At 66.9% G+C, this 56,391-nt stretch carries 53 protein-coding genes and 1 tRNA gene (1 of these 54 only partly in view); 42 read left to right on the plus strand and 12 right to left on the minus strand.

Going from position 1 to position 56,391, the window contains the following annotated elements; all coding sequences use genetic code 11:
• The first annotated feature begins 153 nt into the window (after positions 1 to 153).
• The 6 genes from ACILR9_RS27865 (at position 154) to ACILR9_RS27890 (ending at position 4,189) form a co-directional block, all read left to right on the plus strand.
• On the plus strand, positions 154 to 363 hold the full coding sequence (locus tag ACILR9_RS27865) for a twin transmembrane helix small protein (protein ID WP_395713241.1): 210 nt from the start codon (positions 154 to 156) through the stop codon (positions 361 to 363).
• Between the two features lie 4 nt (positions 364 to 367).
• The gene (locus ACILR9_RS27870) at positions 368 to 961 is read left to right on the plus strand and encodes a cob(I)yrinic acid a,c-diamide adenosyltransferase (protein ID WP_395713242.1); all 594 of its coding nucleotides are present in this window, start codon (positions 368 to 370) and stop codon (positions 959 to 961) included.
• A gap of 11 nt (positions 962 to 972) precedes the next feature.
• The gene (locus tag ACILR9_RS27875; RefSeq protein WP_395713243.1) at positions 973 to 1,419 is read left to right on the plus strand and encodes a GNAT family N-acetyltransferase; all 447 of its coding nucleotides are present in this window, start codon (positions 973 to 975) and stop codon (positions 1,417 to 1,419) included.
• A 194-nt stretch (positions 1,420 to 1,613) separates the two neighbouring features.
• On the plus strand, positions 1,614 to 2,363 hold the full coding sequence (locus tag ACILR9_RS27880; RefSeq protein WP_395713244.1) for an electron transfer flavoprotein subunit beta/FixA family protein: 750 nt from the start codon (positions 1,614 to 1,616) through the stop codon (positions 2,361 to 2,363).
• Position 2,364: 1 nt separating this feature from the next.
• Positions 2,365 to 3,300, plus strand: a complete 936-nt coding sequence (locus tag ACILR9_RS27885; RefSeq protein WP_395713245.1) for an electron transfer flavoprotein subunit alpha/FixB family protein — start codon at positions 2,365 to 2,367, stop codon at positions 3,298 to 3,300.
• A 16-nt stretch (positions 3,301 to 3,316) separates the two neighbouring features.
• Positions 3,317 to 4,189, plus strand: coding sequence for a 3-hydroxybutyryl-CoA dehydrogenase (locus tag ACILR9_RS27890; protein ID WP_395713246.1), 873 nt, complete (start codon positions 3,317 to 3,319; stop codon positions 4,187 to 4,189).
• A gap of 357 nt (positions 4,190 to 4,546) precedes the next feature.
• Here the strand turns inward: ACILR9_RS27890 and ACILR9_RS27895 are convergent, their stop codons facing one another.
• Entirely contained in the window at positions 4,547 to 4,888 is a 342-nt protein-coding gene (locus tag ACILR9_RS27895; protein ID WP_395713247.1) for a hypothetical protein, read from the minus strand.
• Between the two features lie 131 nt (positions 4,889 to 5,019).
• Between ACILR9_RS27895 and ACILR9_RS27900 the strand changes: the two genes are divergently transcribed.
• Both ACILR9_RS27900 and ACILR9_RS27905 read left to right on the plus strand, forming a co-directional pair.
• Complete coding sequence (locus tag ACILR9_RS27900; RefSeq protein WP_395713248.1) at positions 5,020 to 5,496, plus strand: hypothetical protein; 477 nt, start codon at positions 5,020 to 5,022, stop codon at positions 5,494 to 5,496.
• Between the two features lie 9 nt (positions 5,497 to 5,505).
• Positions 5,506 to 6,378, plus strand: a complete 873-nt coding sequence (locus tag ACILR9_RS27905; RefSeq protein WP_395713249.1) for a DUF817 domain-containing protein — start codon at positions 5,506 to 5,508, stop codon at positions 6,376 to 6,378.
• Positions 6,379 to 6,682: 304 nt separating this feature from the next.
• On the opposite strand, the gene ACILR9_RS27910 is transcribed toward ACILR9_RS27905, so the two are convergent.
• Positions 6,683 to 7,789: an amidohydrolase family protein gene (locus ACILR9_RS27910; protein ID WP_395713250.1), complete on the minus strand. Its 1,107-nt coding sequence runs from the start codon at positions 7,787 to 7,789 to the stop codon at positions 6,683 to 6,685.
• Between the two features lie 64 nt (positions 7,790 to 7,853).
• Between ACILR9_RS27910 and ACILR9_RS27915 the strand changes: the two genes are divergently transcribed.
• Positions 7,854 to 9,338: a M81 family metallopeptidase gene (locus ACILR9_RS27915; RefSeq protein ID WP_395713251.1), complete on the plus strand. Its 1,485-nt coding sequence runs from the start codon at positions 7,854 to 7,856 to the stop codon at positions 9,336 to 9,338.
• A 634-nt stretch (positions 9,339 to 9,972) separates the two neighbouring features.
• On the opposite strand, the gene ACILR9_RS27920 is transcribed toward ACILR9_RS27915, so the two are convergent.
• Positions 9,973 to 10,569: a TlpA family protein disulfide reductase gene (locus ACILR9_RS27920; protein ID WP_395713252.1), complete on the minus strand. Its 597-nt coding sequence runs from the start codon at positions 10,567 to 10,569 to the stop codon at positions 9,973 to 9,975.
• A gap of 140 nt (positions 10,570 to 10,709) precedes the next feature.
• Between ACILR9_RS27920 and argH the strand changes: the two genes are divergently transcribed.
• The 3 genes from argH to ACILR9_RS27935 are packed head-to-tail and all read left to right on the plus strand — an operon-like array spanning position 10,710 to position 16,000.
• On the plus strand, positions 10,710 to 12,110 hold the full coding sequence (gene argH, locus ACILR9_RS27925) for an argininosuccinate lyase (RefSeq protein WP_395713306.1): 1,401 nt from the start codon (positions 10,710 to 10,712) through the stop codon (positions 12,108 to 12,110).
• A complete protein-coding gene (gene lysA / locus ACILR9_RS27930; protein WP_395713253.1) occupies positions 12,107 to 13,378 on the plus strand; it encodes a diaminopimelate decarboxylase in 1,272 nt (423 codons plus the stop codon). Before argH ends, lysA begins: the two co-directional genes overlap by 4 nt.
• A 45-nt stretch (positions 13,379 to 13,423) precedes the next feature.
• Positions 13,424 to 16,000 (plus strand): TIGR02302 family protein, encoded by a 2,577-nt coding sequence (locus tag ACILR9_RS27935; protein ID WP_395713254.1) that lies wholly within the window; start codon positions 13,424 to 13,426, stop codon positions 15,998 to 16,000.
• A gap of 154 nt (positions 16,001 to 16,154) precedes the next feature.
• Here ACILR9_RS27935 and hpt read toward each other — a convergent pair whose 3' ends face one another.
• Both hpt and ACILR9_RS27945 read right to left on the minus strand, forming a co-directional pair.
• The gene (gene hpt, locus ACILR9_RS27940; protein ID WP_395713307.1) at positions 16,155 to 16,703 is read right to left on the minus strand and encodes a hypoxanthine phosphoribosyltransferase; all 549 of its coding nucleotides are present in this window, start codon (positions 16,701 to 16,703) and stop codon (positions 16,155 to 16,157) included.
• Positions 16,704 to 16,719: 16 nt separating this feature from the next.
• Positions 16,720 to 17,250, minus strand: coding sequence for an MJ0042-type zinc finger domain-containing protein (locus ACILR9_RS27945; RefSeq protein WP_395713255.1), 531 nt, complete (start codon positions 17,248 to 17,250; stop codon positions 16,720 to 16,722).
• A gap of 71 nt (positions 17,251 to 17,321) precedes the next feature.
• On the opposite strand from ACILR9_RS27945, the gene ACILR9_RS27950 reads away from it, so the two are divergent.
• Positions 17,322 to 18,098 carry a lysophospholipid acyltransferase family protein gene (locus ACILR9_RS27950; protein ID WP_395713256.1) on the plus strand — a complete coding sequence of 259 codons (777 nt, stop codon included), beginning with the start codon at positions 17,322 to 17,324 and terminating at the stop codon, positions 18,096 to 18,098.
• Positions 18,099 to 18,106: 8 nt separating this feature from the next.
• Complete coding sequence (locus ACILR9_RS27955) at positions 18,107 to 20,416, plus strand: adenosylcobalamin-dependent ribonucleoside-diphosphate reductase (protein ID WP_395713257.1); 2,310 nt, start codon at positions 18,107 to 18,109, stop codon at positions 20,414 to 20,416.
• Between the two features lie 56 nt (positions 20,417 to 20,472).
• Here ACILR9_RS27955 and ACILR9_RS27960 read toward each other — a convergent pair whose 3' ends face one another.
• Positions 20,473 to 21,474 (minus strand): Bug family tripartite tricarboxylate transporter substrate binding protein, encoded by a 1,002-nt coding sequence (locus tag ACILR9_RS27960; RefSeq protein ID WP_395713258.1) that lies wholly within the window; start codon positions 21,472 to 21,474, stop codon positions 20,473 to 20,475.
• A gap of 150 nt (positions 21,475 to 21,624) precedes the next feature.
• Here ACILR9_RS27960 and ACILR9_RS27965 point away from each other — a divergent pair, with 150 nt between their 5' ends.
• From ACILR9_RS27965 to ACILR9_RS27980, 4 genes are all read left to right on the plus strand, one after another.
• Complete coding sequence (locus ACILR9_RS27965) at positions 21,625 to 22,998, plus strand: Do family serine endopeptidase (protein ID WP_395713259.1); 1,374 nt, start codon at positions 21,625 to 21,627, stop codon at positions 22,996 to 22,998.
• Positions 22,999 to 23,017: 19 nt separating this feature from the next.
• Positions 23,018 to 24,307: a replication-associated recombination protein A gene (locus ACILR9_RS27970; protein WP_395713260.1), complete on the plus strand. Its 1,290-nt coding sequence runs from the start codon at positions 23,018 to 23,020 to the stop codon at positions 24,305 to 24,307.
• Between the two features lie 241 nt (positions 24,308 to 24,548).
• Entirely contained in the window at positions 24,549 to 24,746 is a 198-nt protein-coding gene (locus ACILR9_RS27975; RefSeq protein WP_395713261.1) for a hypothetical protein, read from the plus strand.
• A 55-nt stretch (positions 24,747 to 24,801) separates the two neighbouring features.
• Positions 24,802 to 25,239, plus strand: coding sequence for a hypothetical protein (locus ACILR9_RS27980; RefSeq protein WP_395713262.1), 438 nt, complete (start codon positions 24,802 to 24,804; stop codon positions 25,237 to 25,239).
• 14 nt (positions 25,240 to 25,253) lie between these two features.
• Here the strand turns inward: ACILR9_RS27980 and ACILR9_RS27985 are convergent, their stop codons facing one another.
• From ACILR9_RS27985 to ACILR9_RS27995, 3 genes are read right to left on the minus strand one after another with little or no spacing between them, the layout of a single operon-like run.
• The gene (locus tag ACILR9_RS27985) at positions 25,254 to 25,670 is read right to left on the minus strand and encodes a RidA family protein (RefSeq protein ID WP_395713263.1); all 417 of its coding nucleotides are present in this window, start codon (positions 25,668 to 25,670) and stop codon (positions 25,254 to 25,256) included.
• Positions 25,671 to 25,686: 16 nt separating this feature from the next.
• Positions 25,687 to 27,180 (minus strand): murein L,D-transpeptidase, encoded by a 1,494-nt coding sequence (locus ACILR9_RS27990; RefSeq protein WP_395713264.1) that lies wholly within the window; start codon positions 27,178 to 27,180, stop codon positions 25,687 to 25,689.
• Complete coding sequence (locus ACILR9_RS27995) at positions 27,177 to 28,112, minus strand: dienelactone hydrolase family protein (RefSeq protein WP_395713265.1); 936 nt, start codon at positions 28,110 to 28,112, stop codon at positions 27,177 to 27,179. The genes ACILR9_RS27990 and ACILR9_RS27995 overlap by 4 nt, the downstream gene beginning before the upstream one ends.
• Before the next feature lie 466 nt (positions 28,113 to 28,578).
• Between ACILR9_RS27995 and ACILR9_RS28000 the strand changes: the two genes are divergently transcribed.
• From ACILR9_RS28000 to ACILR9_RS28040, 9 genes are all read left to right on the plus strand, one after another.
• Positions 28,579 to 29,589, plus strand: coding sequence for an RluA family pseudouridine synthase (locus ACILR9_RS28000; RefSeq protein ID WP_395713266.1), 1,011 nt, complete (start codon positions 28,579 to 28,581; stop codon positions 29,587 to 29,589).
• A 37-nt stretch (positions 29,590 to 29,626) separates the two neighbouring features.
• Positions 29,627 to 31,627: an AsmA family protein gene (locus ACILR9_RS28005; RefSeq protein ID WP_395713267.1), complete on the plus strand. Its 2,001-nt coding sequence runs from the start codon at positions 29,627 to 29,629 to the stop codon at positions 31,625 to 31,627.
• Between the two features lie 197 nt (positions 31,628 to 31,824).
• Positions 31,825 to 32,895 carry a hypothetical protein gene (locus tag ACILR9_RS28010; RefSeq protein WP_395713268.1) on the plus strand — a complete coding sequence of 357 codons (1,071 nt, stop codon included), beginning with the start codon at positions 31,825 to 31,827 and terminating at the stop codon, positions 32,893 to 32,895.
• Positions 32,896 to 32,917: 22 nt separating this feature from the next.
• Positions 32,918 to 33,439, plus strand: coding sequence for a UGSC family (seleno)protein (locus ACILR9_RS28015; protein WP_395713269.1), 522 nt, complete (start codon positions 32,918 to 32,920; stop codon positions 33,437 to 33,439).
• A gap of 75 nt (positions 33,440 to 33,514) precedes the next feature.
• Positions 33,515 to 34,321 (plus strand): IclR family transcriptional regulator, encoded by an 807-nt coding sequence (locus ACILR9_RS28020; protein WP_395713270.1) that lies wholly within the window; start codon positions 33,515 to 33,517, stop codon positions 34,319 to 34,321.
• A gap of 146 nt (positions 34,322 to 34,467) precedes the next feature.
• Positions 34,468 to 35,439, plus strand: coding sequence for an ABC transporter substrate-binding protein (locus ACILR9_RS28025; protein ID WP_395713271.1), 972 nt, complete (start codon positions 34,468 to 34,470; stop codon positions 35,437 to 35,439).
• 2 nt (positions 35,440 to 35,441) lie between these two features.
• Positions 35,442 to 35,951 (plus strand): TRAP transporter small permease, encoded by a 510-nt coding sequence (locus tag ACILR9_RS28030; RefSeq protein WP_395713272.1) that lies wholly within the window; start codon positions 35,442 to 35,444, stop codon positions 35,949 to 35,951.
• Positions 35,951 to 37,282 carry a TRAP transporter large permease subunit gene (locus tag ACILR9_RS28035; protein ID WP_395713273.1) on the plus strand — a complete coding sequence of 444 codons (1,332 nt, stop codon included), beginning with the start codon at positions 35,951 to 35,953 and terminating at the stop codon, positions 37,280 to 37,282. The genes ACILR9_RS28030 and ACILR9_RS28035 overlap by 1 nt, the downstream gene beginning before the upstream one ends.
• Positions 37,279 to 38,058, plus strand: a complete 780-nt coding sequence (locus ACILR9_RS28040) for a 2-keto-4-pentenoate hydratase (RefSeq protein WP_395713274.1) — start codon at positions 37,279 to 37,281, stop codon at positions 38,056 to 38,058. The genes ACILR9_RS28035 and ACILR9_RS28040 overlap by 4 nt, the downstream gene beginning before the upstream one ends.
• Here the strand turns inward: ACILR9_RS28040 and ACILR9_RS28045 are convergent.
• Positions 38,055 to 38,702 (minus strand): 2OG-Fe(II) oxygenase family protein, encoded by a 648-nt coding sequence (locus tag ACILR9_RS28045; protein WP_395713275.1) that lies wholly within the window; start codon positions 38,700 to 38,702, stop codon positions 38,055 to 38,057. The genes ACILR9_RS28040 and ACILR9_RS28045 overlap by 4 nt on opposite strands.
• 227 nt (positions 38,703 to 38,929) lie before the next feature.
• Between ACILR9_RS28045 and ACILR9_RS28050 the strand changes: the two genes are divergently transcribed.
• From ACILR9_RS28050 to ACILR9_RS28075, 6 genes are all read left to right on the plus strand, one after another.
• Positions 38,930 to 39,673, plus strand: a complete 744-nt coding sequence (locus ACILR9_RS28050; protein WP_395713276.1) for a glutathione S-transferase family protein — start codon at positions 38,930 to 38,932, stop codon at positions 39,671 to 39,673.
• A complete protein-coding gene (locus tag ACILR9_RS28055) occupies positions 39,670 to 40,386 on the plus strand; it encodes an ATP12 family chaperone protein (protein ID WP_395713277.1) in 717 nt (238 codons plus the stop codon). Before ACILR9_RS28050 ends, ACILR9_RS28055 begins: the two co-directional genes overlap by 4 nt.
• Before the next feature lie 2 nt (positions 40,387 to 40,388).
• Positions 40,389 to 41,261 carry a phosphonopyruvate hydrolase gene (locus tag ACILR9_RS28060; protein ID WP_395713278.1) on the plus strand — a complete coding sequence of 291 codons (873 nt, stop codon included), beginning with the start codon at positions 40,389 to 40,391 and terminating at the stop codon, positions 41,259 to 41,261.
• A 153-nt stretch (positions 41,262 to 41,414) separates the two neighbouring features.
• On the plus strand, positions 41,415 to 42,947 hold the full coding sequence (locus ACILR9_RS28065) for an acyl-CoA carboxylase subunit beta (protein ID WP_395713279.1): 1,533 nt from the start codon (positions 41,415 to 41,417) through the stop codon (positions 42,945 to 42,947).
• 169 nt (positions 42,948 to 43,116) lie between these two features.
• Complete coding sequence (locus tag ACILR9_RS28070) at positions 43,117 to 43,335, plus strand: hypothetical protein (RefSeq protein ID WP_395713280.1); 219 nt, start codon at positions 43,117 to 43,119, stop codon at positions 43,333 to 43,335.
• A 2-nt stretch (positions 43,336 to 43,337) separates the two neighbouring features.
• Complete coding sequence (locus ACILR9_RS28075) at positions 43,338 to 45,308, plus strand: acetyl-CoA carboxylase biotin carboxylase subunit (protein ID WP_395713281.1); 1,971 nt, start codon at positions 43,338 to 43,340, stop codon at positions 45,306 to 45,308.
• A 222-nt stretch (positions 45,309 to 45,530) separates the two neighbouring features.
• Here the strand turns inward: ACILR9_RS28075 and ACILR9_RS28080 are convergent, their stop codons facing one another.
• Complete coding sequence (locus ACILR9_RS28080; RefSeq protein ID WP_395713282.1) at positions 45,531 to 48,434, minus strand: DUF4114 domain-containing protein; 2,904 nt, start codon at positions 48,432 to 48,434, stop codon at positions 45,531 to 45,533.
• A gap of 113 nt (positions 48,435 to 48,547) precedes the next feature.
• Here ACILR9_RS28080 and ACILR9_RS28085 point away from each other — a divergent pair, with 113 nt between their 5' ends.
• Complete coding sequence (locus ACILR9_RS28085) at positions 48,548 to 48,826, plus strand: acylphosphatase (protein WP_395713283.1); 279 nt, start codon at positions 48,548 to 48,550, stop codon at positions 48,824 to 48,826.
• Here ACILR9_RS28085 and lipB read toward each other — a convergent pair.
• The gene (gene lipB, locus ACILR9_RS28090; RefSeq protein WP_395713284.1) at positions 48,804 to 49,493 is read right to left on the minus strand and encodes a lipoyl(octanoyl) transferase LipB; all 690 of its coding nucleotides are present in this window, start codon (positions 49,491 to 49,493) and stop codon (positions 48,804 to 48,806) included. The genes ACILR9_RS28085 and lipB overlap by 23 nt on opposite strands.
• A 113-nt stretch (positions 49,494 to 49,606) precedes the next feature.
• Here lipB and ACILR9_RS28095 point away from each other — a divergent pair.
• The 8 genes from ACILR9_RS28095 to ACILR9_RS28130 form a co-directional block, all read left to right on the plus strand.
• Positions 49,607 to 49,691: transfer RNA gene (locus tag ACILR9_RS28095), tRNA-Leu, on the plus strand.
• Between the two features lie 107 nt (positions 49,692 to 49,798).
• Entirely contained in the window at positions 49,799 to 52,081 is a 2,283-nt protein-coding gene (locus ACILR9_RS28100) for an NADP-dependent malic enzyme (protein ID WP_395713285.1), read from the plus strand.
• On the plus strand, positions 52,078 to 53,439 hold the full coding sequence (gene mgtE, locus ACILR9_RS28105) for a magnesium transporter (protein ID WP_395713286.1): 1,362 nt from the start codon (positions 52,078 to 52,080) through the stop codon (positions 53,437 to 53,439). Before ACILR9_RS28100 ends, mgtE begins: the two co-directional genes overlap by 4 nt.
• Positions 53,440 to 53,473: 34 nt before the next feature.
• Positions 53,474 to 53,737, plus strand: a complete 264-nt coding sequence (locus ACILR9_RS28110) for a hypothetical protein (RefSeq protein ID WP_395713287.1) — start codon at positions 53,474 to 53,476, stop codon at positions 53,735 to 53,737.
• 54 nt (positions 53,738 to 53,791) lie between these two features.
• Positions 53,792 to 54,232, plus strand: coding sequence for a hypothetical protein (locus ACILR9_RS28115; RefSeq protein WP_395713288.1), 441 nt, complete (start codon positions 53,792 to 53,794; stop codon positions 54,230 to 54,232).
• A gap of 31 nt (positions 54,233 to 54,263) precedes the next feature.
• Positions 54,264 to 55,436 carry an isovaleryl-CoA dehydrogenase gene (locus tag ACILR9_RS28120; protein WP_395713289.1) on the plus strand — a complete coding sequence of 391 codons (1,173 nt, stop codon included), beginning with the start codon at positions 54,264 to 54,266 and terminating at the stop codon, positions 55,434 to 55,436.
• Positions 55,437 to 55,488: 52 nt separating this feature from the next.
• A complete protein-coding gene (locus ACILR9_RS28125; protein ID WP_395713290.1) occupies positions 55,489 to 56,094 on the plus strand; it encodes a TetR/AcrR family transcriptional regulator in 606 nt (201 codons plus the stop codon).
• Between the two features lie 227 nt (positions 56,095 to 56,321).
• Positions 56,322 to 56,391, plus strand: partial view of an acyl-CoA synthetase gene (locus tag ACILR9_RS28130; RefSeq protein WP_395713291.1) — the beginning only. The gene runs 1,466 nt beyond the window's last position; only the first 70 of its 1,536 coding nucleotides appear in the window; the start codon lies at positions 56,322 to 56,324; its stop codon lies beyond the right edge, outside the window.

Below are 56,391 nucleotides of genomic sequence, written 5' to 3' on the forward strand. Positions count from 1 at the left end.
CATACGCGACGGAGGGGTCATGAGCAGCGGGACTGAGGCCTCTGACCCCTCCGTCCGCGACTACGCGGACACCTCCCCAGCGAAGCTGGGGAGGGGAGAGTGGCGCGCTCCCGGCCATGAGCCCTCCGCCGCCGCAACGATAGAGTTCGCATCATGCTCGCCAAGATCCTGTTCTTCATGGTCATCATCTCGGGGCTGGCGACGCTCGGCATGCTGTTCGCCGGGCTGGTCAGCATGAGCCGCAATATCGACAACAGCCTCGAGGGCGGGCGGCGCAGCAATCGCCTGATGTGGTGGCGGGTGCGGCTGCAGTTCCTGACGATCGTCCTTATTCTGCTCTGGTATCTCGCGAGCAGGAGCTGAGCCGATGGTGACGTTGACCCGCATCTACACGCGCGGCGGCGACGCCGGGCAGACCTCTCTCGGCCGCGGCGAGCGGGTCTTTAAGCATGACCCGCGGGTAGAAGCCTACGGCACGACCGACGAGGCGAACTCGGTGATCGGCCTGGCGCGCAACGCCATCGCCCGCGCCGCGTCGGACGATTCGCGCGTGGCCGAAGCCGATGCCATGCTTGGGCGCATCCAGAACGACCTGTTCGATCTCGGCGCCGACCTGTGCACGCCCGAGGGCCAGGCCAAGCGCGGCGAGGGGGCGCTGCGCATCGTGCCCTCGCAGGTCGAGCGGCTGGAGCGCGAGATCGACGCGATGAACGCCGAGTTGACGCCGCTCAAATCCTTCATCCTGCCCGGCGGCAGCGAGGCCTCGGCGTGGCTGCATCTCGCCCGTACCGTGGCGCGCCGCGCCGAGCGCCGCATGACCCGGCTGGCCGCCGAGGAGACGATCAATCCCGAGGCGATCAAGTACATCAATCGGCTGTCGGACCATCTGTTCGTGCTGGCCCGCCGCCTCAACGACAACGGCGCCTCCGACGTGCTGTGGGTGCCGGGCGGGGCTCGCTGACGATGGCAAGCGTGGATGTGCGCGATGTGGCGCCGGCCGATCGGGCGGCGTGGGATCGCCTGTGGTCGGCCAATTGCGCTCACTACGGCGCCTCGCCATCGGCCGACGACAACGATGAACTGTGGCGACGGCTCGTGGACGTGGAATGCGCCATGGGTGCCTTGATCGCCTGCCACAGCAGCGCGAGCCCGCCGGTCGGGTTCGCCCACTATGTCCTGCACCCCCACACGTTCAGCAGCCGCATGGTCTGCTATCTTGAGGACCTGTGGGTCGACCCCGACGCGCGCGGCGGCGGCGTCGGGCGCCGCCTCGTCGAGGCGCTGATCGCGCGCGGCCGCGAGCACGGCTGGCGCCGGCTCTACTGGCATACCGAAGCCGACAATGCCGTGGCGCGTGCGCTCTACGACCGCATCGTGACGGTCACGGACTACGTCCGCTACGATGTGGCGCTGCAATAGACCCATGACTTGCCGGCAGGCCTCCGCAGAGGCTTCCAAGGGCCTCAACTTGTTGAAAAAATGGGATAAAATCTTCCACTGTGCGGCCTTGTGCAGTGCGACATCGTCTTGACATGTTCGCCTGAACACCCCTACACGAAGACCCCTTCGCCGGGCGGGAGGTCCGGCCGCAACTCACCTATAGGCGCAACGCGATGAAAGTGCTGGTCGCGGTCAAGCGGGTCATCGACTATAATGTCAAAATCCGCGTCAAGGCCGACAACACGGGTGTCGAGACGGCGAACGTCAAGATGTCCATGAACCCCTTCGACGAGATCGCCGTGGAAGAGGCGATCCGCTTGCGGGAGAAGGGATTGGCCACCGAGGTTATCGCCTTTTCCGCCGGCCCCGCGCAGTGTCAGGAGACGATCCGCACCGCGCTGGCGATGGGCGCCGACCGTGGCGTGCTCGTCCAGAGCGATGCCGAGCTGCAGCCGCTCGCCGTCGCCAAGCTGATGAAGGCAGTGGTCGACAAGGAGCAGCCCGGCCTGGTGATCGTCGGCAAGCAGGCGATCGACGACGATTCCAACCAGACCGGCCAGATGCTGGCGGCGCTGCTCGGCTGGTCGCAGGGCACCTTCGCCAACAAGCTGAACCTGGCTGACGGCAGCGCCGAGGTGAAGCGCGAGGTCGACGGTGGCCTCGAGAACATCAAGATCAAGCTGCCGGCGGTGATCACCACCGACCTGCGCCTCAACGAGCCGCGCTACGCCTCGCTGCCCAACATCATGAAGGCCAAGAAGAAGCCGATCGAGACGTTGGCGCCGGACAAGCTCGGCGTCGACGTGGCGCCGCGCCTCAAGACCTTGAAGGTCGAGGAGCCGCCCAAGCGCAAGTCCGGCATCAAGGTGAAGACGGTCGCCGAGCTGGTCGAGAAGCTCAAGAACGAAGCGGGAGTGATCTGACATGGCCGTCCTCGTCGTTGCCGCGCATGACGGCAAGAGCGTTCGCAGCAATGTCGCGAACGCCGTGGCCGCCGCCACGCAGATGGATGCCGACGTGCATGTCCTGGTGGCCGGCAGCAACGCCGGCGAGGCGGCCAAGTCGGCCGCCGCCATCCAGGGCGTGACCAAGGTGCTCGAAGCCGAGGACGCGGCCTACGCCAACTGGCTGGCCGAGGACGTGGCGCCGCTGGTGGTCAAGCTGGCGCCCGCCTACAGCCACGTCGTGATGGCGGCCGATTCGGTGGGCAAGAACATCGCCCCGCGGGTCGCTGCGCTGCTCGACGTGGCGCAGGTCTCGGAGGCCATCAAGGTCGTGTCGCCGGACACGTTCGTGCGGCCGATCTATGCCGGCAACGCCATGGCGACCGTGCAGACCGCCGACAAGATCAAGATCGTCACCATCCGGCCGACCAACTTCAAGGCCGCGGCAGGCGGCGGCTCGGCGCCGGTCGAGAAGATCGCCGGCACCGGCGCCGGCGGCCTCGCCACCTATGTCGGCGCCGAGCTGTCGAAGAGCGAGCGGCCCGAGCTTACCAGCGCCAAGATCGTGGTCTCGGGCGGCCGCGGCCTACAGAGCGGCGAGAACTTCAAGATGCTGGAATCGCTGGCCGACAAGCTCGGCGCCGGCCTCGGCGCGAGCCGCGCCGCGGTCGATGCCGGCTACGTGCCGAACGACTATCAGGTCGGCCAGACCGGCAAGGTGGTGGCGCCCGATCTTTACATCGCCATCGGCATCTCCGGCGCCATCCAGCATCTCGCCGGCATGAAGGACAGCAAGACCATCGTCGCGATCAACAAGGACGAGGAGGCGCCGATCTTCCAGGTCGCCGACTACGGCATCGTCGGCGATCTCTTCCAGATCGTTCCCGAGTTGATCGCCGCGGTCGAAAAAAAGTAACGCGGAGTATCGCGTCATGATCAAGCGCATCGGCGTCATCGGTGCCGGCCAGATGGGCAGCGGCATCGCCCATGTCTGCGCGCTCAAGGGCTTCGACATCCGTCTGGCTGATGTCGACCAGGCGCATCTCGACAAGGGCCTGGAGTCGATCTCCCGCAACATGGATCGCCAGATCGGCCGCGGCATGATTCGTCCCGACGACAAGGACGCCGCGCTGGGGCGCATCTTGCCCGGTCTCGATTACAAGGCCTTCGCCGACTGCGACCTGATCGTCGAGGCGGCGACCGAGAACGAGGCGGTCAAGCGCGACATCTTCAAGAAGGTGTGCGACGGCCTGCCACCCAACGTGCTGCTGGCCACCAACACCTCGTCGATCTCGGTCACCCGGCTCGCTTCGGTGACCGACCGGCCCGGCAAGTTCATGGGCATGCATTTCATGAACCCGGTGCCCCTGATGGGGCTGGTCGAGCTGATCCGCGGCATAGCCACGGAGGAGGAGACCTTCCGAACCGTCCGCGACGTGGTGGTGAAGCTCGACAAGAAGCCGGTCAATGCCGAGGACTTCCCCGCCTTCATCGTCAACCGCATCCTGCTGCCGATGATCAACGAGGCGGTCTACGCGCTCTACGAAGGTGTCGGCAACGTCGAGGCGATCGACACCGGCATGAAGCTCGGCGCCAACCACCCGATGGGCCCGCTCGAGCTCGCCGACTTCATCGGCCTCGACACCTGCCTGTCGGTGATGCAGGTCCTGCACGAGGGTCTGGCCGATTCCAAGTACCGCCCGTGCCCGCTGCTGGTGAAGTACGTCGAGGCCGGCTGGATCGGCCGCAAGGTCAAGCGCGGCTTCTACGACTACTCGAGCGACCGCCCGGTCCCGACGCGGTAGGGCCGCTGGCGAAGGGTGCAATTTTGCCGTAACATGTTACGGTAGGGGATGTTCGATGGCGCGTACACCTCATAAGCCGGTGCCTGCTCTCAAGCGTATGACGGAGCCTTGCTTCTGCTCCTGGGAATCGCCTGATCCTCTGCAATCGCTGCTGTGAAACGAGGAGGAAGGGGCGCCGGGTTCCTCTGACCCGCACCGCGTCAGCCCGGTCACGTTGCCAAGGACGAACGCGACGATGCTGATGGCGCTACGCTTCTGCTCGTGAAGGGCTTTCCCCGGTCGGGCGTTGAAGTCGAGATCGAAGCCATGGCGGCAAAAGCCGACTAGCGTCGGCCGATTTCCGGCCTGGACCTGGGACTAGCGGGCGGGGCATGGACCTTCTTCGCGGTAGTCCGTGGCGACGCCGCGCTCGACCGTCCACTCGGTGAGACACAGCGCCGTTGCGGTGCCCGTGTGCGGAAGCGGCCGGATCGTCCCGCCGGAATAGCTGTAGGCCAGGGTCGGATTGGAGATCGTCGCTGGTTGGCGCCATTGCAGGCGCCTGGTGCCGGGCACGGTCTCGACGCTGACGTCAGGCGGCCGCCCCATCGTTGCAACCAAGGTGGCTTCGTCGGCGCCGACCATTGCCTTCTTCGGCGTGGCGTCGGCCGATGCGCAGGCCGCCATAGCCAGTCCGGCGAGTAACGCGAGATGACGCATGTCGTGCTCCTTTACCGCACGATGATAGGCATCGCGCGCGTGATCGACCAGTCTGCAACGGCAGACCAGAGTGCAATCGCGATTTGGCCGCAATCGACGCCATGATGTCTCGCTCTTACGGGGGCGATCCAATGAAGTCAGGCACGGTGCATCTCTCGGTCATGCTGACGGTGCTGGTCGGCTTGGCGCTTTCGGTCCTTCCTGTCGGACCGGCGGAGGCGCAATGGGTGATGCTGGCGCGCCGCGCGGTCGGCCGCATCCACCACATGGCCGAGGCCAACCAGCAGGGCGGACGTACCGGTTACGATTTCGCGACGGTTATCCTCGAGGCGCCGGCCGATCGCGTCTTTGCCACAGCCGTCCAGATGGCGCGCAGGAATCCCGCCGTACGCGTGGTATCCGAGGATTCCGGCCAGCGTCGCCTGCAGGTCGCCGAGGGCGATCGCACGGCAACGCTGAACGTCGTGCCCTTCAACGACGAAGTCTCGCAGCTGCTGATCGCCGGCCACGCCGGGCCGGGCGAGGGGCCGACGGCCTCCCTGGTGGTCCAGGCGGTGCTGCGAATCTGCCGGGAAATGGGCAAGCAGTGCGAGGTCGGCGGCGGCTGAGCGGCCGCGATGCGCGCTCTCGCGCTGGCTGCGGTCGGTCCGGTCCAATGGCTCGACCGCCGGCTTCTCGAGCCGCGCGCCGACGAGCGCCTGGCCGGCTTCCGCCGGTTCGTCGTCGAGTTCCTCTATTTCGGCATCAAGCAAGCGCGCGCCTGCCTGTTCGCCGGCCTGTTCTTCCTCGCTATCTTCACCGTGCCGCGCGCCGGCCTGTGGGGCGTGCCGCGCTACGACGTGCTGCTGATCTTCGCCCTGGCAGTGCAGGCGTGGATGGTGTGGGCCAAGCTCGAGACCTGGGACGAGCTCAAGGCGATCTGCCTGTTCCACGCCGTGGGATTCGCGCTCGAGGCCTTCAAGACGTCAAGCGGCATCCAGTCGTGGAGCTATCCCGACTTCGCCTACAGCAAGCTGTTCGGCGTGCCGTTGTTCTCCGGTTTCATGTACGCCGCGGTCGGCAGCTACATCATCCAGGCGTGGCGGCTGTTCGACCTGCGCATCCGCCATCATCCGCCGTACTGGATGGCTTGGCTGGTTGCGGTCGCGATCTACGTCAATTTCTTCACCCACCATTTCATCGGCGACTATCGCTGGCACATCGCCGCCTGCGTGCTCGGCCTCTATGGACGCGCCACGGTGGTCTTCCGTCCCTACGACCGCGAGCGCAGCATGCCGCTGCTGCTCGCCTTCGTGCTGATCGGCTTCTTCATCTGGCTGGCCGAGAACGCCGCGACGTTCTTCGGCATCTGGCGCTATCCCAACCAGCTCGGCGCTTGGACGCTGGTCCACGTCGCCAAATGGAGCTCGTGGTCGCTGCTGGTGATCATGACCTTCACCATCGTGGCCAACCTCAAGCATATCAAGCGCATGATCCACGTGCCGGAGTAACTGATCCGGGGGCGCCGCTTGATCGGCTGGTACGACGGGTACTGCCGTCGTTCAGACCTGATCCGACCGAAAGCCAGGCCCGTGACAGTAAGATCTTCGATCTTCGTTGAAGCACCATCCCTTCGGCCGACGTCCGAGTTTCTGTCGTCCTGAGCGCAGCGAAGGACCTCATCGCCGCCCGCAACAGGAGCACTTTGAAACTCCTGGCAATGAGATCCTTCGCTGCGCTCAGGATGACAGAACGGATCCCGAGTCGGTTCCACTCAAAGCAATCACGCTCCGCTGGCCCGGTCCCAGCAATGACTCACACCAACCCCAAGAACCGCTCCGCCGTGCGCCAGCGCACGCCGTTGGCGAGTCCGGCCGGCAGTGGGGCAAGGTGCTCTTCGAGGTCCTTCACCGCGCCCGGATAGGTGCAATCGTAATGGGGATAGTCGGCGCCCCAGAGGATGCACTGCTCGAGGCCCATCTCGGCGAGCCGCGGCAGGCGGTGCGCCTCGTCAGATTCGATCGAGATGAAGCACTGCTCGCGGAACAGCTCGCTCGGACGGCGCTTCAGCCACGGCACGTGCTGGCCCATCGACTCGAAGTGTCCGTCGAGCCGGTCGAGCCAGTATTCCAGCCAGCCCAGTCCCGATTCGAGGAAAGCGATGCGCAGCCTGGGATGGCGCTCCAGCACGCCGCCGGCGACGATGTCGAGGCACGCCGCCATCTGCTCGAAGGGATGGCAGATCATGTGGCTGAAGAAGAGGTTGTCGTAGCGCCCGGTGGCGAAGCTCGGCATCAGGGCACCGAAGCTGCCGTGCACGGCGGCGAACAGCCCGTCGCCGGCGACTGCTTCCCAGAACGGCTTCAACGACTCGTCGTAGAGCGGCAGGCCCCTGTAGCGCTCGGGCCGGAAGCAGACGCCTTTGAGACCGAGCCTGGCGATGTGCGCGACCTCGCGGCGCGCCGCCTCGGCGCTTTGCAGCGGCACGATGCCGACTGCGCTCAGCCGGCCCCTGCCATCGCGGCACATGTCGGCAATCCATTCATTGTAGGCATGGCACGCAGCGGCGGCGACTGCCGAATCCTCGATGTCGCCGGCCAGCAGGTAAAGCGAGGGGAAGAGGAGGGCACGCTCGATGCCTTCCTCATCGAGCACGCCGATGCGCGCCCCACCATCGTAGGAACCGGGCAGGATGTCGTCCCAGGTCGGAACCTTGTCGGGGTCATCCATGCCCCAGGGCACACAGGCTGCAGCTGGCCTGAGGTTGCGGCGGATCGTCCCGTTGATCGACATCCAGTCGCGGCCGTCGGCGTCGCGCTCGACGCGAATCGTGTCGGCGCGATAGCGCTTCTCGACGTAGTCGTTCCACAGCGCCGGCGGCTCGCAGATATGGCCGTCGGCGTCGATCACCCGCTTTGTCATTTGTTTCCTCCCGGATGTCGCGCGAGACTTGGCCTCCCGGGTTGTTCGCGCAAGGAAAAATCGCATGGCTCACCGGCCGATCCGCATCGCCGTCCTGTACTTCGCCCATGAGACGGTGAGCTTCCTGCCGAACGACACGACGCTCGACGACTTCATCTACGAAGGCTCGCCGGCCAGTGGCGAGGCGTTGCTCGCCCACGATCCGAGATCCTACATGGGCGGCTTCGTGAAGGTGGCGCGCGAGCACGACGGCGTCGAGCTGGTCGGCATCGATTCGCCGCTCTTTCCCAGGACTGGAACCGGCTCGGGCTGGATCACCGAGGACGCCTACGAGACTTTCGTCGGGCGCATGATCGAGGGCCTGCGTGCCCAGGGGCCGTTCGACGGCGTCTACCTCGCGCTGCACGGTGCGATGGCGGTGCGCGGCGTGATGCGGCCCGAGGCCGACCTGGCGCGGCGGGTGCGTGCCGCCGTGGGGCAGGGCGCCTTCATCGTCGGCACCTTCGATCCGCACGGCAACGAGGACGAGGAATTTCTGCGCCACGCCGACATGGCGTTCACGGTGAAATACTTTCCCCACTACGACAGCCATCTGCAGGGCGAGCGCGCGGCGCGCATGCTGGTGCGCGCGATCCGCGGCGACTACGCGCCGGCCACCGTCACGCAACGCGTGCCGATCATCTCGGCGACCGTCCTGCAATGGACCGGCGCCTCGCCGTGGATGGACCTGGTCCAGCGCGCGCTCACCTGGGAGGCGCGCGAGCCCGATCTCTACGTGAACTTCTTCTTCGGCTTTCCGTTCGCCGATGTGCCCGATGTCGGCATGACCTTCCAGGTGATGACCAACGGCAAGCCGGAGCTGGCGCGCAAGGCGGCCGACGACATGGCGCTTGCGGCGTGGCGGCGGCGCGAGGCACTGCTCGGGTCGACCAAGGTTCATGTTATCCCCGAGGGCGTCAGGCTCGCCAAGGAGGCGATGGCGCAGGGGGCGACGCCCATCGTGCTGGCCGATCACAGCGACCGCTCGGGATCCGCCACCTGGCTCCTCAAGGAGATCATCGCCCAGGATCTGCCCGACACGCTGATCGCCACCATCGCCGATGCGCGGGCGAGCGATGCGCTCGAGGCCAACGGCGTGAAGGCGGGCGATCCGTTCGACAGGGAGGTGGGCGGCCTGGCCGACGAATCGGCCGGCGCGCCGGTGCGCATCCAGGGCACGGTGATGAACGTTGTGGAAGGCCGCGGCCAGCGCTGGGTCGTCGTGCGGTTCGGCCGCAACAACGTGCTGGTGCTGAGCCGCTTCCTTGTCCAGGTGACGGAGCCCGATCCGCTGCGTGCGCTCGGCCTCGATCTCACCCGGTTCAAGGCGTTCGCCATCAAATCGCGCGTCCATTTCCGCCGCGGCTTCGACGACAGCGGCTTCGCCAAGACCATCCTGCTGGTCGAACCGGAGCAGCCGTTCCTGGGAACCGTGCGGCTGGAGGGCCTGCCGTATCGCAACGTCGACCTGAAGAAGTTCTACCCCTACGGCGATCCGCAGTTTCCGTGAGGGGTGCGCCTTTCACTCTCCTCCCCAGCTTCGCTGGGGAGGTGCCCCGTCATACGGGACGGAGGGGTCATGAGCCTCAGTCCCGCTGCTCATGACCCCTCCGTCGCCGAAGACGGCGACACCTCCCCAACAGAGTTGGGGAGGAAAGTGAGAAAGTACCCATATGTGAATGCCCTGCAGGGGGAGGCGAGCGGAATGCCGCCTGTCCTCGATTGCACAAGCGCGTGGCTGCAGGTGTGAGCCAGTTCGGCTGACCGGCCTGCCCGCGCCGGCAGTGTCGTGATAGCTCGGTCGTGAAGCTGCGCGTGAACCAAGGGACACGACCGTGATTACCAATTCCACCGCTGCCGCACGACGTCCCCGGTGCGTCCCTTCGCTGCCGATTCGGAGCGCGTGCAATCAATTGCACAAGCTTGCGGCTGCAAGCGCGATGACGAACGAGCCTCGCTGTTCCGGTATCTCACATTCCCTGATCTGGTGTGCGAGGTTCCCTGTTAATTTTTTTCGTTTCCCTGTTCCAATTCCCTGTTCCGCGCACCGCGGCGCGACCGCCGCGGGTCGCCAAGCCGTTGCGATAGCGGCCTCATTTGCCTGTCAAGACCGTCCGTTCGAAGCCGGGGTTCGGCTTTTTCCATCAGCCGCCGTTGCCGAGCGCCGCCTTCATGAGGGCGATGCCTTCGGGCGTGTCCCAGTCGGTGTCGCCCTCGATCCGGCCGAGCTCGCGGCCCGCCGGGTCGACCAGGATCGAGGTCGGCAAGAGGGTGACGCCGAGCGTCGACATCGCCTTCTTGCCCTTGTCGAAATAGATGCCGAGATTGTCGAGGTTCTGATCCTTGTAGAACGGCGCGACCTTGGGCTTGGACGGGCCGTCCAGCGAGATCGGCAGGACGATGAACCGGTCCCTGGGCAGCATCGCCTGCAGGCGATCGAGGCTCGGCATCTCGCTGACGCACGGCGCGCACCAGGTCGCCCACAGGTTGATCAACCGCACCTTGCCGTTGAGGTCGGACAGACGCATCGGCCGGTCGTCGGCGTTGAGGAACTCGAGGTCGGGCACGGGCCTGGGCGGATTGGTGATCTTGAAGCGCGCCATGGCGCCCCTGGCCAGCCTCGCCGACACCTCGGCGCGCGCGCTCGCCGGCGGTGCGGCCAACTGCACCGCCGAAGCGGCGGCGGCAACGGCCAGCAGGCGGCGGCGGCCGGTGAGGAAATGTCGGGCGGGATGTGCCATAAGCCGCGTTCCTACAGAGTCATTGGCTGATATTCATGGCACGAAAGAACACGACTGCGCGAGGGGCGAAGCCCGATTCCAACGCGAAGGGCCGCTCCGGCACGGCGACCAGCTCCGAGACGATGAGCCGCTCCAACACGATGTGGGGTGGCCGCTATGCGCGCGGCCCGGCGGAAATCATGGAGCGGATCAACGCCTCCATCGGCTTCGACCGGCGGCTTTATCGACAGGACATCGCCGGCTCGCTTGCGCACTGCGACATGTTGGTCAAGCGCGGCATCCTGACCGCACGGGACGGACGCGCAATCAAGAGAGGCCTCGCCCAGGTGCGCGAGGAGATCGAGTCCGGCCGCTTCAAGTTCTCGACCAAGCTCGAGGACATCCATTTCAACGTCGAGGCGCGGCTGACCGAGCTGATCGGGCCGGCCGGCGGGCGCCTGCATACTGCGCGCTCGCGCAACGACCAGATCGCGCTCGACGTGCGGCTGTGGGTGCGCGACACGATCGACCGCCTGGAAACCATGCTGGCCGACCTGCAGGTCGCCCTGATCGACCGCGCCGGAGAGTACGCCGCCACGATCATGCCGGGCTTCACCCATTTGCAGACGGCCCAGCCCATCACCTTCGGCCATCATCTGCTGGCCTATGTCGAGATGGTCGGGCGCGACCGCAGCCGGTTGCGCGATTGCCGGGCCCGGCTGAACGAATCGCCGCTGGGGGCGGCGGCGCTGGCCGGCTCGCCGCATCCGATCGATCCGCGCCAGACCGCCCGGGCGCTCGGCTTCGACCGGCCGATGGCCAACTCGCTCGATGCCGTGTCGGACCGCGACTACGTGGTCGAGTTCATCGCCGCGGCGTCGCTCATCGCCGTGCACCTGTCGCGCCTCAGCGAGGAGATCGTGATCTGGTGCAGCGCGCCGTTCCGGTTCATCACGCTGTCGGACGCCTTCACCACCGGCAGCTCGATCATGCCGCAGAAGCGCAATCCCGACGCCGCCGAGCTGACGCGCGCCAAGGTCGGCCGCATCGTCGGCGCCTTCGTGGCGCTGTGCACGGTGCTCAAGGGCCTGCCGCTGACCTACGGCAAGGACATGCAGGAGGACAAGGAGCCGCTGTTCGACGCCGCCGACTCGCTCGAGCTCGGCGTCGCGGCGATGACCGGCATGGTGCGCGACCTCAAGGCCAATCCCGAGCGCATGCGCGCCGTCGCCTCGGCCGACTACTCGGTGGCGACCGATCTCGCCGACTGGCTGGTGCGCAAGGTCGGGCTGCCGTTCCGCGAGGCCCATCACGTGACCGGCCGGCTGGTCGGCATCGCCGCCGCCCAGGGCGTCGACCTCGACAAGCTGACGCTGGCCGAGATGCAGGCGGTCGAGCCCCGGATCGACCGCGGCGTGTTCGGCGTGCTGACCGTCGAGGCCTCGGTCAACGCCCGCAAGAGCCTGGGCGGCACGGCGCCCAACAATGTTGCACGCGCGGTGCAGGACGCCCGCCGCCGCTTCCTGGGACAAAAGCGTCCCTTTCAGGGACGTAGCCGATGAGCTTCTTCACCTACCGGGACGGTGCGATGCACGCCGAAGGCGTGGCGCTGGCCACCATCGCGGCCCAGGTCGGCACGCCCTTCTACTGCTATTCGACTGGCGCGCTGCGGGCAGCGTGGCGCGAGTTCGCCGACGGCATCAGGGGCATGAACGCCAGGGTCTGCTACGCCATGAAGGCCAACTCGAACCTGGCGGTCATTCGCCTGTTCGGCGAGCTGGGGGCGGGGGCAGACATCGTCTCGCTCGGCGAGATGCAGCGCGCCCTGGCGGCCGGCATCCCGGCCAGGCGGATCATCTATTCCGGCGTCGGCAAGAAGCCGTCCGAGCTGATGGCGGCGCTGCAGGCCGGGGTCGGCCAGATCAACGTCGAGAGCTCGGCCGAGCTCGAGACCCTGAACGCCGTCGCCGGCCAGCTCGGCGTCGCTGCCGACATCACTATCCGGGTCAATCCGGACGTCGATGCCGGAACTCACGCCAAGATCACCACCGGGCGCAAGGAGAACAAGTTCGGCATCGATATCGACCTTGCCCGCGACGCCTACGCCTTGGCGGGGCGCCTGCCCAACCTGCGGGTGGTCGGAGTGGCCATGCATATCGGCTCCCAGCTCACTTCGCTCAACCCCTATCGCAGCGCCATCGCACGGATGCGCGCGCTGATCGGCCAGCTCAGGAGCGACGGCCATGCCATCGACCGGTTCGACATCGGCGGCGGCCTGGGCATCGTCTATGCCGACGAGAAGCCGCCTTCGATCTCAGACTTTCTTGCAATGGCGGCCCGCGAAACCGACGGGCTGGGCTGCGAGCTGACCTTCGAGCCGGGCCGGCGCCTGGTCGGAGAGGCCGGCGTGCTGGTGAGCGAGGTCATCCTGGTCAAGCCGGGCGCGGCGAAGACCTTCGTCGTCGTCGATGCGGCGATGAACGATCTCATTCGCCCGACGTTGTATGAAGCTTGGCACGATATCGTCCCCGTCAAGGAACGCCGCGATGCCGCCACGATCCGTTGTGACATTGTCGGACCGATCTGCGAATCGGGCGATTACCTCGCGCAGAACCGTGATCTGCCCCCACTGGCTGCGGGAGACCTCGTCATGATACGCTCGGTTGGCGCCTATGGCGCGGTGATGGCTTCGGCCTACAACACCCGCCCACTGGCGCCGGAGGTCATGGTCGATGGCACGCGCTTTGCGGTGACCCGGCCGCGGCCCTCGATCGAAGAGATGCTCTCCGTCGAGCGGTTCCCGCCCTGGATGGAGCCGACGAAGCCTTAGCGCCCAAGCCCCCGGGCGCCCCGGTCAGATAAAGAAAGGACGGCGATGGACGCCAGCCAGACCACCCAGATCGCAGCGCCCGGCGTGGCCCGCAAGATCGGCGTGGCCCGCATGGCCCTGGCTTGGGAGAGCCTGTGGCCCCGGCTCGTGCCGCTGCTGGCCTACCTCGCCCTGTTCGTGGCGGCCGCCCATTTCGACCTGTTCGCCGGTCTCGACCCCTGGGTCCATACTGGCCTGCTGGCGGTGCTGGCGATCGCCTTCGGGACGCTCGCTTGGTGGGAGCTGCGCCGGTTCGCCTGGCCGACCCACGAGGAGGCGGTGCGCCGCCTCGAGCGGGACAGCGACGTGCCGCATCGGCCGCTGGTCGCGGTGCAGGATCGGCTGGCCGCCGGATCGGGCGATGCGATGGCGGCCGCGCTGTGGGATGCCCATCGTCGCCGCGAGGCCGAGCGCCTGGCGGCGCTCAGCAACAAGCCGGCCCGCCCCGGGCTCGCCATCCTCGACAAATGGGCGCTGCGCTTCGTGCCGCTCCTGGTGCTGATCGTCGCCATCGCCAGCGCCGGCGGGTGGCGCGCCGATCGCATGGCCGCTGCCGTCACCCCGGCCTTCCCGCCGCCGCCGCCGGTGGTCGCCAACCTGTGGATCGCGCCGCCGGCCTATACCGGCAAGCCGCCGATCTATCTCGACATGGCCGATCGCGACAAGCTGTTGCGCGTGCCGGTGGGCAGCAAGCTCGCGGGCTTCGTCGACGACGTGCGCGGCCGCAAGCCGCCCCAGCTCGTGATCGAAGGCGGCGGACCGCCCGCCGAGTTCAACACCGTCGGCAAGGGCAAGTACCAGATCGAGCAGGTCATCACCGAGGGCAAGCAGATCGTCCTGCAGGCGCGCGGCGACGAACAGGCGCGCTGGAAGCTGCACGTCATTCCCGACCTGGCGCCGACCGTCGAGTTCGCCAAGCCGATCGGCGTGGACAAGTGGTCGACCAAGATCGAGTACATCGCCGGCGACGATTTCGGCGTGACGGGCGTGCAGCTGCAGATCCGCCTGCATGGCAGTGCGCTGGGCGACGAGGCGCTGAGCGCCGACGAGGAGCCCGAGGTCATCCGCCTCGACCTGCCGGTCGCCGGCAATTCCAAGAAGGTCGGCGACAGCTTCGTGCGCGACCTGACCAGCCATCCGTGGGCCGGGCTGAAGGTCACCGTGATGCTGTTCGCGACCGATGCGCTCGGCCAGAAGGGGCGCAGCTCGGTCGAGACCTTCCTGCTGCCCGAGCGGGTGTTCAACGATCCGACGGCGCGCGCCCTGATCGTGTTGCGCAAGGCGCTGACGCGCGATCCCAAGGGTTATCGCACCGACGTCGTTGACGGCATGCGGATGGTCCATGCCAAGCCGGAAAGCTACCGCAACGATCCGGTGGTGCAGCTCGGGCTCAAGCTCGGCGCGACGAAGCTCGCCCAGGACGGCGACAAGCCGACCATCACCGAGACGCAGAAGCTCCTGTGGGATCTCGCCATGCGCCTGGAGAGCGGCGCCATGTCGGATGCCGAGCGCAACCTCGAGCAGGCCCGCCAGGAGCTGCGCGACGCCGTGCAGCGCAACGCAGGCGACGAGGAGATCGAGCGCCTGATCCAGCAGCTCTACGACGCCATGGCGAAGTGGCAGAAGGAGCTGGCCGAGAAGATGAAGGATCCGGAAGAGCGCCGTCGCATGCAGGAGCAGGCGGAGAAGATGGATCCCAACAACACCATCACCGGCGACGACCTGCAGAAGATGCTCGACAAGATTCGCGAGATGGCCAAGAACGGCCAGCGCGAGGAGGCCAAGCGGCTGCTCGAGGAGCTGCGCAAGATGATGGAGAACGCCACGCCGATGATGGCCGGTCCCGGCCAGCAGCGTCAGCAGGGCCAGCGCGGCCAGCAGGGCCAGGGCAACCAGCAGGGTCGCGAGATGATGAATCAGCTCGACCGCCTGTCGCGCCGCCAGAACCAGCTGTTGGGCGAGTCGGAGCGCGAGGGCCGTCAGCAGCAGGGCCGCCAGGGTCAGCAGGGGCAACGCGGTCAGCAAGGGCAGCAGGGGCAGCAAGGCCAACAGGGCCAGCGCGGTCAGGGCAACCAGCCGGGCGAGGGCCAGTGGGGCGAAGGGCAGCGCGGCCAGCAGGAAAGTCTACGCCGCCAGCTTGGCGAATTCATGAACCGGCTCGACGAGAACGGCATGCCGATGCCCGATTCGCTGGGCCGCGCCGAGCGCAACATGCGCGAGGCCGAGGATGCGCTGCGCCGCGGCGACCCGCGTGACGCTTCACGCGCCCAGCGCCGGGCGCTCGACAACCTGCAGCAGGGCATGGGCGACATGGCCGAGGCGATGCGCCAGCAGCGCGGCCCCGGCAACGGCCAGGACCTGGCCGAGATCGAGGAGCGCGAACGGCGCAGCGAGGACCGTGACCCGCTCGGCCGCTCCGACGGCAATTACGGCGACGCGGTCGACACCGGCGTCGACAAGGTGCCGCTTGAGCTCGAGCGCCAGCGCAGCCGCGAGATTCTCGACGAGCTGCGCCGCCGCGCCGGCGAGCAGCGCCCCAAGGACGAGCTCGACTACATCGACCGCCTGCTCAAGACATACTGAGTGCATGGCCACCTCCCCAGCTCCGCTGGGGAGATGTCGCGTCTTACGCGACGGAGGGGTCAAGAGTCATGGGAGAGAGTTGAGCTTGGGGCTCACGACCCCGCCGTCCGCGATTACGCGGACACCTCCCCACGCCTGGCGTGGGGAAGAAATTCTACCCCGTCTGCTCGACCACGCCAATGTACGGCAGCCCGCGGAAGCGATGGGCCCAGTCGAGGCCGTAGCCGACGAGGAACTCGTCGCCGGCTTCGAAGCCGACGAAATCGGCGTTGAGGGAGGTGCGGCGCTTGCCCGGCTTGTCGAGCAGGGTGCAGATCGACACGTGATTGGCGCCGCGCTCGAGCAACAGATTCTTGGCGAACGAGAGCGTCAGGCCCGATTCGAGGATGTCGTCGACCAGCAGGACCTCGCGATGGCGCACGTCGTCGACGATGTCACGCACCACGCGGACCCGTCCGCTGGATTCGGTGCCGCTGCCGTAGCTCGACAGGGTGAGGAAATCCATCGACCAGTCGGCACCGGCACGGCTCAGCGCGCGGATCAGGTCGGCAGCGAACACGAAGCTGCCTTTCAACACCGACACCACCAGCGTGTCGGCCGGCAGCTTGGCCGCGAGCTCGGCCGCCATGACGTCGATGCGCGCGGCGATCTGCGGCGCGGAGAAGCGGATCGAGACGGTGGGCCGGCCGGCCGGCGCGGGCATGGTCATGTCTGCCCTGCTACTCGATGGCCGGTGCGCTGTCGACCCGGACCGTCCTTGGCAGGCCGGCACCGGGCGGGCCGGTGCGTCTGGCGTCTGCAGTCGCGAGGCGGGCAGGCGGCGCCGGAGCGGGCGAGAGGCCATCGAGCGAGAGGCCCGTGGCACGCCACGGCATCGGCGACTTGGCGCCGGTATCGCCGCGAAACACCAGGACCGCGCCCAGCGCCACCGCCACCAGGACTGCGGCGGCGATCCAGTAGGGCCAGCGTGGCCGGCGGGCCGGTGGCCGTGCGATCGCCGGCAGGCCGGAGCGGTAGGTCGGTTGGGATTGGTCTTGACCTTGGGTTTGACCCTGGGATCGCGCCGCCGCCGCTTGCGGTTCCGGCTCGGGCTGCTCCAGGCGCTCGCGCAGGACCGCCGCGGGAGCCGGCCCGGCTCGCTCGAACCAGCGGTGATTGCATCGCGCACACTGGACGGTGCGTCCCGTGGGGCCGATTGCCAACGGATCGACGATGTATCGCGCCCCGCAATTGGAACAGGTGACGTGCATGATGAGCGGGGAATTCCGCGCTAGATGTGCTTGTGAGAGGACATTAAGCTTCTAAATCTTGCGATACAAGCATGACCGGTTTTCATCTCTGGCTGCGCTCCATCGCCTTCAACGCGGGTTGGTACGCCGGCACGGCGGTCATCGCCCTTGCCGGCGTGCCGATCCTGTTGCTGCCCCGCCGCGCCGTCGTCGCCTGGGCCCAGCTGTGGACAAGGTTCTGCCTGTGGTGGCTGCGCGTCACCGTCGGCCTCGACCATCGTGTGCGCGGGCTGGAGAACCTGCCGGCTGGCCCGGTGATCGTCGCCTCCAAGCACCAGTCGTCGTGGGAGACCCTGGCCTACACCTTGCTGTTTCCGCATGCCGCGACCGTGATGAAGCGCGAGCTCGTCTATATCCCGATCGTCGGCTGGGCAATGGCACGGGCCGGCAACATCGCCGTCGAACGGGGTGACGGTGCCAGGGCGCTGCGCGGCCTGGTGCGCGACGCCAGGGCGGCGATCGCCGAGGGCCGCTCGATCCTGATCTTTCCGGAAGGCACGCGCGTTGCCGTTGGCAGCGAGCGGCCCTACCAGGTCGGCACCGCCGCCCTTTATCGCCAGCTCGGCGTGCCGGTCGTCCCGGTGGCGCTCAATTCCGGCCTGTTCTGGGGGCGGCGCCAGTTCGTCAAGCGGCCCGGCCGCATCACCGTCGAGGTGCTGCCGGCCATCCCGCCCGGTCTTGACCGCGACGCCTTCATGACCACGCTGCGCGGGCGCATCGAAGGCGCTACTGGCCGCTTGGTCGCCGAGGCAGCTGGGACGGAACGAATTGGGAACAATCCTGTTGATATCGACCTGGCCGACGCCTAGGATTCATCATGGAATGGGGTCCTGTCTCCCAGCGCATCTGGGACATGAAATACCGCTTCCGCGATCCTGCCGGCGCCGATGATGGCGACCTCGAGGGCACTTGGCGGCGGGTCGCCAAGGCCTTGGCAGCGATCGAGCGCGACCCCGACCTGTGGGCCGAGCGGTTCTACTCGGCACTGTCGGGCTTCAAGTTCCTGCCGGCCGGCCGGGTGATCGCCGGCGCCGGGACCGGGCGCAGCGTCACCCTGTTCAACTGCTTCGTCATGGGCACGATTGCCGATGACATGTCGGGCATCTTCGAGAGCCTGCGCGAGGCGGCGCTCACGATGCAGCAGGGCGGCGGCATCGGGCATGATTTCTCGACCCTGCGGCCGCACGGCGCGCCGGTGAAGGGCGTCGGCGCCGACGCCTCGGGCCCGCTCTCCTTCATGGATGTGTGGGATGCGATGTGCCGCACCATCATGAGCGCGGGCTCGCGCCGCGGTGCCATGATGGCGACCTTGCGCTGCGATCACCCCGACATCGAGGCCTTCGTCGACGCCAAGCGCGATCCCACGCGGCTGCGCATGTTCAACGTCTCGGTGCTGGTCACCGACGCCTTCATGAAGGCGGTGAAGGAGGATGGCGACTGGGATCTCGTGTTCGGTGGCCGGGTGTTCCGCACCATCAGGGCGCGCGGCCTGTGGGAGCGCATCATGCGCGCCACCTACGAGTACGCCGAGCCCGGCGTGATCTTCATCGACCGCATCAACCGGCGCAACAACCTGCACTATTGCGAGACCATCCAGGCGACGAACCCGTGCGGCGAGCAGCCGTTGCCGCTGTATGGCGCCTGCCTGCTGGGATCGATCAACCTAGGCGCACTGGTCGCCGAGCCGTTCACGCCGGGCGCCCATCTCGACCTCGATGCGCTGGAGCGGCTGGTGCCGCTCGCCGTGCGCATGCTCGACAACGTGGTCGACGTGTCGCGCTTTCCGCTGCCGCAGCAGGAGCGCGAGGCCAAGGCCAAGCGTCGCATCGGGCTCGGCGTCACCGGCCTCGCCGATGCGCTGATCTTCTGCGGCGTGCGCTACGGCTCGCCCGAGGCGGTCAGGCTGACGCGCGACTGGATGGGCGCGGTGCAGCGCCTGTCCTATCTCGCCTCGGCCGACATCGCCGCCGAGAAGGGCAGCTTCCCGCTCTACGATCGCGCCCGCTTCCTGGCCGGCGAGACCATCCGCGGCCTGCCCGAGGAGGTGCGCGCCGCGATCGGCCGCTACGGCATCCGCAATGCGCTGCTGAACTCGATCGCGCCGACCGGCACGATCTCGCTGCTGGCCGACAATGTCTCCTCGGGCATCGAGCCGGTCTTCGCCTTCAGCCATGTCCGGCACGTGCTGCAGCCCGACGGCTCCAAGCGCGAGGAGAACGTCGAGGATCACGCCTTGCGGGTGTGGCGGACGCTGCGGGGCAACGAGGCGCCGCCGTCCGAGGCCTTCGTCGATGCCCAGACGCTCGAGCCCGCCGCGCACCTTGCCATGCAGGCGGCGGCGCAGGAGTTCGTCGACAGCTCGATCTCCAAGACCATCAACCTGCCGCGCGACATCTCCTTCGAAGCCTTCAAGGACGTCTACGAGCAGGCCTATGCGCTCGGCTGCAAGGGCTGCACGACCTACCGGCCCAACGACGTGACCGGTGCGGTGCTCGAGGTGAAATCGGCGGAAACCAGGAGCGCGGTGGCGCCCGTGGCTGCTCTGGTGCCGGCGGCGCGCGAGAGCGGTGTCGTCTACATCGCCCAGCCGCTCGACCGGCCGGGCGACCTGCCGGGCCGGACCTACAAGATCAAATGGCCGGGCAGCGACCACGCGATCTACATCACCATCAACGACATCGTGCAGGACGGCCGGCGTCGGCCGTTCGAGATCTTCATCAACTCCAAGAACATGGAGCACTACGCCTGGACGGTGGCGCTGACCCGCATGATCTCGGCGGTGTTCCGCCGCGGCGGCGACGTCTCGTTCGTGGTCGAGGAACTGAAGGCGGTGTTCGATCCGCGCGGCGGCCAGTGGATGGAGGGCCGCTACGTGCCATCGCTGCTGGCCGCGATCGGCGGCGTGATCGAGCGTCACCTGATCGAGATCGGCTTCCTTGCCGGCGACGGCCCGCGCCTCTCCGATGCAGTCGACGCCAAGATGCGTCTGGCGGCCGCCCAGCGTGATCCCGCGGGCGGTGGTGCTGCGTCGGCAATGGGCCAATGCCCCAACTGCGGCGCCGCCGCCCTCAGCCACCAGGAAGGCTGCGACGTCTGCCTCAATTGCGGCTACTCGCGCTGCGGCTGATCAATCGAGATCATCCTCCTCCCCAGCGAAGCTGGGGAGGAGAATATGAGCGATGTTCACCCGAGCTCGAGCTGGATGCCGGCCGACTTGCTGACCGCCGCCCAGGTCGCGGCGAAGTCGCCGACGAACCTGGCGTACTCGGCCGGGGTCATCGGCTTGTCCTCGGGCAGCAGCACGACCTCCTTGAAGCGCTCGACGACCTCGGGCGCCCTGTAGGCCTTCTGCAACTCGGCGTAGAGCCGCGCGACGATTTCCGGCGACATGCCCTTGGGACCGGAGACGCCGACCCAGGTCGAGGTCGTGAGTTGGGGGAAGCCCTGCTCGGCGAAGGTCGGCGCGTTGGGGTACATGTCGATGCGCTTGTCCGAGCTGACGGCGAGCAGGCGCACCTTGCCGGAGTTGATGTGCGGCACGTTGGTGGTGATCGGGTCGAACATTGAGGGGATGGCGCCGGCCAGCATGTCCTGAAGCGACGGCGCCGAGCCGCGATAGGGCACATGCTTCAGCTTGATGCCGGCCAGGCTCGACAGCAACTCGCCCATCAGATGGGTGTTGGAGCCGATGCCGGAGCTGCCGAAGGCGATCTGGTCCGGCCTGGCCTTGGCGTCGGCGATGTAGTCGGCCAGCGTCTTGTAGGGAGAATCGGCCGGTACGATGAGGACGTTGGGGGTATGGCCGATCAGCGCCACGTGGCTGAAGTCGCTGACCACGTTGTAGGGCAGCTTGGGATAGATGCCGGGGGCGATGCCGAGCGGCGAGGCGTGCGAGATCACCAGCGTGAAGCCGTCGGGCGCCGCCTTGGCGGCGAGATCCGAGCCGATCGTGCCACCGGCGCCCGGTTTGTTCTCGACCACCACCTGGGTGCCGAGCGCCGCCGAGAGCTTGGGGGCCAGGATGCGCGAGATCGTGTCCGCCGTGCCGCCGGGCGGGAAGGTGGCGATCAGCTTGATCGGTGCCTTGGTCGGCCAGTCCTGGCTCGCCTGGACGGCGGGGATGCCGAGGGCGGATCCCATCGTGGCGGCCGAGGTGGCGACAAGGGTACGGCGGCTTAGCTTCATGAGGCGCTCCTGTTCGACGCACGCCTGTGGTGGCGTGTCGCGCTCAGGAACGCAGCAATGGACATGCCAAGGCCTCTGGCCCCAATGGCGAAAGGGTCTTGATTTGACCGGGGAGTGGTCGCAAATCGAAATCTGTAGAGGAGGCGTAGCATGGCCCGGCGGGCAATCCTGATGGCGATGGCAATGGTCGGCAGCCTGGCGGCGGCGCTTGCGCCGTTGCCCGGGCCGGCACAGCCCCTGCCGGCGGACCGCAGTGAGCTCAGCTTCTCCTACGCTCCCCTGGTGAAGCGCGTCTCGCCGGCCGTGGTCAACATCTACACCACGACGACGGCGCGCGTGCAGCGGCGCCTGCCGTTTCCTTTTCCCGGCGTGCCCAATGCCGGCGAGCGGGTGCAGAACGCCCTCGGCTCGGGCGTGCTGGTGCGTCCCGACGGCCTGATCGTGACCAACGCCCACGTCGTCAAGGGCGCCGACGAGGTCCGCGTCGTGCTGGCTGACCGGCGCGAGTTCGAAGCCAAGGTGGTGAGCCAGGAGGAGCGCTTCGACCTCGCCCTGCTGCGCATCGACGGCAACGGCGACAAGTTCCCCTTCCTCGAGATGCGCGATTCGGACTCGGTGGAGGTGGGCGACATCGTGCTCGCCATCGGCAACCCGTTCGGCCTGACGCAAACGGTGACCAGCGGCATCATCTCGGCGCTGGCGCGCAGCGCCGGAGGCGTCAACGATTCGAGCTTCTTCATCCAGACCGATGCCGCGATCAACCCGGGCAATTCCGGCGGCGCCCTGGTGAGCCTCGACGGACGGCTGATCGGCATCAACACCGCGATCTACTCGCAGACCGGCGGATCGGTTGGCATTGGCTTCGCCACGCCGTCGAACATCGTCACCCGCGTGGTCGCGACTGGCGAGAGCGGTGGGCGCATCGTGCGGCCATGGCTCGGCATCAACATGCAGCGCGTGACGCCCGACCTCGCCTCCGGCCTCAATCTGCCGCGGCCGGTCGGCCTGGTGGTCAAGGAGGTCTTTCCGGGTGGCCCCGGCGCGCGCGCCGGCCTGAAGCGCAACGACGTCATCGTCGGGCTGAAGGACCAGCCGATCGACGACGAGGCGAGCATGCGCTTCCGCCTCGCCACGCTGCAGGTCGATACGGTGGTGCCGATCCGGGTGATCCGCGGCGGCAAGGAGCTCGTGTTCGACATGAAGCTGGCGCCGCCGCCCGAGGATCCGCCTCGCGACAAGTCACAGCTGGAAGGGCGCCAGCCCCTGAGCGGCGCCTCGGTAGCCAACATGTCACCGGCCGTCGCCGACGAGCTCGGCCTGGTCGAATGGCGGCCCGGCGTTATCGTCACCGAGATCACGCCCGGCTCCTACGCCGGGCGTTTCATCCGGCCTGGCGACATGATCCTAGGCATCAACGGCCAGGACGTCAAAAATGTCGCCGAGCTCAAGAAGCGCATCACCGGCGGCGTGGCCAGCGTCACCATCGGCCGCGAAGGCATGGTGTCGACCGTCCAGTTCCGCTGAAGCGAAAGCGGGCGCCGCGATGCCGGCCGAGCTGTTCGCCTCGCTCGCCCCGACACCGCTCGCCGAGCGGCTGCGTCCCAAGACACTGGGGGAGATTCTCGGCCAGGATCACCTGCTCGGGCCGGAAGGGCCGATCGGGCGCATGCTGGCCAACCGCAAGCTCGGCTCGCTGATCCTGTGGGGGCCGCCGGGTTGCGGCAAGACGACGATCGCCCGCCTGCTGGCCGAGCACACCGACCTGCATTTCGAGCCGCTGTCGGCGGTGTTCTCCGGCGTCGCCGACCTGCGCCGCATCTTCGAGGCGGCGCGCCAGCGCCGCCGCGACGGCAAGGGCACCCTGCTGTTCGTCGACGAGATCCATCGCTTCAACCGCGCCCAGCAGGATGGCTTTCTGCCTTACGTCGAGGACGGCACGGTCACGCTGGTCGGCGCGACGACGGAGAACCCGTCCTTCGAGCTCAACGGCGCGCTGCTGTCGCGCTGCCAGGTGCTGGTGCTGCGCCGCCTGGACGATGCGGCGCTGGGCGCCCTGCTGGCGCGCGTCGAGCAGACGCTCGGCCGCGCCCTGCCGATCGACGAGGAGGGCCGGCAGGCCCTGTTCGCCATGGCCGACGGCGACGGCCGCTACCTGATCGGCCTGGCCGAGCAGCTGGCGCAGCTCAAGGACAAGGGGCCGGTGCCGCCGGCCCGGCTGGCGACGCTCCTGCAGAAGCGCGCGCCGCTCTACGACAAGGCGCAGGAAGGGCACTACAACCTGATCAGCGCGCTGCACAAGTCGCTGCGCGGATCGGACGTCGATGCCGCCCTCTACTGGTTCGCCCGCATGCTCGATGGCGGCGAGGACCCGAAATACATTGCCCGCCGTCTGGTGCGCTTCGCCGTCGAGGATGTCGGCATGGCCGACCCGCAGGCGCTTCCCCAGACCCTGGCCGCGTGGGACACCTACGATCGCCTGGGCTCGCCCGAGGGCGAGCTCGCGATCGCCCAGGCGGTGATCTATCTCGGCACGGCGCCGAAATCGAACGCGGCCTATACCGCCTTCAGTGGCGCCAAGCGCGCCGCCAAGGAGCACGGTTCGCTGATGCCGCCGATGCACATCCTGAATGCGCCGACCCGGCTCATGAAGGAGATCGGCTACGGCAAGGGCTACGAGTACGACCACGACACCGAGGACGGCTTCTCCGGCCAGAACTATTTTCCCGACCGGATGGCGCGCGAGGAGTTCTACCGGCCCGTCGAGCGCGGCTTCGAACGCGAGATCCTGAAGCGCCTCGAATACTGGAAGAAGCTGCGCGCGAAGAAGCGGTAGTGGGTACTGGACTTTCTGCCCAGAAAGGCCATATTGACTGAATGCCTGATCCCGAGGTCGAGATCGATATTGTTGCGGCCTTCGGCGGGATCGCGGACTACGGCCAACGGTTTGCCGTCTACATTCCCAACAGGGATCGAGATGGCGCTGCCGTGGATCAGGCAAGGTGGATTGACGCGGCGCTTGCTCTTCTGTCTGACATCGCTGGTGGTGCGACAGCCATGCCGCCAGTCACCGGAGCGTGGCGGAACCCGGTGACGGGGCTCTGATTATCGAGGAGCCGGTCGTCGTCTATGCCTACGTCAAGCCTGCAGCCTTCGTCGACCGGCTTGGCGGGTTGGCAGCGTTCGTGCGGCGGATGGGACGCGAGACGAACCAAGGGGCGATTGCCCTCGAATTCGATGGCGTATTCTTCACTGTAGAGGACTTTGGCGAATGAATTGCCGACGGGGGCCGGCCATGGCCGGCCCTGAACACGGACACGGAGGTTCAGTATGGAAAAGTCGAGGGACAAGCCTCGTCACAACGTGAAGTTGGTCGGCCGGACGGCCCGCGAGCAGTTGAGGAATACGTCGCGCAAGCCGCAGGCGATCATCCCTCGGGACGTTGTCGCAGCATTTGACGGGCGACCGCTATCGATGGCGGTCGGCAATACACAGGCGCCTGATACGCTGCTCGCCGTTCGAGATATCCTCATGGATCGGTTGCGCTCGACTGGCGGTCGCCCCAGCCTGGCAGGCGAAGGCTCGCGCCAAAGAGTGCAGGTATCGGCTCAGGATTGGCAGCGCATCGCCGACATTGCGGATCATGTCGAAGTCGGTCGGCATAAGCCGTCGCCTGCCCAGGTCGCTAGCGTGCTGATTCATCTAGCGCTCGAGCGCATCCCAGCAAAAGAGGTCGATCGCCTGATGCAGGCGGAACGACAAGAGTAGTCTTCGCAGGTCGCTCAGCGGCGCGGCAGAAACACCACCGACGGCTCGACCTCGATCAGGAACGCCTCGTCGGCGAGGCTCGGCACGCCGATCCAGGTCGAGCAGGGCGGGGCGTCTCCGAACACCTTCCTGAGAGCGGCGCTGATGGCCTTGCCTTCGCGCATGTGACTCTGCCTGATGTAGAGGCGCAATGAGCCCACTTGGTCGAGCGACGCGCCGGCCGATGCCAGGGCGGTGGCGAGGTTCTCCAGACTCTTCTCGAGCTGGCGGCCGATGTCGCCCGCGCCGACGATCCTTTGCTCCGCATCCCAGGCTACCTGGCCGGACACATGCACGGCCTCGCCAAGCGGCGTCGTCACGACGGTGACCTGGGAGAAGCCGTAGGCCCGGCTCTCGAAGAGGCCGGCGGGGGCGTGCGACGATCGGCTCAAGGCTGTCGCCGCTCGCTCAACTGCGCGGCTTGGCCATCTCGCGCACGACGCGGCGGTCGCGGCCGTAGATGTCGTCGCGGAAGACCGGCGTGCCGTCGGTGTTGGCCGTGACAGTGCGGTAGGTCACGTGGAGCACCACCGAGTCGGGGAACGCGTAGTGCGCCTGCTGGCCGCCATCGATCACTTGGCGGACGCGCTCCTTGCTGAAACCATTGCGGCCGTCGAACACCTTCTCGACGAAGTCGAGCGGGTTCTGCAGCCGGATGCAGCCGTGGCTGAAATTGCGGCTGCCCTCGGTGAACAGCCAACGGTTGGCCGTGTCGTGCATGTAGATCCCGTATCGATTGTTGAACGGGAAGAAGATGTAACCCAGCGCGTTGCCGGCCCCCGGATCCTGCCGGATGCGGTAGGGGAAGGCCTTGGGGCTGATCGAATTCCAGTCGACCGAAGCCGGATCGAGCTCGGTATTGTCCTGCCAGTTCTCGAAGATCTTGAAGCCGGCCGACTGCAGCGCATAGGGGTTGCGGCGCAGCATCGGCAGGTATTCCTCGCCGGAGATCGATTGCGGCACGGTCCAGTAGGGATTGGTCTGGAAGCCGCGCATCACCGACTGGATCTCCGGTGTCGGGTCCTTGGGCGTGCCGACGATCACCAGGCTCTGGAACACCGTCCTGCCGCCGTCGATGAACACCATCGAGTAGTCGCCGGCATTGACCAGCACGTAGCGGCTGCCGAGATCTTCCGGCAGCCAGCGCCGGCGCTCGAGGTTGGCGACGATCTGCTCGATGCGGTCGTCGATCGTGGTGTTGAGAGACTGCGTGGTCTTGGCGCCAATGACGCCGTCCACCGTCAGGCCTTTGGTCTCCTGGTACGCCTTGACGACCGCGACCAGCTTGTCGTCATACAGGTCAGGCGCCGGACCTGTCTCGGGCATCACCAGTTCGAGCTCGGCCAGGCGCTTGCGCAGCACTGGCACGCGCGGGTCGCTCATGCCGGGCTTCAGCAAACCACCGTCGGGCAGTAGCGTGAAGGCCGCCTTGGCGCGCTTGTCGCGCCACGTCGCGAGGGCCTTTTGCAGGGCCGGATAGTCGCCCTTGGGCGATAGGCTCGCGAGATAGGCGGAGAAATCGCTCGCGGCGGCGGCCTCCTTCAGGAGATCGGAACGCTCGACGCGGCGCTGCTGGATGTCGATATTGCCGTCGATGCGATTGGCGCGGACGCGACCGGTGGAAACGTCGCTGGCGTAGGTGACGAAGGCCGCCGTGAGAAGCGCCTCGGTCACGGCTGGATCGGCTCCCGGCAACAGCGCCTTCTCCACCTCGGAGACTCCGTACCAGCCGGGCTCCAGACCGTGCGCGGAGGCGCCGCGCAGCGCGGCGACCAAGGCCTCGGCGCGCACCCGGGCAGGATCCGATCCGACCCACAACGGCTCAGCGGCAAAGCTGGATATTGACCCGATGGCGCCGATCAGGAACGCCAGGAAACCCGCAAGAGAACGATATCGAGTCACACAACCAACATATCGCGTATCGGCGGAGTCGTCCATCGAGGGGCAAAGCCGGCGCTGTACAGAAAAGTGAGCAGATCCGCCGTCGCGCGCCGCTTCAATTCGGGTGTACCGCCGCCGGCACGGGCCCCTTTGGTCACGCAGTGCAGGCGCGCCCAGGCCTGGTAATCGGGCTCGCTGAGCGCCTCGCCGAGCGCCGGGATGAAATGCCGGCCGTCGTCCTCGATGAAGTTGCGGCAGCATGACCAGTTCTCGGCATCCTTGATGTCGAACACCGGCCCGATCGATTCCCAGCCGTGATGGGCGCTGCCGTAAACCTTGACCTTGATGCGGGCATTGCCGGCCGACCGCATGCGTTCGGCGTACTCGATGGCGAGCGGTGCCGGCGTGTAGTCGTCGTGCGCCGCCAGCATGAAGAATATCGGCAGGCCGTGGGTCGTTGCGTCGCGATGTTGTGCCGTGGCGCCTGGGCAGATTGCGACGTGGAGATCGAACAGATGAGGGAAGCCGTTACGCCAGCGCTGGCGGACGGCGATGGCGGTATTGAGCGTCGCCACACCGCCTTTCGAGACGCCCATCAGGCCTATGCGCTCGGGATCGATGCGCTGGTCGGCCCGCAACAAGGCAAGGGCGGCGAAGGCGTCTCCCTCCATCTGGGCCGCCGAGACCAGCGTCTGGTCGGCCACTGTCCGGCGAACGCCTCGGCCGGCGAAGCTGTCGACGATGAGCGCCGCGGTCCCGGCCTCGTTCAGGGCTTGGGCATAAAAGTGCTCGCGGTGGCGCTGGACGCCGGCGCTGCTCGTCAGGATCACCATGCATGGCGCCGGCCGCTCGCAGGGTTCGGGAAGAAACAGGCTCGCCGTCAGTCGTGCCGGACGGCATGCTGCCGGGTGGTCGAAGGTCAGGGTGTCGAACGACAGGGTCTCGGCGGACATGGAAGAGGCATGATAGGCCGCTGTTGCGCGAGGTTGGCAAGAAACATGAGCAAAGATCCCTGCCTCCTGAGCCCAGCAGCGCGAGGGACCCTTCTGCGACGCGTGGTCCAGTAGAGATGGAGGGCATTCGCATACGGACAAAGCGCCGTCATCCCGACCGGAGCCGAGCGAAGCAAGGCTCAGTGGAGGGACCTTATCTTGTCGCAGCACCAGCCAGAAAGGTCCCTTGACTGCGCCGCCCGGCGGGGGCTCCGCTCGAGAATGACGGCATTTTCTTCGGTCGGCGAAAGCCCGTGAAAAGAAATGCCCGGCGTCTGATCTTGGGGGCGCTCGAAGCGCTGACTCCTTCATCTCGAAACTATCCACCTTGACTTTCTGGTGGATTCCAATAGCGCGTGTCTGTCGAGACTCACGTCGAGATCGGCGGCATGAATCGCTTCTTCGGATGGCGCTGCGGTAGCGCTCGGTGGTGAAGGCACAGCACGCCTCTGCAAGTGATGCGGGCGCGGGTGGCGCTGTGCCGCGCGGCCGCGCGGTGACCGCCGACGAGGCTGGGCTGCGTCTCGATCGCTGGTTCCAGCGCCACTATCCGGACCTGGGCCATGGCGCCTTGCAAAAGCTGTTGCGCACCGGACAGGTCAGGGTCGACGGCAAGCGCGCCGAGGCGCGCGATCGGATCGAGCCTGGCCAGACGATTCGCGTACCGCCCGGCGTCCTCTCGGCCCCGCCGTCCAAGCCGACCGAGGTCGCCGGCGTGCCGGATCGCGACGCTGCCGAGATCCGGCGTCTGGTGATCCATCGCGACGATCATGTCATCGTCCTGAACAAGCCCCCCGGCTTGGCGGTGCAGGGTGGCACGGGGACCGAGCGCCACGTCGACGGCATGCTCGACGCGTTGCGCTTCGGCTTCGAGGAGCGGCCGCGCCTGGTTCATCGCCTCGACAAGGATACGTCCGGGTTGCTGCTGATCGCGCGTACCGGGCAGGCAGCCCGACGCTTGGGCGAGTCGTTCCGCGATCGCGAGACCGAGAAGCTCTACTGGGCCGTCGTCGTCGGCGTGCCTCCGCGCGCCGAGGGCACGATCGATCTGCCGCTCGCCAAGCGGCCGGGCGCGCGCGATCGCGAGCTGATGCAGGTCGATCACGAGGCTGGCCAGAAGGCGCTGACGCACTTCCGTGTCGTCGATCGGGCCGGCAAGCGCGCGGCGCTGCTCGCCTTATGGCCGCGCACCGGGCGCACCCATCAGCTGCGCGTGCATTGCGCGGCGATCGGCTGCCCGATTCTCGGCGATGGCAAATATGGCGGCGAGGAAGCACTGCTGGCCTCGGTTGCAGACGCCGGTCGCCTGCATCTGCATGCCCGTCGTCTCGCCTTGCCGCATCCGTCCGGCAAGGGCGAGCTGACGGTCGTCGCCGAGCTGCCGCCTCACTTCCGCCGCACCGTCGAGGCATTCGGCTTCTCGACAGACGGCGATTGAGCGAGAATCGGGTCGCATGCGCATTAACTGGAGGCGGTTGACCTGGATCCTCGCGGCGGTGATACCGATCGCAGCGATCGCCGGTGTCGCCTGGCTCGCCACCCGTGATCTGTCGCACTACCAGGCCCGCCTCGCCGATCAGGTCCGCAAGGCGACGGGCCGCGAGCTCGCGGCAAAGGTGCCGCTGTCGGTGCAGATTGGCACGGAGCCCGCCATGGTGGCCGAGGGCGTGACGCTCTCGAACGCGGCGTGGGGCACGCGGCCCGAGATGGTGCGCGTGCGCAAGCTCACCCTCTACTTCGATCCGTTCTCGCTGTTCCTGGGGGAGCTCAAGATCGGACGTCTCGTGCTCGAGGGCGCTGACATCCTGGTCGAGCAGAACGACATCGGCGACATCAACCTCGAGATGCTGCCGCCGCCCGACGGCTCGGGCCCGCATGCCGGCGAGAACCGCTCGCTGCGCCTGCGTGCGGCGCCGGTGTTCCCCTGGATCCCGACCGTCGAGCTGCGCGATTCGGTGCTGACGGTGGGCGAGGGGCCAGGTCGGCCGTCGGTGGTGCTCGAGGTCCCGCGGGCGTCGCTGCGCGCGCCGGCCGGCAACCAGCCGCTGCAGATCGACGCGCGTCTCGTGGCGCCGCAAGGCGCGCCGCTCGATCTGACCGGGACGGCCGGCACGTTCGACGGCTGGATGCGGAGCTTGCCTGGCAACATCGACGTGCAAGGCAGTTTTGGCGGCGGCAAGATTGCGATCAAGGGCGGCATCGGCGTCAAGGGCACCAACTTGCAGATCAACTCGGAGGGACCGGACGTTTCCGTGTTCGGACCCTATCTTCGTCTGCCGGTTCCGGCGGGCGGTCCCTACGCGCTGAACGCCAAGGCAGCCACCCAGCGCAGCTCCTTCAAGGTCGAGGTGGCGAGCTTGAAGGTCGCTTCGAGCGAGCTCTCTGGTGATGCCCTCTTCCGCATTGACCGTAAGGGGGTGGCGACCGTCGCGGTCAACGCTGACGTGAGCCGCCTCGACGTCAACGACCTGCGTGCAACCCCTGTCTCGCCGACACCTGCGAGCGGACCGACGCCGGCCCAGCCGCGCCTGGTCCCGACCATGCCGTTCTCGGCGACCTGGCTTGGCCGCTCGGCGCTGACGGTCTCGGCCCGGTTCGGCGAGATCAGCGGGCTCGGCAGCAGGGTGCAGAACGGCTCGGTGTCGCTGACATCGAGCGAATCGCGCTTCGCGCTGCGCGCCGCCGCCACGGTCGGGGCGGGCTCGGCCAGCTTCGATCTGGCGTACGATCCGACTGGAAGGATCGGCCAGGCGACGTTGACGGCCAATCTCACTCGGGTGCCGCTGGCCGACCTGTCGACCTTGCTCGGCCTGAACCTGGGATTGCAGGATGCGGTCGCCGACATCGACCTGCGTCTGCGCGGCGGCGGCCGCACCACTCGCGACGCCCTCAATACCGCCAACGGCTCGATTGATCTTGCCATCGCCAAGGGCGGCTGGCCGCGCGATCCCCTGGCCAGCTGGCCGTCGGATACACAGCGGCTGCTCGGCGGCAATGATCCGCGGGTGGCGTTCAATTGCATCGCCGGCCGCTTCGAGGTCACGTCGGGCGTGGCGTGGCTGAGGCGCCTGGTCGTCGATACCCCGCGCGCCACGATGGTCGGCGGCGGCTATGTCCAGCTGCGGTCGGAGGGTTGGGAATTCCTGCTCGTGCCCGAGGCGCGCGACCCCCAGTACGCGACCCTGGCGACGCCGCTGCGCCTGAAGGGCGGCAGCGGCAGGCCAACGGCGAGCATGCTCGACCCCAACGTCTCCAAGCTGATCCTTCCCGGAGGCACCGTACCCAGCCTGGTCTCTCAGGTGAACCTGGCGGCCCGCCAAGCCGGTGCCAATCCCTGCGCCGCCTTGGCGCCACGGGTCGATGGATTGCGACCGGGTCTCAGGGCGCAGCTGCCGGTGCCGACGCCGGAGCGTCAGCGCGCCGGCCGGCCACCGTCGCATACGCCGGCGCCGCAGCGCAGCCAGACGCGTCCGTGACGCCGGTGTACCAACCGACGACACTGGAATTCCCCCTGCGCAAGGCCCAGCTCGCACTGGTCCTTTTCCTTGTCTCCCCGGTGTTGACGACCTGGCGCTGGATTCGGCCTGGCGTGCCGGTCTCCTGAACGGGCTTTTATGCGTTGCCTGGACAATTCGGCGTCCCTAGTGTCGCCGAACTGATTGGGAGTTGCGCGATGGCTGGGGCTTCATCCCGCGTTCACGAGGTGTCGGACGACGTGCTGGCCGCCATCGACTATTGCTACGAGCAGGGCTGGACCGATGGGCTGCCGGTCGTGCCTCCGCAGGTCGATCGCGTGAAGGCGATGGCTGCCGCCGACCGCCGACCCCGGGACACGGTGATCACCACGCATCCGGCGACCGGATTGGAACTCTCGCTGCACGGCGCGGCAGTTAATGCCGTCATGGCGGGCTGCCTGCCGGAGCACTTCCCGGTGCTGGTGGCGGCGTTCGAGGCGATGGACCGGCCCGACTTCAATTTCCATGGCTCGACCGCGAGCACCGGCGGATCGGCACCGCTGCTGATCGTGAGCGGACCTTATGCCGACGAGATCGGCATGAACGCGGACGTCAACCTGTTCGGGCCGGGCAATCGCGCCAATGCCACGATCGGCCGCGCTGTGCGGCTGATCCTGCGCAACGTCTTCCAGATGCTGCCCGGCATCTCCGACAAGTCGACCCAGGGCAATCCGGGCAAGTACAGCTTTTGCATCGCCGAGCGGGCGCGCGGCAATCCGTGGCCGCTGCTGTGTGAATCGCAGGGCTATGCCAAGGGAGTATCGAGCGTAACCGCCTATGCCGGTGGCGGCTTCTGCAACGTCGAGAACCATGGCGGCAACACGCCCGAGCAGATCCTGGGCTCGGTGGCCGACGCCATGGCCAACTACGGCTGCATCACGCTGGGCCAGAGCGTCGTCATTCTGGCGCCCGAGCACCTGCACATCGTTGCGGCGGCCGGCTGGACGCGCGAGGACGCCCAGAAATTCCTGTTCGCCCAGGCCAAGCGCTCGGTCGAGGGCATGAAGGGCGTGGGCAAGTATCGCGACCGCGAGTACGACGCCCAGCACGGCGACAAGGCGCATGGGTTGACCGAAACCGGTTTCATCCATCGCGGCCTCCGGCCCGACGACATCCTGATCACCATGGGCGGTGGCGACGCCGGCGGCCATTCGTGCTTCATTCCGTCGTGGAGCCGCGGCCGCAGCTCGCTCATGCAGCACCACGCCATCTCGCCGATGGCGAAGTAAGCAGGAAGGGGACCTGATCCGAATGCAGCTCTACGCACCCACATCGACGGCGCCGAAGCGCAAGGCGGTGCGCGCCCCGGCGCTCACCACGCTCGACGGTGCCCGCATCGGCATCCTGGAGAACGGTAAGCTCAACGCCGAGGAGATGCTGCGCGAGGTCGCAGCGCTGTTCGTCGAGCGGCACGGCTGCACCGTGCGCATCCTGGGGTCGAAGGCCAACGCCAGCGCCCCGGCGCCGGCGCCGACCCTGGTGAAAGTGGCGCAGGACGTCGATTTCGTCATCACTGGCCTGGGCGATTGAGGCTCCTGCTCAACGTGCAGTCTGCACGACGGCATCAGCTTCGAACAGCTCGGCAAGCGGACGGTGGTGCTGTGCACCGAGCCGTTCGAGGTGACGGCACGGGCGATCGCCCGCGTCCTCGGCTTGCCCGATTATCCCTTTCTGAAGGTCCAGCACCCGATCGGCAGCTGCACTTTGCCCGAGCTCAAGGCCCGCGCCGAAGTGGCCTACCGTCAGGCGCTGCCCATCCTGCTGGAGGGGTGAGGCGACAAGGCTTCGCATCGCTGAGCGAGGCGCCCCACATTGACAGGATAATTCCAGCTATTGCAATTTTGGTCCATGGGACGGCTGTCGGCGATGCAGCGCAGGAGCGAGACCGAGTCCCTGGAGGGCAGGGAAGCCTATGCCGTTCAGGGGCTGGTGCGCGGCCTGTCGGTCCTGCGGGTGTTCCAGCCTGGCGAAAGTGCGCTCAGCAACGCCGAGATCGCAGCCCGCACCGGCCTGCCCCGGCCGACCGTCTCGCGCCTCACCCAGACCCTGACGGCCCTCGGCTATCTCGCCTACGTGCCGCGGCTCGGGCGCTACACGCTGGGAGCGGGCATCGCCTCGCTCTGCCATTCGCTGCTCGCCGGCATGCCGCATCGCATCGCCGCGCATCCGTTCCTGCGCCAGGTCGCCGAGGCCACGCAGCTGCCAGCCTCGCTCGGCGCGCGCGATCAGCTGCACATGATCAACATCGAGACGGTGCGCCACGACAAGGCGCCGCCGGCGCGCTTCGACCTCGGCGCGCGCATACCGCTCGCCACGACGGCGATGGGGCGGGCGTATCTGTTTGCCTTGCCTGAAGCCGAGCGCAACAGCCTGCTCGATCGGGTGCGCCACGACGCGGGGCGCGACTGGCGAACGCTCAAGGCGGGAATCGACCGCGCCTTCGACATGCTCGAGCGCCGCGGCTTCTGCGTGTCCGCCGGCGACTGGCGGGCCGACGTGGTCGGTGTCGGCGCGCCGGTCATCACCGCCGACGGCATGGTGATGGCCGTGAATTGCGGCGGCCCACCATTCGAGATTTCGTCGGAACGAGCCATGACGGAGGTCGGGCCGCGCGTCGCCCATGCTGCGGCAAGCATTTCGGGGAGTGCAGGGTGAACAGGGAGGGAGCGATGAATGTGTCGATCGAGTATCAAGGCCGGGAGCGCGCCACTCCGTGGCGCTCATGGCGATTGCGGACGTCCTGCCCGCTCATGAGACTCCTGAGCGGGCGAGACGCCCGCGGTCCGCATGAGCGCCACGGGGTGGCGCGCTCCCGGCGCATCATCATGGGAGCGGCGGTCGGTGCCGTATTGGCGCTGCCGGCGGCGGCGCAGGAAGTCGTCCTGAAGGGCGTCGCAGCGTTTCAGGAAGGCTCGATCTATGCGCAAAAATTCGAGCAGTACATCAAGGCGGTGAACGAGAAAGGCAAGGGCCAGATCCGCATCCAGTATCTCGGCGGCGCTCCCAAGGTCATGCCGCTGTTCGATGTCGGCAAGAACCTGAAGGACGGCGTCATCGACATCGTCACGACCTCGAGCGCCTACTACGGCAACGTGCTGCCCGAGGCCGAGGCAATGAAGCTGATCGAAGTGCCGATGGCGGAACTGCGCAGCAACGGTGGGCTCGCCTTCCTCAACAAGCTGCATGTCGACAAGGCGAACACGGAGTTCCTGGCGCGCTTCTACAACTACGAAAGGGCGCACATCTTCCTCAACAAGGAAATCGCCAAGCCCGATTTCAGCGGGCTCAAGATCCGGGTCACGCCGATGTACCGGCCGATGGTCGAGAAGCTCGGCGGGACCGGCATCAACTCGACGCCGCCCGAGGTCTACACCATGCTCGAGCGCAACACGGTCGACGGCTACGGCTGGGCGACCCGCGGCATCTTCGACTATTCGTGGCAGAAGGTGACCAAGTTCCGCGTCGATCCGGGCTTCTACCGGCCCGACATCACGTTGCTGGCGAACCACGATACCTGGGCCAAGAAGCTGAACGACGCCCAGCGCAAGCTGCTGCTCGACCTCGCGCTCGAGATCGAGAACAGCACCGCCGATGTCGGGCTGATCGAGGCCGAGCTCAAGAAGCAGACCGACGCCGGCATCAAGACCATCAAGTTCTCCGAGGCCGACGAGCAGCGCTACGTCAAGGAGGCGCGCGAGGCGGGCTGGGACGTCGTCAAGAAGATCAGCCCCGACAACGCCGCGAAGCTCCGCCAGTACTTCGTCAAGGAATAGGCGTGCTCGTCTTTTTCGAGCGGCTGCTCGATTTCTTCTGCAGCCTGTTCGGCATCGTGCTCGGGGCGATCGTTGCGCTGATCTGTCTCGACGTCGCCTTGCGTGATCTGACGCTGGGCTCGCTGCCATGGTTGATCGAGCTCTCCGAATACCTGATGTATGCGGGCACGTTCCTGGCGGCACCGTTCGTGCTGCGCCAGGGCAATCACGTGCGAGTCGACATGCTGCTCGTGGCCCTGCCCAAGCGGCTGGCGATCCGGCTGGAGCAGTTTGTCGATCTGATGGGGCTCGCCATCAGCTTGGTGCTGCTCTACTACGGCGGCGCCGTCGTGATCGACGCCTGGCGCAGCAACATGGTCGCCTACAAGACGTGGTACGTGCCGGAGTGGCTGCTCTATCTCGCCATTCCGACCAGCGCGCTCCTCCTGGCGATCGAGTTCGTGCTGCGCTTCCTGCGCGTCAAGGGCGTGGTCAAGGACGAGTACAGCGTCGCCGATCGGGCGTCCCTCTGATGGCTTGGCCCGCCGCCCTGACCCTGATGTTCGGCCTGGTCTGCCTCGCCATGCTGATCGGCCTGCCCGTCGCCTTCGCGTTCTTCCTGACCAACATCGTCGGCTCGGTAATCTTCCTCGGCGGCGAGAACGGCATCATGTCGTTCGTGCGCGGCTCGATGGCGTCGATCGCCAACTTCAACTTGGCGCCGGTGCCGCTGTTCCTGGTGATGGGCGACATCCTGCTGCGCACCGGCATGGCGTTCCGTGCCATCAATGCCATCGATCGTCTGATCCTGCGCGTGCCCGGACGCCTCTCGGTGGTGGCGGTGAGTGGCGGCACGATCTTCTCTGCGCTGTCGGGGTCGACCATCGCCACCACGGCGATGCTCGGCCAGTCATTGCTGCCCGAGATGCTGCGGCGCGGCTATCACCCGTCGATGGCGATGGGACCGATCATGGCGATCGGCGGTGTCGACATGCTGATTCCGCCGTCGGCGCTCACCGTGCTGCTGGCGACGCTGGCAAGCGGCGTCAGCCGAGACAAGGTTTCGGTCACCGAGCTGCTGGTCGCCGGCATTGTGCCCGGCCTGATCATGAGCGCCTGTTTCCTGGTGTGGATCGTCGTGCGCTGCTGGATGCGGCCGGACCTGGCGCCACGCGAGGCGCCGCAGGCGCTCGGCCTCGGCGAACGCTGGCGACCCTTCTTCGTCGATGTCGTCCCGCTGTCGTTCATCTTCGTCGTGGTAATGGGCAGCATGTTCGCCGGCTGGGCCTCGCCGACCGACTCGGCGGCGCTGGGCTGCCTGGCGACCGTGCTGCTGGCGCTGGCCTACCGGGCGCTCACCTGGAAGATCCTGTTCGACAGCCTCAAGAGCACGGCGGTGGTGACGACGATGATCTTCTTCATCATCGCCGCCTCGACGACTTTCTCACAAATTCTTGCCTTCTCCGGCGCTACGGATGGCGCGCTGGCGGAGATCGCCAAGTATGAGATGACGCCGCTGATCGCCGTGTTCACCATGATTGCGGTGCTGCTCGTGCTGGGCTGCTTCATGGATCAGATCAGCATGATGCTGCTCACCTTCCCGTTCTTCATGCCGCTTGCCAACGCGCTGAACCTCGACCTGGTGTGGCTGGGCGTGATCCTGCTGATCTCCTTGCAGATCGGCTTGCTGACGCCGCCGTTCGGACTGCTTCTGTTCGTCATGAAGGGCGTGGCGCCGCCGGAGATCACCATGCGCCAGGTGTGGGCCGCCGCCACGCCCTATACCCTGATCGTGTTCGGCGTGCTGATGCTGGTCGTTTTCGTGCCTTCGGTGGCGACGGTGCTGACGGGAGCCATGCGATGAGGGACGATCTGGAGCAGGCTGCCAATCGGCTGGTGGCGGCGCGACGCAACCACAAGCCAACGCCGGGCCTCCCGGAGGTCAAGAGCTTCAACGACGCCTACGCAGTGCAGGCGGCCTTCCGTGCCAAATGGGCCGACACCGTTGTCGGCCACAAGGTCGGCTGCTCGTCCGAGCAGTCGCAGCGACTGGTCAATTCGCCGGGTCCGATCGCCGGCAGCCTGTTCCGCACCTCACTGTGGCAGGCGCCCGCAATGCTCGATCCGGCGCAGTTCTTCGTCGCGGGTGTCGAGGCCGAGTTCGGCTTCCGGCTGGGCGCCGATCTGCCGCCCCGATCCACGGCCTATGGTCGCGAGGAGGTGAGCGCCGCGGTCGAGGCCCTCGTGCCGGTCATCGAGGTCTGCGACACGCGGCTGGCCGACTGGCGCACGCGTCCGATCGAGGAGATCACGGCCGACAACGCCTTCAATGGCGGTCTGGTCGCCGGCCAGCCGTTGCGGGATTGGCGCCGGCTCGACCTCGTCACCCACGAGGTCACGCTGTCGATCGACGGCGATCGCAAAGGGGCAGGGACGGGCGCCCTGGTGCTCGGCCATCCGCTGCTGGCGCTGACCTGGCTGGCCAATGAGCTGTCGCGTCGTGACGAGGGTCTGCGTGCCGGCGATCTGGTCGCTGCCGGCACCTGCACGGGCCTGCATTTCGCCCACCCCGGCAGCACGGTCGTCGCCGAGTTTGGTGCCCTTCTGGGCCAGGTTACGATCCGTTTCGGCGCGATCTAGACGGTAAGGTTGAAGGCGATCGAAATGCGCGTGGCGGCGCCATGATAGGGGCGTACCTGGTGCATGAGCCAGGACGGGAACATCACCAGGCGGCCAGCCTTGGGCCGCACGCGCGCGGTGGCGCCGGCCTCGAGACCGCCGGGCATGGCGGCGGCGAGATGCGGCGCAAACATGGCCGGCAAGGGGCCGCGCGGATCCATGAATTCGAGCTCACCGCCAAGCGACTCGTCGTCGGCGATGCCGCCGTCGTCGACATAGTAGACGCCCGACCAGAAGGCGCCCGGATGTGAGTGGAATTCGTTGCCGTGGCCGCTGCGATTGACGTTTGCCCACATGTTGGCGGTCCAGGTCACCACGTAGCCGGGGTGAGGGCCGGTGCCGACGTTGCCCTTGCGATCCGTCGTCACGCGATTGGCAAGGTTGCGACCGATCGCCAGGAGCTTGATCGCCGGGACGCCGCCCCAGCGGTCCATGTCCCAGCTCGACTGCCAGCCGCCCAGATTGGAATGCTGGGTGGTGGGTTGAGTTTGTTCACGCTGCTCGATCACCCGGCGGAGATCGACGTTGAGCGCTGCTGCCTCCGGGACTTCGTACGTAACGAGCGGGGTGGCGAACAGCGGTACGATCTCGTGCGCATTACTCATATGAAGCCAGATTAGTCAGCACAGCCGCCAAGCAATATATCCGATACGGCAGAGGTGCTATGTGACCGCGCCTCATGCAGCTCGCTTTTCGCAGCGAGATCGGCGCGGCAAAAGGAGTGCCGTCTTGAATCTTCGCAGCAGATGATCACAACCATGTGAAGATAGGATGGTGATCGGCGCCGCCTGGCGACAGGCTAAGGGAAACCGCGAGACGCACGAGGACTGCAATGCTCACGCTTTATCATGGCTGGCGATCGAGCGCTTCACGGCGTGTGCGGCTCTGCCTGGCCGAGAAGGGGCTCGCGTTCGAGAGCCGGATCATCGATCTCACCAAGATGGAGCATCATTCGCCGGCCTTCCTGAAGCTCAATCCAAACGGCGTCATCCCGCTGCTCATCCTGGAGGACGGACGGTCGCTCTACGAAAGCGGCACGATCTGCGAATGGCTCGACGAGACTTATCCGGAGCCGCCGTTGCGGCCGGTCGATCCGTACAATCGTGCCGTCATGCGCAACTGGATCCGCCACGTCGACGGCCTGATCGGCAACCTGATCGTCTTCAACTGGGCGCACTCGATGGCCAAGGTTGCGCAGCAATGGTCCGATGCCGAGCTGGCCGAGAAGCTCGCCAGGGTGCCGAGCCGCGAACGGCGCGAGGCCTGGCTCAGGACGGCGCGCCGGCCCTATACCGACGACGAACGCGCCGAGGCGCGCGGGCGGCTGGTGAGCGGGCTGCTCGACCGCATGGAGGAGACCTTGGGACAAACGCCGTGGCTTGCTGGCGACCGATACTCGCTTGCCGACATTGGCGCCGTGCCGTTCGTCAAGCGCCTCGACGAGGAGATCGCGCCGGACGAGATGGCCAGCACACGACGTCCCAAGGTCGCTGCCTGGTGGGCCTCGATCCAGGCACGGCCGGCCTTCCACGTGGCGCGCATCGAGCCGTTCAATGCGCAAGCAGGGCAGGGATGAAGCGCTTCTACAAGGAAACGGCGGTCGAGCAGACCGAGGACGGCCACCGCGTGCTGCTCGATGGCAAGCCGATGCGGACACCGGCGAAAGCGGTCCTGGTGGTGCCGACGCGTACACTCGCCGAGGCGATTGCCGGTGAATGGGGCGACGTTCCGGAGAAAGCCGACATCGGGGTATCGCATCTGCCGCTGACAAGGCTGGCGGCCACCGGTCTCGATCGAGTGACGCGCCAGCGTGACCAGGTGATCGCGGACACCGCAAAGTATGCCGAGTCCGATCTTCTCTGCTACCGCGCCATTGATCCGCCGAGCCTGGTCGAGCGCCAGCGTTCGCTCTGGCAACCGCTGCTCGACTGGTCGGCGAGCCGCTACGGTGCGCCGCTCGTGGTCGTCGACGGCACGAGTTTCGTCACTCAGCCCGCGCAGTCGGTTGCCAGTTTGCGCGCCGCCGTGGCGGCGCATTCCGATCTGGCGCTGTCGGCGCTTTACAACCTGACGCACATCGCAGGCTCGCTGGTGATCGCGCTTGCCGTCGCCGAAGGGCGGTTGACGGCGGAGCAAGCTTTCGACGCGGCCCAGCTCGACGAGCTCTACCAGATCGAGCGCTGGGGCGAGGATCCAATTGCGGCCGAGCGGCACGCCGGTATCCGCCGTGACCTTGCGGCCGGCGCCCGCTTTCTCGCCTATCTGGAAGATCAACGGTTGAAGGGATGAGCATGTCGGCTGGCAGCAAACTGCGCGAAACATTGGCCCGCTCCGGGCTGGTCGAGGCGATGGCGGCGCACAGCCCGCTTTCTGCGATGCTGGCGGCCGAAGCAGGCTTCGACGCCATCTGGGCCTCGGGCTTCGAGCTTTCGGCGATGTACGGCGTACCCGACGTCAGCGTCGTGTCGATGACCCAGCATCTCGACATGACACGCGCCATGGTCGATCGCAGCGGCCTGCCGGTGGTGGCCGACATCGATACCGGCTTCGGCAACGCCATCAACGTGCTCTACGCGATCGAGCAGTACGAGCGGGCGGGCGCCGCCGCCATCGTCATGGAGGACAAGAGCTTTCCCAAGGTCACCAGCCTGATCGCCGGCGGCCGCCAGGACATGGTCCGCATCGAGGAATTCCAGGGCAAGATCGAAGCGGCGCGCGCCGCCCGGCGCGATCCTTCCTTCGTGATCGTGGCCCGGACCGAAGCGTTGATCGCGGGGCTCGGCCAGGACGAGGCCTTGAAGAGGGCGCGCGCCTACGAGGCGGCCGGCGCCGACATGATCCTGGTCCATTCCAAGCAGAAGACGCCCGACGAGATCGAGGCCTTCGCCCGGGCGTGGGACGGCAAGGCGCCGCTCGCCTTGGTGCCGACGGCCTACCCGCAGATGACGGTGGCCAGGGTGCGCGCACTCGGCAAGGTCGGCCTGCTGATCTGGGGCAACCACGCCATCCGGGCGAGCGTCGGGGCGATGCGCGAGACCTTTGCCCGGATCCGCCGCGACGGCGGTATCCACAGCGTGGAGGCGAGCATCGCCAGTGTGGACGACGTCTTCGACCTGCAAGGCATGGGCCGGGTCAAGGACGACGAAAAGCGCTTCCTGAGGTGACGGACCGGGAGCCCGCTCTGTTTTCATTCTCCTCCCCAGCGAAGCTGGGGAGGAGAATGACAGCGTCGCGGAAATGAGCCTCCCTGGCGGCGCCGTCGAGACTGGACGCCGCGCTGCCAATGTCCCAAAACGGTCACGAAGCCGGAGAGTGCAATGCAGCATTTGTTGGAAGAGCTGGAGCGCAGGCGCCTTGCCGCGCGCCAGGGCGGAGGCAAGCGCCGCGTCGAGGCGCAGCACGCCAAGGGCAAGCTGACCGCCCGCGAGCGCATCGATGCCCTGCTCGACCCCGGCTCGTTCGAGGAGTTCGACATGTTCGTCGAGCACCGCTCCATCGATTTCGGCATGGAGAACCAGAAAATTCCCGGCGATGGCGTGGTGACCGGCCACGGCACGATCAACGGCCGGCCGGTCTACGTGTTCAGCCAGGATTTCACCGTGTTCGGCGGTGCGCTGTCAGCCATGCATGCTGCAAAGATCTGCAAGGTCATGGACATGGCCATGAAGGTCGGCGCGCCGGTCCTCGGCCTGAACGATTCGGGCGGCGCACGCATCCAGGAGGGCGTCGATTCGCTGGCCGGCTACGCCGACGTGTTCCAGCGCAACGTCATGGCCTCGGGTGTGATCCCGCAGATCTCGATGGTCATGGGGCCGTGCGCTGGCGGCGCGGTCTACTCGCCGGCCATGACCGACTTCATCTTCATGGTGAAGGACAGCTCTTACATGTTCGTGACTGGCCCCGATGTGGTGAAGACGGTGACCCACGAGTCGGTGACCCAGGAGGAGCTGGGCGGCGCGCTGACGCACACGCAGAAATCGGGCATCGCCGACCTCGCCTTCGAGAACGACGTCGAGGCGCTGCTGCAGCTCCGCCGCTTCGTCGACTTCCTGCCGGCGAGCAACCGCGAGAAAGTACCGGTGCGGCCGACGCTCGATCCGGCCGACCGCGACGACGCCTCGCTCGACACGCTGGTGCCGGACAATCCCAATAAGCCGTACGACATCAAGGAGCTCATCCTGAAGGTCGTCGACGAGGGCGATTTCTTCGAGCTGTCGCCGGAATGGGCCGGCAATATCGTGGTCGGCTTCGGCCGCATGGCCGGCCAGACGGTAGGCTTCGTTGCCAACCAGCCGATGGTGCTGGCAGGCTGCCTCGACATCGACAGCGCGCGCAAGGGCGCCCGCTTCGTTCGCTTCTGCGACGCCTTCAACATCCCGATCGTCACCTTCGTCGACGTGCCGGGCTTCCTGCCGGGCACGGCCCAGGAGTACGGCGCCATCATCAAGCACGGCGCCAAGCTGCTCTACGCCTATGCCGAGGCGACCGTGCCCAAGGTGACGGTGATCACGCGCAAGGCCTATGGCGGTGCCTACGACGTCATGGCGTCCAAGCACCTGCGCGGCGACGTCAACTACGCTTGGCCGGGGGCCGAGATCGCGGTGATGGGCGCCAAGGGCGCGGTCGAGATCATCTTCCGGTCCGACATCGGCGATGCCACGGCGATAGCCAAGCGCACCGAGGAATACCGCCAGAAGTTCGCCAACCCGTTCGTCGCCGCCAACCGCGGCTTCATCGACGACGTGATCATGCCGCACGGCACGCGTCGCCGCGTCTGCCGGGCGCTGAAGATGCTCGAGAACAAGAAGCTGGAAAATCCCTGGCGCAAGCACGGCAACATCCCGCTGTGAGGGCCGTGGATCGTCATCGCCTCTTCCATTCTCCTCCCCAGCTTCGCTGGGGAGGTGTCCGCGTAATCGCGGACGGAGGGGTCATGGGCCTCAGTCCCGCTGCTCATGACCCCTCCGCCCCGTATGACGGGGCACCTCCCCAGCGGAGCTGGGGAGGAGTGAAAATCTCGTGACCCTGTCCCCCGAAGAGCGGATGCGGCGCGCCCGGCCGGTGCGGCTGCATCTCATCGTGGCGCTGTTCACGCTGCTCGTCCTGATTGCCGTCAATGCCCTGTTCAGCAGCCGCTACCCATGGTGGCTGTGGGTGCTGACGGCGTGGCTTCCCCTGATCGTCGCCCACACCGCCTGGTCCAAGGGCTTGTTCGACCGCACCAAGAAGGAACCGTAAGCATGGCTGCCAAGAAGCCGCCCTTCGACAAGATCCTGATCGCCAATCGCGGCGAGATCGCCTGTCGCGTCATGCGCACCTGCAAGCGGCTCGGCATCAAGACCGTGGCGGTCTACTCGGAGGCCGACGCCGACGCCCTGCATGTGCGCACTGCCGACGAGGCGGTGCTGATCGGCCCGCCGCCCTCGACCCAGTCCTACCTGCTGGTCGACCGCATCGTCGAGGCTTGCAAGAAGACCGGCGCCCAGGCGGTCCATCCGGGTTACGGCTTCCTGTCGGAGAAGCAGGAGTTCCAGGAGGCGCTGGCCAAGGCCGGCATCGTGTTCATCGGGCCCGATGCGCATGCGATCCACGCCATGGGCGACAAGATCGAATCCAAGAAGCTCGCGCTGGCGGCCGGCGTCAGCACCGTGCCGGGCTACCTGCACGCCATCCCCAATGCCGAGGAGGCGGTGAAGATCGCCCGCGAGGTCGGCTATCCGGTGATGATCAAGGCGTCGGCCGGCGGCGGCGGCAAGGGCATGCGAATTGCCTACAATGACGAGGAGACGCGAGAGGGATTCGGCTCGGCCACCAACGAGGCCAAGGCGTCGTTCGCCGACGACCGCGTGTTCATCGAGAAGTACGTCGAGGAGCCGCGCCACATCGAGATCCAGCTGATCGCCGACGGCCACGGCAACTGTCTCTATCTCTGGGAGCGCGAGTGCTCGATCCAGCGCCGCCATCAGAAGGTGATCGAGGAGGCGCCGAGCCCGTTCCTCGACGCGACGACGCGCAAGGCGATGGGCGAGGAGGCGGTCGCGCTCGCCAAGGCGGTGCAATACAAGAGCGCCGGCACGGTCGAGTTCATCGTCGACAAGAACCGCAAGTTCTACTTCCTCGAGATGAACACGCGCCTGCAGGTCGAGCATCCGGTGACCGAGCTGATCACCGGCCTCGATCTCGTGGAGCTGATGATACGGGTTGCCGCCGGGGAGAAGCTGCCGCTCACCCAGGAGGAACTCAAGCTCGACGGTTGGGCGGTCGAGGCTCGGCTTTACGCCGAGGATCCGTTCCGCAACTTCCTGCCCTCGACGGGCCGCCTGGTGAAGTATCGCGAGCCCGTCGCCGGGCCCGACGTGCGCGTCGACACGGGCGTGTTCGAGGGCGGCGAGATCTCGATGTTCTACGATCCGATGATCGCCAAGCTCTGCACCTACGGCAAGACGCGCATCGATGCGATCGAGCGCATGCGACGGGCGCTCGACGAGTTCTACGTGCGCGGCGTCTCGCACAACGTGCCGTTCCTGGCCGCGCTGATGGCCCATCCGCGCTTCCGCGAGGGCAGGCTCACCACCAACTTCATCGCCGAGGAGTTCCGTGGAGGTTTCACCGCGGCCCATCTGCCGCCGCGTGATCCGGCGATGCTGGCCGCGGTTGCCGCTGTGGTCGACCGCATCAAGTCGGAGCGCATCGGCACGCTGCAGGACAAGCGGGTGGTCATGCTGAATCGCGAGCCGGTGGCGCTCGAGGTGACGAGCTCGCAGAAGGGCTATGCGGTCACGGTGGGTAAGCGCAAGCTCAAGGTCGAGACCTTCTGGGCGCCCGGCGAGCCGCTGTTCCACGCCAAGATCGATGGACAGGCGGTGGCCGTGCAGGTCGATGCGGTCGGATCGGGCTGGCGCCTGATCAGCGAGGGCGGCCAGGCAGAGGCGCTGGTGCTGACCCCGCGCCAGGCCGAGCTCTACGCCCTGATGCCGGTCAAGGCCGCCCCCGACACCTCGAAGTTCCTGCTCTCGCCGATGCCCGGCCTGCTGTCCTCGATCGCGGTCACGGAGGGGCAGGATGTCAAGGCGGGCGAGGCGCTGGCGGTCGTCGAAGCGATGAAGATGGAGAACGTCCTGCGCGCCGCCCGCGACGGTACGGTCAGGACGTTGCACGCCAAGCCCGGCGACAGCCTGCGCGTCGACCAGAAGATCATCGAGTTCGCGTAGACCGGGAGCGCTCTACCGTTTTGTCGTTCTGAGCGTAGCGAAGGACCTCATTGCCGTTAGCCGCAAGTGTGAGCAAGGAAAGGTCCCTCGCCACGCTCGGGATGACAGTATTGTTGTCGTCCCGAGCGCGGCGAGGGACCTTCTTTTCAAAGCCGCTCCGCACAGCGACACCTAAAAAATCACAAACTGTCAGGATGACAATGGGCGTGGTGGCGAGCCCAGCTACACCGTCCAGCCGTGGCCCGAGGCGCTCGTAAAGTCCACGCCGATGACCATGTCGTTGAAGTCGCGGTCGCCGCCGTCGAACTTGTCCTCGAAGCCCCATGTGTTGAGATCGTAGTTCCACAGGTGGCCGACGTGGTTGCCGTCCTTGCCCACCTCGTTGGCGTCGGCGAAGCTCCAGAAGACGTTGCCGGTGGACTGGTTGGTGAGCTTCATGGCGATCAAGTCGCCGGCGTCGACGTGATCGATCAGGACCTGGTTGTAGTTGCCGTAGCCCGGCCCGCCAATCGCGCTGTCGCCGTCGATTGTCTTGTAGGCACGCGTCGCTGCTGCCGCGGCGTATCCCGCATCACCCGGATGGAGGCTGCCGATCGTGCCGGTGAGGTCGTCGACGCGAAACAGCGTCAGGGAAAGCTTGTCCACGCCGTTTTGCCTGATGCGCACCACGGCGAGCTGGTCGTCTTGTCCGCCCGCCGTTTGCGCCACCGCCACGTCGCGCGCCACGTGTACCGTGCTGCCGCTCGAGAGGTCGGTAAAATCGACGAAGCCGAAATCGTTGGTGAGGCCGACCTGCGGCGTCGTCGTCGCGGCGCCACCGATCTTGACCGCGAAGGCATTGCCGCCGGCTGCCAGGACGGGCGTCAGTGCGCCTTGCGCATGTTGGTCGAACAAACGCACCAACGCAGAATCGAAGTCCGCTTGCAGTGACTGCTGCGCGAACTGGCTCGTCCAGGCGAAGTGCGATGTCGCATCGCTCGTCGTCTTGAAGTCGTGGCTTCCAGTCGTCACGGTTACGGTCGTCGCGACGCTCGAGATCGTCTGCACCAGCAGGCTCTGAGTGGCGCCCGTCGTCCATCCGCCCGAGCCGTTGCTCTCGAGCACGGCGGGATCGTCGGCGTACGAGGTCTGGGCGTGTGCGATCGCCGACAATGTGCGTGTCAGGATGGTGCCGTTCGGCGAGCCGAGGCCCGTGGTGAGATCGTAGCTCGGGCCCGCATTGTAGCCAAGCCCGGTGAGGGAGATGAACGTGCCGTCACTGTTGATGTCGCCGCCGTACTGATAGGACGACGTGTTGTTGCCGAGCTCGATGTCGTTGAAGGAGGCGGGCGCGATGGCCGCGGCGGTGTAGAGAAGATCATTGGCATAGCCGAGATTGGGCAAGCCCTGATCGTTGAACACGGCGTCGATCTGCGCCGCCAGCGAGGCCCACAGAGGTGTCGAGGCGCTGGTGCCGTCGTAGTACCCGAGGTCAGCGTGCGAGCCCGGCGCCATCGTCGATGGCGGCCCGTAGGACATCATGTTGCCGCCGGCGTTGGCCGCGACATCGGGAGCGCCACGACCGGTTCCGCCGCCGGGATTGACCGTGGTCGGCGTGAGGCCGAAAGCGGTCTGGTACGACGGCGTTGGCCTTGTGATGTCGACGCCGCCGTTGCTCGCGCCGAAATTTCCGATGACGCCCGGATCCATGGTGGTGCCGTCGATGGCATAGATGTTCCAGACCGCCTCAAGGAACAGGTTTTCGCCGGCATCGGGACCGGCCGCCTTGGTTGGCAAGGTCGCCAGGCCACCTTCGATCAACCGCCACAAGGTCGACAGATTGCCGTCCAGCGCCTGACCATAGAGCGACTGGAGCGGCGCCGACGGATTGTAGACCGACGGGTCGTGCGGTGCCGTCTCCATGGTGGTGACCGACGTGCCGCCCACCAGCACGATGTAGGGCGAGGAGTGCGTGATGTTCTGATGGGCTAGCCCGGTGGGGAAATTGTAGCTCGATCCCCAGTCGTTGTTGGCGGCGAACACGGTGATGTTGCGCAGCGCCGCGTCGATGAAGAGCTCGTCCACGGCGCGGCGGAACGGCGAATCCGGTGCGGTCTGCTGAAAGATGTCGAACGAGGAGGAGACGACGCCGGGATTGTTGACTTGGTCCCAGAACGACGCCTGGTAGGCGGTGAAGGCATTCGAGTTGGCGTTGTTGCCGGTGCCGGAGCCGCCGTACAGACCGATCGTGCTGCCCGGCGCGGCCGAGGCGACGACGCCGATGTCGAGCGATCGTTCGAGGCTATTGCCGTCGTCGTAATTCAGCCCGTTGTTGGCGACGCTGTAATACGTGCCGGATCCGTGCCCGGCCAGGGATCGGAAGCTGTCGAGGCCTTGCTGAAAGGTGTATTTCACGTTCGGCGGCAGGGCATCGCCGATCTCCGGTTCGACCAGGCCGAGCGTCTCGGTCGGCACGTCCTTGCCGGCCAGCGGGAACTTGTAGAACCACTGGGCCATGTCGCCGGTGAAGTCCTTGGAGAAGCCGTTCTGCGATAAACCGTTGCCGATGCTTTGCAGGCCCTGCGGCAGGAGGGCCGGCTGTCCGCCCAGATCGCTTGTTGCCGGATAGGTTCCCCAGATCGGCTGAGCGTCGAGCCAGATGCCGGTCGCCTTGATGGTGTCCGGAAGCGACAGCTCGTCGTGCCAGTATTGAAGGTCCGGGTAGACGCCATACAACGTCTGGTCGAACAGGGTCGTGAACTGGGTGGGCGAAAGTTGGACCCAGATGGTTCGCGATTCGGCCGACGTGATATAGCCACCGCTGCCTTGGGCATCGCCCAGCACGGTAATCCCGAGATGCTGCAGCTCGGCGAGAGCGGCGGTGTAGTCGTTCTGGTTGGCGCCGTAGGTCGTCCACAGCGTGCCGCTGCTCTCGAGCTCGGCCAGGGTCGCCTGGCGCGTCGCCCAATCGCTGCTCAGCAGCGCGGATGGATCGTTGGCGCGCGGCAGAATCAGCGCGACGTTGAGCGTCATCGTGCTGAGGGTCGGCGGGTTGAGGTTGTAGGCTCCCTCAGGCGTCGTCGCCAGGGTTGTCTGATAGCTGGTGAGATCGAGATAGGTCGAGTTCGGTAGCGTGGTCCTGGACATGCCGGCGAGTCTAAGCTGACGCCTGCTGCGACGGCTACTGCCGGCGTGCAATCAACTGCACAATCTGCGTCGACGATGCGAAGAAGAAGAGACTGCTGCAGAATGCCTATCGCATGAAGATCGTTCGTGTTGTCGTGACGGGCAGAGTCCAGGGCGTCGGCTATCGCGACTGGACGCAGGCGGTGGCGCGCCAGCTCGGGCTCAGTGGATGGGTGCGCAATCGGGTCGACGACTCCGTCGAAGCGGTGTTCGCCGGCGAGGCGGCGACGGTCGACAGGATGGTCGCGGCGTGCCGGCGCGGCCCGTCGCTGGCACGGGTCGACACGGTCGAGGTGCTGCCGGCCGAGGCGGCGGATATCCCCGACGGGTTTACGCGGCGGCCGACGGCCTGAGCGTTCGCGAGGCGCCGAACACCTCATCGAACGTCGCCGCCAGCGCCGCGTCGAGATCGGCAAGAGTCACCGGCAGGCCGAGATCGACCAGCGAGGTCACTCCATGCTCAGCTATGCCGCACGGCACGATGCCGGCGTAGTGTGAGAGGTCGGGTTCGACATTGATCGACAGGCCATGGAACGACACCCAGTGGCGAATGCGCACGCCGATCGCCGCGATCTTGTCCTCGCGCGGCTGGCCGTTGGCGAGGTGGGGCTTGTCGGGCCGTCCCACCCAGACGCCGACCCGGCCAGCGCGCCGCTCCGCCGTCACGGCGAAGCGGGCGAGAGTGCGGATGGCCCATTCCTCCAGGTCGAAGACGAAGCGCCGCACGTCCTGCCGGCGCGCCCTGAGATCCAGCATCACGTAGACCACACGCTGGCCGGGACCGTGATAGGTGTACTGCCCACCTCGCCCCGTCGCGTGAACCGGAAAGCGCATCGGCTCCAGCAGGTCCTGCGGCTTGGCGCTGGTGCCAGCCGTGTAGAGCGGCGGGTGCTCCAGCAGCCAGATCAGCTCGCCGGCGCGGCCGGCGCGGATGTCGGCCACCCGGGTCTCCATGGCGGCCAGGGCCTCCGAATAGGGGACGGCGCCGTCGGACAGGCGCCATTCCGGCCGGTCCATCATTCGGGTTGATCCATGACGGCAAAATCGGGGCTGTCGAGGCCATGTGCAATAGGGCGCGCAGTCGCCTTGCCACTGCGGGACCTATTTGGTATCCCCCGCCGCATCGATCCGGCGCGGCCATGGCGGAATTGGTAGACGCGCTAGCTTGAGGTGCTAGTGCCGCGAGGCGTGGAAGTTCGAGTCTTCTTGGCCGCACCAACTCGCCGGTTCGATCGAAAAGGGTGATCCTATTGCCGCCTTCGGGCGGCCCCTTTTTTTGATGGGATCGATGGGCCCTTCTTGTCGGGGCAGGAGTGGAGGCCGGCGTGGCGGACGAATTGACCGAAAGCGCGCTGCGCTACCACCGCCTGCCGCGTCCCGGAAAGACCGAGGTCGTTCCGACCAAGCCGCTGGCTACCCAGCGCGATCTTTCGCTCGCCTATTCGCCCGGCGTGGCGGCGGCCTGCAACGAGATCGTGCGCGATCCGGCCACGGCCGCCGAGCTGACTGGCCGCGCCAACCTGGTGGCGGTGGTGACCAACGGCACCGCGGTGCTGGGGCTCGGCGCCATCGGCCCGCTTGCTGCCAAGCCGGTGATGGAGGGCAAGGGCGTCCTGTTCAAGAAATTCGCCGGCATCGACGTGTTCGATCTCGAGCTCAACCAGGACGACCAGGAGAAGCTGGTCGAGATCGTGGCGGCGCTCGAGCCGACCTTCGGCGGCATCAACCTCGAGGACATCAAGGCGCCCGAGTGCTTCTACGTCGAGCAGAAGCTGCGCGAGCGCATGTCGATCCCGGTGTTCCACGACGACCAGCACGGCACGGCGATCATCGTCGGCGCGGCGGTGCTGAACGGGTTGTCGCTGGTGGCCAAGGACATCGACAAGGTCAAGCTCGTGGTGTCTGGCGCCGGCGCGGCCGCCCTGTCGTGCCTCGGTGTGCTCGAGAAGCTCGGCCTGCCGCGCGCCAACATGTGGGTCACCGACATCGCCGGCGTCGTGTGGAAGGGCCGCAACGAGCTGATGGACCCGTGGAAGGAGCGCTACGCCCGCGACACGACAGCACGCACCCTGGGCGAGGTGATCTGCGGCGCCGACATCTTCCTCGGCCTGTCGGCGGCAGGCGTGCTGAAGAAGCCGATGGTGGCCGAGATGGCGAGCAGGCCGCTGATCTTCGCCCTCGCCAACCCCAATCCCGAGATCACGCCGGAAGACGTGGCCGAGGTGCGCGACGACGCCATCATGGCGACCGGCCGCAGCGACTATCCCAACCAGGTCAACAACGTCCTGTGCTTCCCGTACATCTTCCGCGGCGCGCTCGACGTCGGGGCCAAGACGATCAACGACGAGATGAAGATCGCCTGCGTTCGCGCGATCGCGGCCCTGGCGCGCAAGGAGCCGTCCGAGGTGGTGGCGCGTGCGTTCGGCGAGCAGGCGGGCGGCTTCGGTCCCAGCCAGATCATCCCCAAGCCGTTCGATCCGCGCCTGATCGTCGAGCTCGCGCCGGCGGTCGCCAAGGCTGCCATGGATTCGGGCGTGGCGACGCGCCCGATCGCCGACTTTGACGCCTACCGCCAGCAGCTCAGCCAGTTCGTGTTCAAATCGGGCCTGATCATGCGGCCGGTGTTCGAGCAGGCGCGCAGCACGCCCAAGCGGGTGATCTTCAGCGCCGGCGAGGATGACCGTGTCCTGCGCGCCGTGCAGATCGTCCTCGACGAGGGCGTCGCCCGCCCGATGCTGATCGGCCGGCCCGACATCGTCCGGCGCCGCGCCGAGCGCCTGGGGCTCGGCTTTCGCCCCGGGGTCGATGCCGAGCTGATCGATCCGTCGAACGATCCGCGCTACGACCGCTATTGGAGCGCCTACCATCAGCTCATGGAGCGGCGCGGCGTCACCGAGCCGACGGCGCGCAACCTCGTGCGCTCCAGCCCGACCCTGATCGCCGCCCTGGCGGTGCGGCTGGGCGATGCCGATGCGATGATCGCCGGCGCCTATGGCCGGTTCCGCACGCACTTCAACCATGTGCGCGACGTCATCGGCACGCGCGAGGGCGTGAAGAATATGGCGGCGCTCAGCCTGCTGGTCATGCCGACCAAGTCGCTGTTCATCGCCGACACCTACGTCAACGACGATCCCGATCCCGAGACCCTGGTCAACATCACCCTGCTGGCGGCCGACGAGGTGCTGCGCTTCGGCATCCAGCCCAAGGTGGCGCTGCTGTCGCATTCGAGCTTCGGCAGCTCCGATCATCCCTCGGCGCGCAAGATGGCGCAGGCCGTCAAGATGCTGCATGAGCGCGCGCCGGCCCTCGAGGTCGACGGCGAGATGCACGGCGACGCCGCGCTCGATCCGGAAATCCGCAGCAGCGTGTTCCCGCGCTCGCGCCTCAAGGACGCCGCCAACCTGGTGGTCTGTCCGTCGCTCGACGCTGCCAATATCGGCTTCAACCTCTTGAAAAATGCCGCCGACGGCCTGCATATCGGCCCGATGCTGCTCGGCACGGCGCTGCCGGCCCACGTCCTCACGCCGTCGGTGACCGCCCGCGGCATCCTGAACATGACGGCGCTCGCCGTCGTCGAGGCCCAGCGCCTGGCCGAGGCGCGGGGATGAGCGGCGACGCGGAGATCCTCGACGAAGTCCCGCCGGAGCTGATCCGGCGCGTCGAGGCCGCGCTCGCCGAAGATCGTCCCGAAGAAGTCAGGAGCCTGCTGGGCGAGCTCAGCGCCAGCGGCCAGGCATTCGTCCTAGAGCAGCTCACCGAGCCCGAACGCGACAAGCTGGTCGGCATCCTGAAGCGCGACCTCGACCCCGAGGCGCTGACGGAGCTTGACGAGGAGGTGCTCGAGGACGTCCTGGAGCAGCTCGACAGCAAGGACATCGCGGCGGCGGCCCACGAGCTGGAAGCCGACGATGCGGCCCAGATCCTCGAGGATCTGCCCGAGGACGAGCGCCGCGAGGTGCTGGCCGAGCTGCCGCCCGACGAGCGCGCCGACATCGAGAGCACGCTGGCCTATCCCGAGGGCACCGCCGGCCGCCTGATGCAGCGCTCGCTCGTCAAGGTGCCGGACGGCTGGACGGTCGGCCAGGTGATCGACCATTGCCGCGAAGCGACCGACCTGCCGGACGACGTCTATGACATCTTCGTGGTCGATGCCACCGGCCGCCTGCAGGGCTCGGTGCCGCTCGGCCGCATGCTGCGCACCAAACGGCCGGTACCGATCCGCGACATCGTCGATCCCGACATCCCCTCGGTGCCCGCGCTGGCCGAGCAGGCCGAGGTCGCTCATCTGTTCCGCGACATGAACCTGGTGTCCTGCCCGGTCGTCGATGCGGGCGGCCGGCTCGCCGGCGTGATCATGGTCGACGATGTGGTCGATGTGATCGACGAGGAGGCCGAGGCCGACCTCCTCAAGATGGGCGGCGTGGGCATCGATGACATGCACGCAAGCCCGGTGCGCACCGCCCGCCTGCGCGCGCTGTGGCTGACTGTCAATCTCGCCACGGCGGTGCTTGCATCCCTGGTCATCGGCCAGTTCGAGCACTCGATCGAGAAGATCGTGGCGCTTGCCGTGCTGATGCCCATCGTGGCGTCGATGGGCGGCAATGCCGGCACGCAGACCGTCACGGTGGCGGTACGCGCCCTGGCGATGGGCGAGCTGACGGCTGCCAACGCCCTTCGCTTCGTCGCCAAGGAGGCTGCGGTCGGCGGCCTCAACGGCCTGGTGTTCGCCCTGCTGATGGGGGCAGCCGTGGTCGCCTGGTATGGCGACTGGCGGCTCGGCGCGGTGATCGGCGCCGCGATGATCTGCAATCTGCTCGCCGCCGCCCTGGCCGGCACGCTGATCCCGCTCGGCCTGCAGAAGTTCGGCATCGATCCCGCCGTCTCGTCGACGGTGTTCCTGACCACCGTCACCGATGTGATCGGCTTCCTGGCCTTCCTGGGATTGGCGACGGCGTTCTTGTTGTAGGCGCCTCATGTCTTCGTCGGGAGCGCCCCCCTCCGTGGCGCTCTTCTTGGTGATCACGAAGCCCATGATCGCCACGGAGGGGCGCGCTGCCGGCACGTGCACCGATCGGGCACGCCGCTACGCCGAGCTGCCGCCGCAAGCCTTCGCCTTCACCAAGCGCGAGTTGCGGTCGCGTCCGCTCGAGCGCATTGCCGCCGCCCGCGTGGGCCGGGCCGAGCCGCGACTTGCGGCCTGGCTGGGCGAGGAGACAAAGCGCGCCGCAGCGGCCGCGGTCCGACGAACCGTTCTGCAGGCATGATCGGCTTCGCATCGGCCACGCCCGCGGCTATCTTGGCCGCGGGGAGGTGCCGTGATGTCCGCGATTGCTCGTCTGGTCTGCACATTCGCTTTGATTCTGGTTGCCGCGGCCGCGCAGGCGCAGAACAAGGTTCCCGGGGAGCGTGCCCTCGAGGCGCTCGTCAAATCCTCATTGCTGACGTTCAACGACGCCAACGTCACCAACAATTACACCGTCCTGCATGCCAAGCTGTCTCAGCCTTTCCGCATCAAGTACCCACCGGAGAAGCTGGCCGAGACGTTCAAGGTGTTTCGCGACAAGCGCATCGACTTCGACATCATTGCAGCGCTGAAACCGGTCTACGATCCGGCGCCCAAGGTCGACGATGACGGCAAGCTGCTCGTCGAGGGCCACTTCGACCCGGAGCACGCCCGCGTCGCCTTCGAGCTCGACTTCATACCGTCCGACGGCGAGTGGAAGCTGATCCGGCTCAACGTCAAGGTCAATCCCAGGTGATCTCAACCCATCCAACTGACAAGACAGGCCCATGATCCGCAATGCGATGCAGCCCTTCGACTTCGGTCTGGGCGAGACTGCCGATACCCTGCGCGACCAGGTCGAGCGCTTCGCCTCGGCCGAGGTGGCGCCGATCGCCGCCGAGCTCGACAAGACCGACCGCTTCCCGCGCGAGCTGTGGCCGCGCATGGGCGATCTCGGCCTGCACGGCATCACCGTCGAAGAGGAATATGGCGGCGCCGGGCTCGGCTACCTCGAGCACGTCATCGCCGTCGAGGAGCTGAGTCGCGCCTCGGCGGCCGTCGGCCTGTCCTACGGCGCCCATTCCAACCTATGCGTCAACCAGATCCGCCGCAACGGCAGCGACGAGCAGAAAAGGCGCTTCCTGCCCAAGCTGATCTCCGGCGAGCATGTCGGCAGCCTGGCGATGAGCGAGTCGGGCGCGGGCTCGGACGTGGTGTCGATGAAGCTCAGAGCCGACAGGAAGGGCGACCGCTACGTGCTGAACGGCACCAAGATGTGGATCACCAACAGCCCCGACGCCCAGGTGATCGTGGTCTATGCCAAGACCGATCCCGCCGCGGGCCCGCGCGGCATCACCGCCTTCATCGTCGAGACGGACCGCAAAGGCTTCAAGGTGGCGCAGAAGCTCGATAAGATGGGCATGCGCGGCTCGTCGACCGGCGAGCTGGTGTTCGAGGATTGCGAGATCCCGGCCGAGAACGTGCTGGGGGCGGTCGGGCGCGGCGTCAACGTGCTGATGAGCGGCCTCGACTACGAGCGCGCCGTCCTGGCGGCGGGGCCGCTCGGCATCATGCAGTCGGCCATGGATATCGTGGTTCCCTACGTCCACGAGCGCCGCCAGTTCGGCCAGGCGATCGGCGAATTCCAGCTGGTGCAGGGCAAGCTGGCCGACATGTACACGACCATGAACGCCTGCAAGGCCTACGTCTATTCCGTAGCCAAGGCGTGCGATCGCGGCCAGACCACGCGCAAGGATTCGGCCGGCGCCATCCTCTACGCGGCCGAGAAGGCGACCTTGGTGGCGCTCGACGCCATCCAGCTGCTGGGCGGCAACGGCTACATCAACGACTATCCGACCGGCCGCCTGTTGCGCGATGCCAAGCTCTACGAGATCGGCGCCGGCACCAGCGAGATCCGCCGCATGCTGATCGGCCGCGAACTGTTTGCCGAAAGCGCCTGACGGTTGACCGCGCGATCGGCTTTTCGTACACAGTGTGTACGAAAAGCCGATCATGCCGCGTTACCTCACTGACCAGGATATCGCCGACTTCCGCGCCGAGCTGTGCCGGGTCGCGACCGAGCGATTCGCCCGCTACGGCTATGACGGCGTCACCATGCGCCAGCTCGCCGAGGCGCTCGGCTGCAGCCCAAAGACGCCGTACCGCTACTTCAAGGACAAGGCCGATATCCTGTCGACGGTGCGCGCCCAGGCATTCGCCAGGTTCGCCGAGACGCTCGAGGCTGCGGCGGCGACCGCGACGAACCCGATCGATCGGATGCGCCGGGTCGGCGGCGCCTACATGCGGTTTGCCGCCGAGCATCCGCATGCCTATCGCATCATGTTCGAGATCGATCAGCCGATCGATGGCAGCAACGCCGACTTGGTACGCGAGAGCGATCGCGCGCATCGCCTGATCACCAGCCGATCGGAGGAGCTGGCGGCGGCAGGCCTGATCGACGTCGATCCCCAGCTCTTCGGGTGGTCGCTTTGGGCCGCGTCCCACGGCGTCGTGATGTTGCAGAAGGCGGGCATGCTGAAGCACGGCCCCGACCAGCGCACACTCGGCGAGTTCCTCGGCATGACGATGTTTAGAGGCGCGGCCAAGGTCAAGAAGTGACATCTTGCCGGGAGCGCAATCCTTCTCGTTCTCCTCCCCAGCTTCGCTGGGGAGGTGTCCGCGTAGTCGCGGACGAAGGGGTCATGAGTCATCCATTGAGGCTCATGACCCCTCCGTCGCGTATGACGCGACACCTCCCCAGCTTCGCTGGGGAGGAAAATGAGAAGAGTGGCGCGCTCCCGGCCATGAAGAAAATCATCGACGAGCGTGCGTAGGGAGTGAATGCCATGACAGCTGGAGTGATCGCCGGCGAACGGTTTCGCAGTTGGGCCGACATCCAGGCCAACGCCGCGCGGG

The organism is Reyranella sp. (assembly GCF_044224635.1).
In the GTDB taxonomy this organism is placed as follows: domain Bacteria; phylum Pseudomonadota; class Alphaproteobacteria; order Reyranellales; family Reyranellaceae; genus Reyranella.

Bases quoted from the DNA above. Each gene is read 5' to 3' on its own strand.
- ACILR9_RS27865 (WP_395713241.1), top strand. From the start codon at position 154: ATGCTCGCCAAGATCCTGTTCTTCATGGTCATCATCTCGGGGCTGGCG.
- ACILR9_RS27870 (WP_395713242.1), top strand. From the start codon at position 368: ATGGTGACGTTGACCCGCATCTACACGCGCGGCGGCGACGCCGGGCAG.
- ACILR9_RS27880 (WP_395713244.1), top strand. From the start codon at position 1,614: ATGAAAGTGCTGGTCGCGGTCAAGCGGGTCATCGACTATAATGTCAAA.
- ACILR9_RS27885 (WP_395713245.1), top strand. From the start codon at position 2,365: ATGGCCGTCCTCGTCGTTGCCGCGCATGACGGCAAGAGCGTTCGCAGC.
- ACILR9_RS27890 (WP_395713246.1), top strand. From the start codon at position 3,317: ATGATCAAGCGCATCGGCGTCATCGGTGCCGGCCAGATGGGCAGCGGC.
- ACILR9_RS27895 (WP_395713247.1), bottom strand. From the start codon at position 4,888: ATGCGTCATCTCGCGTTACTCGCCGGACTGGCTATGGCGGCCTGCGCA.
- ACILR9_RS27900 (WP_395713248.1), top strand. From the start codon at position 5,020: ATGAAGTCAGGCACGGTGCATCTCTCGGTCATGCTGACGGTGCTGGTC.
- ACILR9_RS27905 (WP_395713249.1), top strand. From the start codon at position 5,506: ATGCGCGCTCTCGCGCTGGCTGCGGTCGGTCCGGTCCAATGGCTCGAC.
- ACILR9_RS27910 (WP_395713250.1), bottom strand. From the start codon at position 7,789: ATGACAAAGCGGGTGATCGACGCCGACGGCCATATCTGCGAGCCGCCG.
- ACILR9_RS27915 (WP_395713251.1), top strand. From the start codon at position 7,854: ATGGCTCACCGGCCGATCCGCATCGCCGTCCTGTACTTCGCCCATGAG.
- ACILR9_RS27920 (WP_395713252.1), bottom strand. From the start codon at position 10,569: ATGGCACATCCCGCCCGACATTTCCTCACCGGCCGCCGCCGCCTGCTG.
- argH (WP_395713306.1), top strand. From the start codon at position 10,710: ATGTGGGGTGGCCGCTATGCGCGCGGCCCGGCGGAAATCATGGAGCGG.
- lysA (WP_395713253.1), top strand. From the start codon at position 12,107: ATGAGCTTCTTCACCTACCGGGACGGTGCGATGCACGCCGAAGGCGTG.
- ACILR9_RS27935 (WP_395713254.1), top strand. From the start codon at position 13,424: ATGGACGCCAGCCAGACCACCCAGATCGCAGCGCCCGGCGTGGCCCGC.
- hpt (WP_395713307.1), bottom strand. From the start codon at position 16,703: ATGCCCGCGCCGGCCGGCCGGCCCACCGTCTCGATCCGCTTCTCCGCG.
- ACILR9_RS27945 (WP_395713255.1), bottom strand. From the start codon at position 17,250: ATGCACGTCACCTGTTCCAATTGCGGGGCGCGATACATCGTCGATCCG.
- ACILR9_RS27950 (WP_395713256.1), top strand. From the start codon at position 17,322: ATGACCGGTTTTCATCTCTGGCTGCGCTCCATCGCCTTCAACGCGGGT.
- ACILR9_RS27955 (WP_395713257.1), top strand. From the start codon at position 18,107: ATGGAATGGGGTCCTGTCTCCCAGCGCATCTGGGACATGAAATACCGC.
- ACILR9_RS27960 (WP_395713258.1), bottom strand. From the start codon at position 21,474: ATGAAGCTAAGCCGCCGTACCCTTGTCGCCACCTCGGCCGCCACGATG.
- ACILR9_RS27965 (WP_395713259.1), top strand. From the start codon at position 21,625: ATGGCCCGGCGGGCAATCCTGATGGCGATGGCAATGGTCGGCAGCCTG.
- ACILR9_RS27970 (WP_395713260.1), top strand. From the start codon at position 23,018: ATGCCGGCCGAGCTGTTCGCCTCGCTCGCCCCGACACCGCTCGCCGAG.
- ACILR9_RS27980 (WP_395713262.1), top strand. From the start codon at position 24,802: ATGGAAAAGTCGAGGGACAAGCCTCGTCACAACGTGAAGTTGGTCGGC.
- ACILR9_RS27995 (WP_395713265.1), bottom strand. From the start codon at position 28,112: ATGTCCGCCGAGACCCTGTCGTTCGACACCCTGACCTTCGACCACCCG.
- ACILR9_RS28010 (WP_395713268.1), top strand. From the start codon at position 31,825: ATGGCTGGGGCTTCATCCCGCGTTCACGAGGTGTCGGACGACGTGCTG.
- ACILR9_RS28020 (WP_395713270.1), top strand. From the start codon at position 33,515: ATGGGACGGCTGTCGGCGATGCAGCGCAGGAGCGAGACCGAGTCCCTG.
- ACILR9_RS28035 (WP_395713273.1), top strand. From the start codon at position 35,951: ATGGCTTGGCCCGCCGCCCTGACCCTGATGTTCGGCCTGGTCTGCCTC.
- ACILR9_RS28040 (WP_395713274.1), top strand. From the start codon at position 37,279: ATGAGGGACGATCTGGAGCAGGCTGCCAATCGGCTGGTGGCGGCGCGA.
- ACILR9_RS28045 (WP_395713275.1), bottom strand. From the start codon at position 38,702: ATGAGTAATGCGCACGAGATCGTACCGCTGTTCGCCACCCCGCTCGTT.
- ACILR9_RS28050 (WP_395713276.1), top strand. From the start codon at position 38,930: ATGCTCACGCTTTATCATGGCTGGCGATCGAGCGCTTCACGGCGTGTG.
- ACILR9_RS28055 (WP_395713277.1), top strand. From the start codon at position 39,670: ATGAAGCGCTTCTACAAGGAAACGGCGGTCGAGCAGACCGAGGACGGC.
- ACILR9_RS28060 (WP_395713278.1), top strand. From the start codon at position 40,389: ATGTCGGCTGGCAGCAAACTGCGCGAAACATTGGCCCGCTCCGGGCTG.
- ACILR9_RS28065 (WP_395713279.1), top strand. From the start codon at position 41,415: ATGCAGCATTTGTTGGAAGAGCTGGAGCGCAGGCGCCTTGCCGCGCGC.
- ACILR9_RS28075 (WP_395713281.1), top strand. From the start codon at position 43,338: ATGGCTGCCAAGAAGCCGCCCTTCGACAAGATCCTGATCGCCAATCGC.
- ACILR9_RS28080 (WP_395713282.1), bottom strand. From the start codon at position 48,434: ATGTCCAGGACCACGCTACCGAACTCGACCTATCTCGATCTCACCAGC.
- ACILR9_RS28085 (WP_395713283.1), top strand. From the start codon at position 48,548: ATGAAGATCGTTCGTGTTGTCGTGACGGGCAGAGTCCAGGGCGTCGGC.
- lipB (WP_395713284.1), bottom strand. From the start codon at position 49,493: ATGATGGACCGGCCGGAATGGCGCCTGTCCGACGGCGCCGTCCCCTAT.
- mgtE (WP_395713286.1), top strand. From the start codon at position 52,078: ATGAGCGGCGACGCGGAGATCCTCGACGAAGTCCCGCCGGAGCTGATC.
- ACILR9_RS28115 (WP_395713288.1), top strand. From the start codon at position 53,792: ATGTCCGCGATTGCTCGTCTGGTCTGCACATTCGCTTTGATTCTGGTT.
- ACILR9_RS28120 (WP_395713289.1), top strand. From the start codon at position 54,264: ATGATCCGCAATGCGATGCAGCCCTTCGACTTCGGTCTGGGCGAGACT.
- ACILR9_RS28125 (WP_395713290.1), top strand. From the start codon at position 55,489: ATGCCGCGTTACCTCACTGACCAGGATATCGCCGACTTCCGCGCCGAG.